Raw genomic sequence first — 57,671 nt, 5'->3', positions numbered from 1 at the left:
GTCTCAACGGCTGATAACGATTTGACCAGTGCTTTGTGCTCGGCCATCGTCCGCATGCCTCGGGACAATGTGATCGTCGAAACGGCTGGCATTGCCTCAGGTATCGCTGCGACCGCCAAAATAATCGAGATATGGATCATTTCGACAAATGGTTGATTCGTCAAGACCCCAGCGATCAAAACTGCCACCGCAGCAAAAAGCGCGGCAATAATGATTGCTTTTCCTAGCTTGTCCAATTCGATATCTAACGGCGTTTGACGCTTTTTGTCACCCGTCAGCATGTCACTGATTTTTCCGACCTCGGTCTTCATACCGGTTTCTGTCACTACAGCATAGGCATTTCCCCGAGTTGCCGCAGTTCCTGCGAAAACGACATTGCGGCGATCGCCTAGTGGAACATCTTCTTCATAGGTTTCTCGTGCATCTTTTTCAACAGCTTCTGACTCACCGGTCAGCGCTGATTCGATGCAGGCAAAGTTGCTCGTTTCAAGTAAGCGGGCATCTGCCGCAATGGCATCCCCTTCTTCCAGAACGAGAATATCGCCTGGAACGATTTTTGCCGACTCGATCTCCATTACTTCTCCATCACGAATCACTTTTGCGGTAGTGTAAATCATACTTTGAAGAGAATCAATTGATTTTTGTGCTCGTAATTCTGTGATAAAGCCTGTCATTACAGCAATCACCACGGCAATCAATACTGCAATTCCTTCAATCGTTTCCCCCATCGCAAAAGAGAGTAACGCAGCTGCTAGCAATAAATAAACAATCAAGTTGTTCAAGTTATGCCACAGCAATTCCCATACAGAAAGGGATTCTTGTTGCTGGATCGTGTTTTCTCCGTATTTTTCTAAGCGTTTGTCAGCTTCTTTCCCGCTTAGGCCTTGCTTGCGGTCACTTTCAAAATGTTTCAAGGTCTCTTCAGTCTTTTGCTGGTAAAATTTTTCCATCAAATTCCTCCTTTTAATTGTAAACTTCTTGCCGAGGGTTTCCACGTTTCTGAAGGGATAAATCGGTACAGATACCTTGCACAGTCATTTTTTGATTTGAATCGGTTCAGGCAATTGCTGAATGAAGGGAATATAACCAATAAGAAAAGCAAGCGCAGGTTGACTGGCTGAGGGAAAAGGTATGTGTGATGAGTATCGATCATTTTGCGAGCGATGAAGCAGCTGCTTTTAATCGTCGCAAGTGATCTTTCTATGTACGTACTTTGTGAAAAAACCATCCGGCCTACTTCTAACCTATCATGGATGAAGATGTTCGCAAAGGATTTTGCTTCACAAGTGGTGTAAAAAAACAGTCGTAACAAAATTAGCACCACCGCTTTTGGTGACGATTGGGCAGCATGTCAGTAATGCCAAACAGGTACTCGTTTCGGTGTTTTCTTAATAATCTAAGCTTTTGCTATGTTGTGATTTACAATGTTACAACTCTAGCAAAAAAATAACTTTAAAAAGAGAACGCTTGCTGTCTTTACTTTATTTTAACAAAAAACAACAAACTTTTGAACAAAAAAAACGTTTATTGCTAAAAAAACAATTAAATTGCGACCTCTCGCTAACATTCTCCTTGCTGATCGTCTGAAAAGGTTGAAGCAAAACAAGCCATTGATCCATTGTGTTCATATAAAACAAGCACGCCAATACCCCAAAAAAGCATTCCTCGTTTGAATGATAAATCACCAACCGAAGAATGCTTCGTATCTATTCTAATTTAAGAGGGAACTTCCTCACTCTCGATGTAGCAATAGACTCGCAGATCAGGCAACGCCTGTTTGATCCGCTGTTCGGTGGTATCGATAAATACGCTTGGTTCTTCGGGTCCTAGCTTCAAGGTAAGGTCGGCGACGATCAAAAGTTCTTCTGGGCTTAGATGGAGGGTTCGCAAATCTTTGATTTGAATGATGGCAGGGTCGGCTAAAATTTGTTTGATCGCCATTAAATCAGAAGCAGAAGCGCCTTCACCAATCAAAAGGCTATAAAATTCTTTGGCTAAAAAGACAGCAGCAGCAATCAGCAACAATCCACCTAAAATGCCGCCGAGGGAATCAAATATCGGATTATCCGTCAATGCGGTCAATAAGATCCCTGCGATGGCGATCGTCACACTACCTAGGGCAAATAAATTTTCCGTGAAGCCTAAAAGCAGATCGGAATCGCGACTTTCTTTTAGGAAATGGACGAGGGGCTGGTTTTGCTTGTTTTGTTCTTTGACTTCTTGCCATCCCTCTTGTACAGCCGTCACTTCAATGAACAAACTGACAAATAAGATCGCTGCCACCAGCTGGAGCTGTTCCACTTCGTGGGTGGGGTCTAGCAGATCACGGCTGGCTTCAACAACCGCTAAAATTCCACCACCTAAAAAAACTGTCATGGCAACTACAGTACTAAAAAAATAGGTCGCTCGTCCTTCACCAAACTGATGCAGTTCGCTGCGTCCTCGCTGTGCTCGGTTTTCACCGATGGCTAGAAGTCCTTGATTGATGCAATCGATTAGACTATGGATACTTTCATTCATCAAGACTGCACTGCCGCTAAAGAAGTAGCCGATGGCTTTCATGATCAACCCTAAGACATGGGCCAGCAAAACGATTCTACGGGCTTTTTGCTCTTGCTGTTTTTCCAACATGGTTCCTCCTTCGGTGTCGGACTCGCTGTAACAAGCTGTCTCTTTTCTTAAGCATAGCACTGCACTTCCTAGATGAAAACGAAAGTGGCTTGCGGGTCTGATCTTGTCTTCACTGGGGTTTAAAAAGGACTGAGGGCACAAAAAAAGTCAGGATCGCTCCTGACTTTTTTTCTCTTGATTAGTAGCCGGTTCCGTCATCAACGACTTCCGAGCCGTATCCGTCGCCAGTTCCTGCACCGGTTTCGGTTCCTGTATCGGTACCTACGCCGGTTTGGGCTTCTGTATTCGCATCTGCTTGTGTATCTGCTGGCGCTTGACCTAATGCTTTCAACATATCGTTACGAATTTCATTGTAAGAATAGTCTTGAATATATACGATCGATTGTCCATCATATGATACGTCATCATACCATTCAAAGGTATGTTTTTGAATATCGAATCCAGACAACATATTGCCTGCTAAAGATACTAAGTCTTCAAACTTGAAGTTTGTATTCACGTCTTCGCTGACTGAGTCTAAGATTTCTTGGTACTTGGTGACATTATTGATTTTCAAAGCTTGGTGGATCGCTGCTTCAATAACTTCTTGCTGACGATTTCCTCGATCCACATCGGTATCCATTTTACGGATGCGGGCAAAAATCAAGGCTTGTTCACCGTTCAACAATTGACGACCTTCTGGAATCAATGTTTCTCCCGTGTTGTCTGAAGTATATTTCTTGTTGATGTCGTAAGGCACATCAACAGTGATCCCTCCGATGGCATCGATGATTTTCTCAAAACTGGTAAAATTGATGTTTACGTAATAGTCAATTGGCAATTGCAGGTAGTTTTGGACTGTTTCAATCGTTGCGTCTTCCTCACCAATCGTGAATGCACTATTGATCTTGGCGGTAGCAGCAATCGTCCCGGTTCCTGTTCCATCATAAATGTTGGTCCAAATGTCTCGTGGGAGACTGACCATATCGATTTTCTTGTTTTCGCCATCGTACACCATGTAAATCAAACTGTCGGTACGGGCACTGTCCAAATGTTCTGTCTTTTCACGTTCCGCATCATTATCAACACCCATTAACAAGATCCCAAACTTTGAATTCACGTCTGAAGCTTTTAATGAGTTGTCCTGTTTACTTTTATTAGAGCTGATCACAGCGGATTCTTTAAACATTTTATCCACTGAATTTTTTGCTGCATAATACGTATAGCCGGCAAATAAAACGATGCCTGCAATGGCGAAAAGAAAGATTCCTCCAATAATCACGCGTTTGTTGCGCGCTTTGTGGGCTCTTTGCTGTTTATATCTCGTCTTTCTATCCATAGTGCCTCCTTCATTTCTCCTGAATTGCTCTCCCCGATTGTACCAGAATTTTTACGATCCGCCTATTTTTTTAAGAAGTTTTATTCTTTTTCTGTGAAGTCCTTTAAACATTCCTTAAAAATAATTCTGGGATTGAAAGAAACTTGGATAATTAGTCAACTTCTATGGATATTTTATTAAAAAACGAGTTTTTTCATTCCCCCTTTTTAGAGGGATCAACTTCTTTTTCGACAGTCAGCTGAATAATTACACCAAAGGGATCGCGAACACTTGCATAAAAAAACGCAAAAGCATTCTCACTTGGTGCTTGGATCGTCTGACTGCCTTTTTGCCTCAATCGTTGATAAAGCTTCTGAGCTATTTGGGTCTCCGCTAACGTCAAACTCAGTGACAAGTGATTGCCTCGCTGAATCGCCTCTCCTTCAACTAGTGGATTGTCTGCCAGCTGCAACTGGAAATCTCCGATCTGTAGGATGGAGTGAGAAAGATACTGTTCTTGTCCCCCAAGAATCTCCAGCGTTGGATCAAGTCTCTCACGATACTCCTGGTTGGTGATGGCAAATAAGAGGGTTGCGTCTAGTGTTTCTTGATAAAATTGAATGGCTTCTTGGGCTTTGCCGTCTAACGTTAAAAACAAAGCAATTTTTGGTTCGATCATTTGTTGGTTCCTCCTTTTCTTGTTACCATAAGTGTAACTGTGAATATTGCCAAAACTTGGCACCATTGGAGAAAGAAATGAAAAAATCAGAACGCTTAACACAGGAACTATTGTATTTACAAGGAAAAACCACTTTTCATCTAGCCGATTTGATGGAAACCTTCGCAATCTCAAAACGTACAGCCGTCCGCGATGTCCAATCATTGGAAGAGCTGGGCTTGCCTCTCGTGGTAGAAACCGGTCGTTATGGCGGCTATCAGATTTTGAAAAATCAACTGACCCCGTTGTACTTTGACAAAAATGAACGGTATACTCTTTTCTTTGCTTTGCAGCTCTTACAAAAATTAACCGATTCTCCTTTTGATCGGAGCTATCAAGGGCTACGGCGAAAACTGTTGCAGTCTTTTTATCAAGGAGACACCGAGTGGTTAGAAAAAATGGAGACGGCGGTTTCGTTTCAAGGGGTGCCTCAATTGACGAGTACACCGATCCTCTCAGCGCTTTTTTCAGCGATCGTACAAGAACAGGTCATCCAATTTAGCTATCAGCGTTATCAAAAAACGAACAAGACCGTACAACCCTATCAGCTGGATTTTCGCGCTGGTTACTGGTATTGTTTGGGCTATGACTGTCAAAAGCAGGCTTTTCGCCGCTATCGCTGTGATGCAATGCAGGGACTTGCTCCGACTGAAAAAACAGGCTATACCTTGCAGCAGTTAGCTGAAAAACAGCTGCAGCAACAAGTGTTGACACAAACACTGGGCTATCACATCCGCTTTGATCTATCGGCAAAGGAACGCTTGTGGCAAGAAAAATATCCTGACATGGCAGTGGTGGAACGTTCAAGCGAGCTTTGCTTAGAGGGACACATTGCCGACAATGAGCTGGGTTTTCTGGCTGATTTTCTCTTGCAATTTGGTCCAACCATCAAAGAAATCCACCCGTTAGTCCTCAAACAAGCGTATACTGAAAACGTTCGGCGGATGCTGCAGCCATTTGCAACGGACTGACCGCTTTCCTGCATTGATTATTGATTGCTTGCTTGCACCGAAACTGATTCTAATTGATAAGGAGTTTTCTACCTATGTTTCTTTTAAATAAAAAAACCTTCCAAGCATTGGCTGCCCCCTATAGGACAGAAGGGGCTGCCATCGGCTATGCAAAATGGCAGTCCTTCAACGCCATCACCAGCCGTAGCCTGCTCGTCTTGGATGATCAGCATTTGACGATTTTGGCGTTGAATCTTTTCTCGACAAAAGTCGTGCAGCACAAAAGCATACCGCTTGCTGAGCTGAAAAAACAGCACAAAGATCCTATTGTAGGAATGCTCGTCCCGATTCGCTTTACTTATAAAGGGGAAACCTACCGTTTTCAAATGCAGCGAGTGATCTTGCCCTTGGGAGATTGGCAAAAAACCTTTCTTGCCCGCTGGCAGTCGTGGTAAATGAGCAGCAACTGGCAAGGTTCGTTTCCTAGAAAAAGACTTTTCAAGTGATTTACATTTTTTTTGCAAGAAAATGAATAGATTTTTCAAGGGATGTTTTCGGCTATTTCGTTCTATGGTAAGATGTCCCTAAAGAAATGGAGGCTGTTATAGGTTTTATTGCAAGTGAACGTTTACTGCTTCGTCCGTTTCAAGAAAGTGATTTTGCCGATACCTTTGCTATTTATCGGCAAGCGGAAGTCTGCCGATTCTTACTTCATGAGCCTTGGCAGACAGAAACGGCAGCTGCGGCTTTTTCCAAAAAATGCCAACAGCACACCTTGGCGGACCAAACAGGTCTTTCTTTGGCAGTACTACACGATCAAACGGTCATCGGCGATTTGTCGGTGTGGTCTACTGGTCAGCCGTCTTCCGTTGAAATCGGCTATGCCTTCCATCCGTCATTTGGCGGACAAGGGTTTGCTCAAGAAGCATTGAAAGAATTGTTGGGCTGGTTGTTTGCCAGTCAGAAGATCCATCGGGTCCAAGCGACGCTAGACGCCCGCAATCAGGCCTCAGCTAAGCTTTGCCAACGCATTGGATTACGCCAAGAAGCACATTTTATCCAAGACTGGTGGAACAAGGGGGAATGGACCGATAGTTTGGTTTTTGCCTGTTTGGCCAGTGAACATCCTGCTCATCCGAAATAATTTAGGAGGTTTTTTATGATTAGCTTGTTACGCTATGCCAAGGATTATCGCAAACAGATTATTCTTGGTCCGTTTTTCAAATTTTTAGAAGCGGTGTTTGAATTGGTCCTGCCTTTGCAGATGGCCGCTTTAGTCGATGAGGGGTTACGGCAAAACAATTGGTCGAAGGTCGTTGAAATGACGATCTGGATGATCGTGATGTCCGTGGTAGGCATGATCTGTGCCGTCATCTGTCAATATTATGCTTCCGTCGCTTCTCAAGGCTTCGGGACGGAACTACGCAATCGCTTGATGAAAAAAATCAACACCCTTTCCCATAGCGAACTAAACTTATTCGGGACGGATACCTTGATCACCCGAATGACCAACGACATCAACCAGATGCAGATTGCTTTGGCAATGCTGATTCGGCTAGTGGTCCGTGCGCCCTTCTTAAGTATCGGTTCCGTGATTATGGCCTTTGTCATTGATTGGCAAGCTGGCTTGATTTTCCTACTCGTCTTACCGCTCTTTTGTATCGTCTTATTCTGGATCATCGCCAAAACCGTGCCATTATATAAGAAAGTTCAAATTCATCTCGACGAATTGAACGAACTAGTGAGTCAAAATTTAAGCGGGATTCGGGTGATTCGTGCTTTTGCCCGCACAAAAACGGAAACGAAACGCTTTGATAAAGCAACTGATGATTTAAGTGATGTCTATTTACGGGTCACAAATCTCTCTGCTTTATTGACGCCTGCCACCACCTTGATCATGAATGTCGGCATTATCGCGTTGTTTTATATCGGTGGATTCAAGGTCAATATTGGCAATTTGCAGCAAGGACAAGTATTGGCACTGGTCAATTACATGAATCAAATGCTCTTAGCGTTGATCGTGGTTTCCAACTTAGTGATCATCTTTACCCGTGCCGCAGCATCTGGTTCACGGATCAATGAAGTGTTAGCCACTGAGCCGTCGATCGGCGATGAGCTTTCAGAAGTCTTTATGGATCAGCCGAAAAACAACGTCGGAGCGATTCGCTTTGAGCACGTTGATTTCCGCTTTTCAAAAGAATACGGATTAGCCTTGAAAAACATTGATTTCCAAGTCGCGCCGGGGTCTATTTTAGGTATCACTGGACCAACCGGGAGTGGGAAATCTGCCTTGACCCAATTGATCCCCCGCTTCTACGATGTGGCTGATGGCAAAGTGATCGTTGACGGGCACGATGTGCGGAAATGGCCTTTACAGCAATTACGCCAAAAAATCGCCATGGTGCCTCAAACCGCCGTGCTGTTTACGGGAACGATTCGAGAAAACTTGCAATGGGGCAAAAAAGATGCCACCGATGAAGAGTGCTGGCGAGCACTAGAAATCGCTCAAAGCCGCGACTTCGTTGAAGCCTTGCCGCAGCAACTGGATACCCCGATTTTTGAAGGCGGCAAGAACTTTTCTGGGGGACAAAAACAACGGTTAACGATTGCCAGAGCATTGATCGCTAAACCAGATATCTTGATTTTGGATGATTCTCTAAGCGCCCTTGACTATCAAACCGATCTTGATTTGCGGATGGCTTTAAAAGAAAGCATTCGTGGTACGGTCATCATCATCTCCCAACGGGTACGCTCCATCCAAGATGCGCAGCAGATCTTGGTCTTAGACCAAGGGAATTTGGTAGGCAAAGGGACCCATGAAGAGCTACTGGCAACGTCAAAAGAATACCAAGAAATCGTGGCATCACAGGCAGAGGAGGAAGAAGCATGAAAAAGAAATCATTCGATTGGTCGGCCTTTCGTCGCTACCTCCCTTATTTGACTGCCTACGCGAAGGAAACTTGGGCAGCAGTTGTCCTCGGGATCGCTGCTGGTGTTTCCTCGGTTTATATGACGTATCAGATCGGTCAAGCCGTCGATCAGCTGATAGGTGCCGATCAAGTGCAGTTCAGCGCCCTCTATCGTATTTTGCTTTTGTTTGCCGGAGTGGTTTTAGTGACTGTGGTCAGTCAATGGTTAATCCAGCGACTAGGCAACCGCGTGGCGTATTTATCCGTCGCCGATTTGCGTAAAAAAGGCTTTGCCCATCTCAATACATTGCCGTTGCGCTATTATGACCAAAACTCCCACGGCAACATCGTCAGTCGCTTTACCAACGACATGGACAATATTTCCATTGCCGTCGCTGCAGTCTTTAACCAGTTGTTCTCTGGTATTTCGGTCGTCTTGATCGCCTTAGTCGTCATGCTGCAAATGAGTGTGCCCTTAACGTTGGTCGTATTGGTTTCGACCCCGATCATCTTTTTGGTCAACTGGATCGTGGCACGAACGTCTCAATCGCATTTTGCTCGCCAACAAGAAATCGTCGGCGAAATTTCTGGCTTTGTTACGGAAATGATCGGCAATCAAAAAATCGTCAAAGCCTTTGATCGAGAAACCATCAACCAAAACCGTTTTGAAACGATCAACCAAGAATTGAATGTCCGGGGGCAAAAAGCACAGTTTTCTTCTTCTTTGACCAATCCCCTTTCACGATTCGTCGATCACTTGGCGTATCTGTCAGTCGGCTTTGTCGGCGGTCTGCTTTACTTTTCTGGTTCAGGTGCTGTCACGGTTGGGGTGATCTCCAGCTTTACGATCTACTCCAGTCAGTTTTCGAAACCATTCATTGAATTGTCGGGAATTACCACCCAGATCCAAACGGCATTAGCTGGACTTTCAAGAACCTTTGAGCTATTGGATCAAGAGCCAGAAACAGCCGATGACCAAGAATCTCAATCACTGGGTGAGATCAAAGGCGAGATTGCCTTTGAGGAGGTTTCTTTTGCTTATGATCCTGGTCAAAAATTGATTGAAGATTTCACTTTTACCGCAAAACCTGGAGAAACCGTCGCGATCGTCGGAAAAACTGGTGCTGGTAAATCGACGTTGGTCAATTTATTGATGCGTTTCTATGATGTCGATAAAGGGGCAATCAAGATCGATGGCACCGATATTCGTCAGTTGAAACGAGAAGAATTACGGCAAAGCTTCGGAATGGTCTTGCAGGATACGTGGCTCTTTGATGCCTCTTTACGAGAAAACCTGCAATACGGCAATGACACTGCCACAGATGAAGAAATCTATGATGCCTTAAAGCATGCCTATATGTATGAGTATGTGATGCGCTTACCAGAAACACTAGATACACCGATCGGTCATCAAGGGATCAAGATCTCTGACGGGCAACGGCAGCTCTTGACGATCGCCCGCACGATGATCAGCAACCCACCCATGCTGATTTTGGATGAAGCAACCAGTTCGGTTGATACTCTGACTGAGAAAAAAATCCAAGATGCTTTCTTGAAAATGATGGAAGGCAAAACCAGCTTTGTGATCGCCCATCGCTTATCAACGATTCGAGCAGCAGACAAGATCCTGGTGATGGATGCCGGTCAAATCGTGGAGCAAGGAACCCATGAAGAATTACTGGCAGAACAAGGCTATTACTATCGCCTGTACCATGCTCAATTCCAACATTGATCAGCCATACCACAACCCCCCATCAGCTCAAAGGTACCTGCTTGAGCTGACGGGGGTCTTTTTTATTTATTGGTTCCAAACATCGGCATATTCTGGTTTGCGTTCAAATTCTTTTTTGGCAAAGGGACACAAAGGAATGATTTTCTTTTGTTCTTTGCGGGCTTTTTCCACCCCTTTTGCCACTAATTTTTCGGCCAGACCTTGGCCCCGATAAGCGGGATCGACAAAGGTATGGTCAATGATCAAGCGCGTTTCGCCCGCTTCTGACCAGGTCATTTCACCGATTTCTTTGTCGCCGTCTTTTAACACAAATCGAGTGTTTTCTTCTAAGATTTCCATGGTTCTTCCTCCTTTAATATGTACTTTAATGCACCGCTTGGGTAAGTGTGGATCACTTGTGCCGCTTGCGCTGCTTCCCCGTTATCAGGAATCACCCATGGGCGCCGTCCAACTTCAAAAATAGCGGGATTGCCCCGCACACAGTTGCCGCTGTGGGTGCAGATCTCTTTGTTGTAATAAATATCGATCGCTTCGCCACGATACTTCCGATATCCTGCAGCAATCAACCCTGCTTCTGTTTCCTTGCCTAGTGGCTGTTCGTCCATGTTGAACACCCTCCTCTTATTGATTGTCAGAAGCAAACTGCCTGCCTCCTCCTTCATCATACGACTTCTCGAGAAAAAAATAAATCATTTGTTCAAAAATAACTTCTCAGTTGCCGTTCATTAGCCAAAAGCTTGCGGCAGCACAATAAAGCGTCCCGTCAAAACATGTTGCTTTGACAGGACGCTGATTTTCATTCGTGAGGCGCTTTTGCAACAAAATGAAACCGCTGCGTGGCGTAATCCCCTGCTAAATGAGGATCGATATACAACCCGAGCTGCATCAATTCATCGCCACCGAAGGTCTCTCCCCCACTTTGATAGGTAAAGTCTGGATCTAAGCCAGCCAGCTTTAAAGTAACCAATGGTGCAGAGGCTTCGGCTAAGACTCGGAAGTAAAAGACGATCGCTTCTTTTTTATCTGGGGAAACATACAGCCAGGCGGTGTCATTGCCTTCATAAGGGCTGAGCAGTCGAACAAAGCGACCCAACTGCAGCAGGCGCCGATGTTTTTTATAAAAAGCGATTTGTTCTTTGATCTGCGCTTTTTCTTCTTGTGTCAGCTGTGTCAAGTCAAGCTCATAGCCCAACAAGCCAGACATTGCAGCATTGCCACGAATCGCTAGATCCGTTGCCCGTTGGGTCTGATGGTTCGGGATCGCTGAGACATGGGCACCCATGGTGGATGGCGGATAGACCAGACTGGTTCCGTATTGGATCTTCAGGCGGGCGATGGCATCGGTGTTGTCGCTGGTCCAAATCTGCGGCATATAATACAAGAAGCCAGCATCAAAGCGCCCACCGCCACCAGAACAGCCTTCAAACAGGATCGTTGGATAGGCAGTGGTCAGTTTTTCTAGAAATTCATACAAGCCCAGCAGATAGCGATGTGCAACCTCCCCTTGCTGGGCAGGATCGAGGAGCAAGGAATAGACATCCGACAGACTGCGGTTCATGTCCCATTTGATATAGTCGATGGCAACCGTATCAAACAGTTGGGTTAACTGGTGATAGAGATGGTCTCTGACATCTTGTCGAGAAAAGTCCAACACATACTGACTGCGGCTAAGCGCTGGCTTGCGATTGGGTACTTGTAACAGCCAATCAGGGTGCTGTCGGTTTAGTTCACTGTCACCAGAAATCATTTCTGGTTCCAGCCAAAGCCCGAATTGCAGCCCTTTGTCATGGACTTTTTGGGCAAATCCTGCCAAGCCAGAAGCCAGCTTGCCTTCGTTTTCAAACCAATCGCCTAATGAGGTTTGGTCATCTTCTCGCTGACCAAACCAGCCGTCATCCAAAACAAACAGTTCGATTCCCAGCTCCTTGGCTTCATCAACGAGGGCATCTAGCTTTTCTTCATTGAAATCAAAGTACGTTGCTTCCCAGTTATTGATCAGGATCGGCCGTTCTTGCTTTTTGTATTTCCCCCGAATCAAATGCTCATCATAAAAATCATGATAGGTGGCTGACAGCTGATTCAAGCCAGTCTCACTATAAGCAATCACGGCTTCTGGGGCTTGAAAGCTTTCAGTTGGCGGCAATTGCCAGGCAAATTGATGGCTGTTGATCCCCATGATCACACGAGTTTGTTGGTAAGGATCTTTTTCGATGATGGTTTCATGATTGCCGCTATATAGCAAGCTAAAACCAAAACACTCCCCAGCAAACTCCGTAGCATTAGGTTCCAGCAAGACGGCAAAGGGATTTTGCTGATGGCTGCTGGAACCCCGCTTGCTGTCTAAACGCTTGATGCCGCGATGGATGGGTTCTCGGGTCACTTGACGTTCCTTCGCCCACGCCCCTGGCAAGTGGATCAAATCAAAGGGACGGTTAGGAAAATCCAGGGATTGACTCGCCAGCTGTTCGATGGTAACAGGCTGGTTTCCGTGGTTGATTATTTTACTTGAGCGGACGATCACTGCCGCCTCCTCAAAAATTGTGTAAAACAGCTGCAGTTCGAGTCCTGCCACATCATCTTTTAAGGACAGAATCAGTGTTTCGATGCTGTCGTCGGCCCCATGGGTCTGAGGCAATCCTGCTAAGGCTGGTTTGCCTTGTTGAATCTGGTAATCACTAAAGACAAAATGGCTGACTCGGCTGCCGTCAGACTGGCGAATCGTATAGGCAGCTTCTCGAAAGTCCCCGAAGCCATTACCAGGAAACTCCAGCATCAAGGTGTCTAATGAGAAAAGCCGATCGCTACTGTCTGGGGGATTGGGTGAAAAGGAGCGATCAAGGCGTGGGTAGCGATAGCCTCCAGAATAATGGGCGATTTTCTTCCCAAAATAAAGGTGCGCCACATTGCCCCCTTCCTCTATCTGTAAGAGATAGCTGATTTGATCGTTGCTTAAATGAAAGACGTTTAATTGTTTGTCAAAAAGAATCATATCGTACCCTCTACTTTGTATTTGTTTGCTGATGCCCCGCTTATTTCACGGATCCCAGCATCCCTTGGACAAATTGTTTTTGTAAAACGAAGAAAATGATGGCCGTCGGCAGTGTGGCGATCACGATGCCGCACATCATCATGCCATAGTCAGGTGTATAAGAAGCACCCATTGCTGAAAGAACCAGTGGAACGGTCCGTTTGTCTGGTGATTGCAGGGCAACTAATGGCCATAAATAATTGTTCCAGCTGCCCATAAACGTAATGATCGCGGCAGCTGCGTAGGTATTTTTAGCCGTAGGCATGTAGACTCTAAAGAAAATACTCAGTTCATTCAAGCCATCGATCCGAGCAGCTTCGACTAATTCTCTAGGGAATGCCTTGATGTTTTGGCGGAAAAAGAAAATCAAAAAGGCGGTACAGACTGAGGGCAAAATCACGACAGCGAAGGTATTGATCCCGATCGGTGTGCCGCTAAGTTTGCTGAACATCCGATAGAGGGGGATCATTAGCGCGGCAAAAGGCACCATCATCGACAGCAAGAGAATATTAAAGATGCGGTCTTTGGTTTTCGTTCGATAGATCTCAAAGCCATACCCTGCCATGGAGGAGAACAACAGCGCAAAGACGGTCGTAATCACGGCAATCACTGCGGAATTGCCTAATGCCCGAGTAAAATTCAAATCAGAAGAAAAGAGATTTTGGAAGTTGATCACCAATTGATCGCCAATCATGATTTTTCCAGCAACGATATCAAAGGTTTGATTGGTCATCCCTAGAATCATCCAAACAAATGGAAAAATAGAGATGAAAGCCAAAATCGCCAGAAAGACGTATTTTAAAGTGAGTGAGATTGTTTTCAATTTTCTTTTCCTCCTATTTTCGTTTGGATGATCGATAAGATCACGATCGCAATCACGATAACAAAGGAGACCGCAGCGGCGTACCCAAAGTTTGGCGTGAATTTGTAACTCAAATTGTAGATATATTGGGACAAGGTCGTCGTGGCATTGGCTGGTCCACCGCCAGTGATATTTTGAACTTCATCGAATAATTGCAGCGTACCGATCGTTGAGGTGATCGTGGTAAATAAGATGATTGGACGCAAGTTGGGAATCGTGATTTTGAAGAATTGATCCCATTTCGTGGCACCATCGATCTCTGCCGCTTCGTAAATACTTGGATCGATATTTTGCATGCCTGAGATGAAAAAGATCATATTGTAGCCAGTCCAACGCCACGTGATGGCAAAAATGATCAGTACTTTTGCCCAGAAGGGATCCGTCAACCATTGGATCGGTGCATCGATCAGGTGTAGTTGCGTCAAAAAGTTATTGACTAACCCATTTGCCGAAAAGAGACTTTTCATGATCAAGGAATAAGAAACCAAGGATGTGATACAGGGTAAAAATAAGGCGGTGCGGAACAGCCCTTTAAATTTCAATTTTTTGTCATTCAATATGTTCGATACGATCAGCGCCAAAAAGAGCATGATCGGAACTTGGACTAATAAGTATAAAAACGTATTGCCAAAGGCTTTTTTAAAGGTTGAGTCGCTCAACATCCGCTGATAGTTGCCAAGACCGTTAAAGGTCATCGCTGTCGGTGGTCCTGATTGGAATGACGTGAACAATGCCGAGACCATCGGAATAAAGACCAGCATCGTGATCAAAATGACGGGTAAGGTAATAAAGGCATTGCCGTTTGCAAACCAATTTTTTGTTTTGTTTTTCATTGTAATTCCCCCTTAACACAGAAACTCGCGATCGCTCACGAGTTTCTGCAAAGTTGTTCGATTAGTTTGCAATTTGTGCTTCCACTTGTGATTGTGCTTCTTCTAATACTTTATCGATGTCTTCGCCGTTGATCACTCGTTGCAAGCTTTCAGTCAAGACAGATTCAATGGCATAGGTGTGATTGCCGTAGTTCACGGCTGGAATTTCTTGTGACCATTGAGAGAAATCTTGGAAGACTTTTTGACCGCCATAGAAATCAAGCCCCGACGTATATTCTTCCGTTTCTTCTGCAGCATTCATGGTTGAAACCAAACCGATCTCGGTAGCTAATGTACCCATCAATTCTTTATTTGAAGCAAAGGTATTGGCTAAAAAGTCTTTGGCATTTTCTTCGCCATCAACCCCTTTGATCACGTACCAGCCTGCTCCGCCGATGCTAGAAGCATTGACTGAATTGCTGTTGCCAGCGATAGATGGGATTGGAGCGATCGCCCATTTGCCGCTTTGGTCTTCCGCGCCTTGAATCGTGCTGGAATACCACGCACCAGTTGGCGCAGAGGCGACATTCCCCGATTGAACGGCATTGACACCACCATCCCAATCAGAAACTTGTTCAACTAAGCCTTCATTCAACAATGTTGCTAAGACAGTTAGACCGGCTTTGAAGGATTCATTGTCTTTGATGGTCACAGTGGAGCCATCTTCACCGGTATACCATTCGCCTGCCGATTGCATAATGATTCGTGCCAAGCCAAGATCGCTTGGGTCTAACGACATCATAGCGTGACCCGTTTTATCTTTGACGTCTTTGGCGATGCTGATAAAATCATCCCAAGTAATATCTTGGAGATCAGCTTGCTCATAGCCTGCATCGGTCAAATAGTCTGTGCGGTAAAATAGTCCTGCGACGCCACTGTCAAATGGCACCCCATAAATGACATCGTCGACTTTATTGACCGCAAATTTATAGCTGGAGAAATCCTCCTCATTCACAATATCCGTTAGATCACTAAACGCATCTGGATAAGAAGAAAGGTATCCTTGGATGCGGTAGTCTTCGATCAAAACGATATTTGGTAGTCCGTCCGTATTTCCAGATGCCAGACTCGTATTTAATTTTTGAACGATATCATCTTGTGACATCGTCACGACTTCCACATCGACATCTTGATTTTCATATACTTTTTTGGCTTCATTGACTGCCTTGATGTTGAAGGTCTCATCCCATGCCCAGACCGTGACTTTGTTTGAGGACTCACCAGAATCCCCTGAGCTTGTGTTGCTGTTTCCGCAAGCTGCCAAAGTCAGCACTGCAGCCGCCGTTACCATCGATGCAAATAGTTTTTTCATTTTTATCCCTCTTTCCTTTTATTTACATGGCTAACTATACACCGATTTTGTAACCGTATTCAATAATTATGAAAGAGCTTACTAAATTAGTCCAAAAATAGAAAAAAGTTACAATACCTTTCTTTTTTGAAAGCGTTTATAATAAAGAAGAGATATAGGGGGGATACCATGACTATTTTACGCACGGTCTTAGTCGTTGATGATGAGGCAACGATCCGAGATGGATTGAAACATATGATACGTTGGGAGCAAGAAGGGTTCCGTCTCTTAGGCGATGCAGCGAACGGGCACGAAGCATTGGCGCTGATTCATGAACTGAATCCCGACATCGTGATCACGGATTTGAAAATGCCACAAATGGACGGTCTTCAACTCACAACGATCATTCAACAACAATATCCAGAAGTCCATTTTTTGGTCTTGAGCAGCTACGATGATTTCCAATACGTCAGTCAGTCTTTTAGAAATGGTGCCGTAGATTATCTTTTAAAACCGACACTGACACCGACACTCTTGTTGAAGACGCTGCACAACATCTCACAAAAGCTGTCACATACGAAAGGCTCCGTGACTGAGGAGACGCAGCTGCAAGAATCGTTGAATCGCTATTTAGCAGGGTATGAAGAACCGTTGGCTCCTTTGGCGGACTACCTTGCATTAGATCAGTCGCAACAGCAAGCCCAAATTTTGACCACCAATTTTAGCGGCTTTCGTGCCAATGATCAGCTGCTGCATGCATTAACGGAATTTACTCAATCACAACCGCAGGTAAAGACGCTCTTTTTTCAAACCAGTAACAAAGATGCCGGCTTAGTGATCAGTTATCCAGAAGGAACGGATGTTTATTCCTCTTTGAAAGAAACGTTGGAACAATTGCGTTTTACCGAGCCAGACGCCTTCTTTACTCTCAGTGTGCCCTTTCAAAAGATTGAACAGTTGCGGGACCATTTTGTGACGCTTAAAGCCAAAAGCCAAGGACAATCGTTTTTTTATAAACGACAACGGTTGGTGCCAGAACAAGAACTCTTTTTGTACATTGAAAGTGAACGCTTTGATACGAAGAAGTTCTTACGGGCTTTGTTAGACAACAACTTTTTATTAGGAATCACCAGAATCGAGGAATATTTTAATGACATGATCTTATCCAATGTCGATCCGACATTCTTAAAACAGCAGGCCAGCAGTATTTTTTACACGTTACTGTCCCGCTTGGAAGAAGAATTTCCCAATGCTCCACGCTTTAGCCGCTTAAAAGCCGAATTTTTGCATGCCATCGGTCACGTGCAGTATTTGGAAGATTTTTCTGATTTGTTGTTGGCGACCATTGATGATATTCGTCAACAGCTGACGACCTTATCACCGCTGGATGAAGATGATCTACTCGTTGCGATCCAGCGCTTCATTCAAGACAACTACACCAAAAGTCTGTCTTTGTCTGAACTGGCTGAAACCTTTCATTTTAGTTACACCTATCTTTCGGCTTTTCTTTCTGCGAAACTGAAAATGAGCTTTTCTGAGTATGTAAAGAAAACCCGCTTGGATAAAGCCAAAGAACTACTGACACAATCTGATCTGAATCTATCTGAAATCAGTGAAGCGGTCGGGTATTCGGATATCAGCTATTTTTCTCGCATCTTTAAGAAAGAATGCCAAGTCACCCCATCGAAGTATCGGCGGTTGAATCAATTATGAAAATCAACCAATGGATTCAGAAAAATGAATTATTCAGTCGGATCTTCCTCTTTGTTGTCGTCGGGGTCATTAGTGTTTGTCTGCTAACTGTCGTCGTGATCTATGGTCGCTCGAAAGATGCCTATGTTGCCTCGTACCAGAGTTCCAATCAGCTACTACTGGAAAAAATCCAAGAAGATTATGAGCGTCTGAACGAGAATATCCATCGAATTTTTGACATCGTCGATGAAAGCAAAGCCGTTGAAACATACTTAGAAGGCGACATGAATCAAGGCCGTACGATTTTAGAATTAAACGAGCAATTAAAAGACACCCGCTCTTTGTTTCAAGACATCCCCTCGAATTTAGTGTTGATTGGGGTCAACGGGGGCACGTTCTTTCAAAACGATGCGGTTCGCAATCAATCAGTAGATGATTTTCTCGCCAGTGCCTTTATCCAGCAGATCAATGACAATGACGCCATCAGTCAATATTATTTCTTGGATCAAGGCTTGAGCACCTCCACCAGCGACTCCCCCGGCTTGATGTACGTGCGCAAATTAATGAAAGAAGAAACGATTTTCGGCTATGCCCTGATTTTCTTAAAAGAATCCGATTTTTCTTCGATCTATCGTCAACTCTTAGATACCAGTCTCCACTCGATCTATATCGTCAATGAGCAAAATCAAATTCTTTCCACTTCTAATCCGAGCCTTTTAGGCAAGCCGTTTGAAAATCGTCTTGTCACGGTCAAAAGAGATACTAGCATCAATCAGCTGCCCCTTTATTCGTATCATTTTACTTTTTACGATGTTTTGGATGAATCGCATCTAGTACGCAATATGAATCTGATCAAGCCAGCTCTGTTGATTTCTGTCGTCAGTATTTTACTCTTTAGTCTGCTGGCATTTTGGATCATCCGCAACATCACCCAACCGATTTATCAGCTGATCGCCAAGCTGCCTGCGGTCACACAAGGCGATTTCAGCGACAAGGTTACCATCAACGGGACGTACGAAACGCGAGAATTGGGGCGTGCCTATAACTTGATGCTAGAGGACTTGGAATCTTATGTCGATCATTTAATGGTTACAGAAGCCGAAAAACGCAAGTTCGAGATCCGCTCGTTGCAAATGCAGATCCAACCGCATTTTGTCTACAACACATTGACGGCCATCAAGTTTTTGATCTGGCAAAACGAACAAGAAGCCGCCACCCAAGCGATTGAAAGCTTTGTCCAATTGTTGCGGCACACCTTTAACCGCAAAGAGATCGTCCCCTTAAAGGATGAGCTAGCGATCGTGGAAGAATACCTCGTGTTAATGAACGTACGTTACGGCAATCGCATCCAATCAACGATTTTTTCAGAAGATGGCTGCGAAGATATTCTTGTACCGAAAATGATTTTGCAACCGATTATCGAAAATGCCTACCTGCATGCCTTTCCCGAAGAGGATTCAGGATTGATCCAGATTTTTTCTCGCGTCAGTAAGGAAGGTCTGAAAATTGAGATCATCGATACGGGCATCGGGTTCAATGAAGAGCACCCAACCAGCACCGCCAACCATTTTGAACACTATTCGGGTATTGGCTTGGACAATATTGATCAGCGTATCAAGCTGCTCTATGGGGAGAAATATGGATTGACTGTAGAATCACGCATCAACGAAGGAACCACCGTTCGCTTGCTGCTGCCGATCCAGCGGGAGGAAATAGCATAATTTCTTTCATTAAAAAAGAAAAGCGCCAACAGAACCAGACAGCTTCCTTGAGCAGTCCTGTTCCGTTGGCGTTTCTTTCCTTAATAATAATCGTTAGTTAACTGGCTTAAGCCAAATCTTCTCCATTCGAGGCAATCACTTTTTTGTACCAATAAAAAGATTGTTTTTTGCTGCGGGCTAATGTGCCATTGCCTTCATTGTCGCGATCGACATAGATATAGCCATAGCGTTTCTTCATTTCTCCGGTTCCTGCAGAAACCAAATCGATACAGCCCCATGAGGTATAGCCCAACAGTTCCACACCGTCTTGGTCAATCGCTTCTTTCATCGCTGCGATATGCGCACGTAAATACTCGATGCGATACACATCATTGATTTTTCCATCTTCGTTTGGTGTATCCACCGCTCCTAGACCATTTTCGACGATGAAAAGCGGTTTTTGGTAACGATCATAAAGATCATTCATCGTGATCCGTAAGCCAAGCGGATCAATCTGCCAGCCCCATTCCGACGCTTCTAAATACGGATTTTTAATGGTCGGGAACAAGTTGCCTTCCGTTTTCTCAACACCGGAATCTTCTGAAGCAGCGACCCGAGAGGCATAGTAAGAAAAGGAAATAAAATCTACGGTATGGGCTTTTAATAAAGCCGTATCTTCGGCGGTTTGTTCCAAAGTGATTCCTTTTTCCGCTAGCATCTTCAAACCATAATTTGGATATTCTCCTCGCGATTGCACATCGATAAAGAAATAGTTGCCGCGATCGCTTTTTTTGCTTTCCCAGACATCTTTCGGATTGCAGCTGTAAGGATAATAACTAGCCGCTGCCAGCATACAGCCTACTTTGTTTTCTCGATCGATCTCGTGGGCGATTTTTGTTGCCAACGCACTAGCGACTAACTCATGATGAGCAGCTTGGTATTTGATTTGTTCTTCATTTTCGCCCTCAGTAAAGGTCAGCCCTGCACCGAGAAACGGGGCATGCAAGATCATATTGATTTCATTAAAGGTCAGCCAGTACTTCACCAATCCTTTGTAGCGAGTGAAGATCGCCCGACAAAGGTTTTCGTAAAAGGCAATCATCTTACGGTTGCGCCAACCGCCATATTCTTTGATCAGATGGATCGGACAGTCAAAATGCGTGATCGTCACCAAAGGTTCGATTTGGTATTTGCGGCATTCTAAAAACAGTTCTTCATAAAAGCGCAAGCCTTCTTCATTAGGGGTTTCTTCGTCGCCCTTCGGAAAAATTCTTGACCAAGCAATCGATAAACGATAGGTTTTAAAGCCCATCTCCGCAAACAAGGCGATATCTTCTTTGAAATGATGGTACATATCGATCGCTTCTTTTGCTGGATAGAAATACCCTTCTTCAAAGGCAAGCATCTCACGCTTGCCGGTAATGACTGCTCGTCGGTCCTTGCCAGTCGGAATCACATCGACATTGGCAAGTCCACGCCCCCCTTGATCAAACCCGCCTTCACATTGATTGGCGGCTGTTGCGCCGCCCCATAAAAAGTTTTCTGGAAATCCCATGTCTTATTCTCCTTTTTTAGCCGATCACTTTGATGATTTGATCACCAAATGTGATCGGACCACTGTTTGCTGTCAAAATGTCGCCCACTTCTGCACTGTTAGTGATAACGATTGGCGTGATCACTGGATAACCTTTTTCTTTGATAAACTCGATATCAAATGTAATCAATGGGTCGCCAACTGATACTTTCTGCCCTTTTTCTGCTTGATAGGCATAGCCTTCGCCATTCAATTGCACCGTATCGATCCCGACGTGAATCAACAGCTCAATGCCTTCCTCACTAGTCAAGCCAATGGCATGTTTGGAATCAAAGACTGCTGTGACAGTCCCGTTGACTGGTGCTAGCACTTCTCCAACGGTTGGCTCGATCGCTACCCCTTGTCCCAGAATTTCTTCTGAAAACATGCCGTCATTGACTGCTTGTAGGCTTTTTAGTTCCCCTTTTAGAGGTGCTTTGATCTCCGCCCCGCTGATTTGATGGGTTGGTTCTTGCTCTTTGTCTGCTGGTGTTGCTTCAGGTGCTTCTTCTGTAACAGGGTCTTTGTATAAGAATAATGTCGCAATAAATGTGACCACGATACTGATTGCCGCACCGATACAGGCATTGGTCAAATGACGTAAGGTGTCATCGCCGATATAGCTTGGCAAAGTCAATAGGCCTGGTGAGCCGCCTGAGAAATTACGGACACGCATGATTCCCATAAACAGACCCCCAAATCCGCCACCGATCATTGCTGCATACAAAGGTGTTTTAAACCGTAAGTTGACCCCATACAACGCTGGTTCAGTGATGCCGAATAGACCTGTCAGACCTGCAGAAAATGCCAATTGTTTGATCGTAGAATCTTTTGATTTGAAACCAACGCCGATAGCGGCAGCTCCCTGACTGACGTTTGAAGCCAGCATGCCAGGATAGATCACTGTATCATAACCTGTGGTCATTCGGTTGTTGATACCGATAGGAACCAATCCATAGTGGGTACCCGTTGCCACGAACAATGGAGTGAAGGCACCGATCAATAACGGAACGATCCATGGGCTGACCGTTTCTAAGGCTTGGATCCCTGCGGAAATCGCTTCACTGATCATATAGCCTAGAGGACCTAAAGCAACTAATGCTACCGTCCCTACGACGAAGATCGTCAGCAACGGTTTGCTAAAGAATTTGATTGCTTTTGGTGAGACCTTATCAGCAATCGGTTCAACGTAAGACATGAACCAGACACTTAAGATGATGGGGATCACCGATGATGAATAGGTCACTGGTGAAATCGGCAAACCGAACAAATGGATGCCGCCACCTGACTCATTGACTGCTGTCACCATACCGATGAAGTTGGGATGCAGTAAAATTCCACCCACCATCATCGCCAGATACATGTTGGCTTTGAACTTTTGCGCAGAAGAAGCAGCCAGTAGAATCGGTAAGAAGTAGAACGCAGCATCTGCCATAAAGTTTAGGATTTGGTAACTTTGACTTTCTGCCGTCAAGACATTGAAGACCACCAGCAACGAAAGGACCGTTTTTAGCATCCCAGCTGCCGTGATGGCTGGCAAGATCGGGGTGAAGATCCCAGTGATCGTATCGATAATTTTCGCTACACGTCCCCGATCGTCTTCTTCTGTTTCTTGATCACTAGTCAAATTGGTTTGGGCAGTGATTTCGTTGTAGACATTGCCAACATCACTGCCGATGATCACTTGGTACTGTCCGCCTTTGTTGACCACACCCATGATGCCTGGTGTATGTTTTAAGGTACTTTCTTGTGGTTTGCTGTCATCTTTCAAGTTGAAGCGCAAGCGGGTCGCACAATGGGTCAAGCTTTGGATATTTTCTTCCCCACCAACATTGGTGATGATCGTTTTTGCTAACTCTTTGTAATTCATGTCGTTCCTCCTATTTTGGTCCTTTGTTTGCTTTTCGTGTGTCAAAACATAAAAAAATACCTAAACGAACCCCTTGGGAGTTCATTTAGGTATAGCCTGCCAATCCAGTAACAATCCTAAGCACTTGTTATTCGTTTGATGTGTATAGTTAAATAGATCAATTCGTCTTCTTCTAACGGTCTACCGAATTCTTTGTTGATGTAGTCGCTGATTTTCAGCGCACACGCATATTCCTTCATATAGCGGTCTTTCAACATAAAAATAAAACTGCCGGTTCCTGCATCATCGAGCTTTGTTCCGCTGAATAAGCGCTGGACAAAAAATTTCAAATGGGTCACAAAGCGTTCGTAGTTCAATGAATACTCATCAAGCTCCATTGAAAAATGATATTTGACGATGTTTAGGATATGCTGAATGATCTTCGCCATTTCCGATACTTGACTGACCTGCGCCATATCCAACTCCGCATTAACGATGTGCAATGCAATGAAGCCGGCTTCATCTTCTGGCAGCTCGATCGCCAAGCGATTTTTAATGATCGATAACGCTTCTTTGCCAATGAGGTATTCATGGTTATAAAACCGCTTGATTTCCCATAGCAAGGCATTTTTGATTTCCATGCCATTTTGATAGCGCTCGATAGCATAATTGATATGATCGGTCAGCGTCAGAAATAATTTTTCGCTCAATTTTTTCCCAAGGGAAACTTTTGCAAAACTGATGATCTCATTCGCTGCTTGAATATGTTCGATAGGGATAGAAGAAAGTAATTGGGTTAGTTTTGTGACATTCCACTCTTGTGTACTGAGATAGACTTTCTCAATCTTGGTATCGTCGATCACATCGCCTGGCTTTTTCTTAAAGCCTAAGCCTTTGCCCATGACGACCAATTCTTGTTTTTCCTCATTCTCAGAAATCACAATGTTGTTATTGATCACTTTTGTTACGTTCATTTTAACGACCCTATTCTTCTTTAGATTTCTTCACACAAAAAAATAGGTATAGCCCGCCTAAAGCGGTAACAATCCTCAGAGCCAGTGTAGCATGAGAAAAATCACTCGTCAATGGGGATTTTTAACCGCTTGTTTAAAAGCAGAAAACAGCGCTGCTGCCATTTGATTCTTTGGCAGAACGCTGTTCACTGGTTTATGGCTCACTAACTCTCTTTGTGAGAGGTGAATTAGATACGATTTTCGTGGTCAGCAGTTTTGACTAAGTTTGCTCCCACCAACCCACCGATTGACGTAAGAACGAGTCCTAAGACCATTGCCACAAAGCCCCAAATGGATGCTTTAGCTGTTGCATCACTTGCTTCTTCCGCTTTTTGACGAGCGTCTTCCACTGCTTGGTCAATGTCTTGTTTGGCTTGTTCAAGATTTTGTTGCGCATTTTCGATTTGTTTTTGCGCTTCATCAGAAGCATCTTGCAAACCAGTGACAATGTTATTGGTTGCTTCTTCTGCTTCTTGTTGGCTTAAATCAGTATTTTGAGCGACCGCATTTGAAATTGCTTCTTCATCCACTGAATCACCAATCGTTGTAGCACGATCTTGTAATTTGCTTGCTAAATCATCAATGATTTTATCGGCATCATTTGGATTGGTTGCAATGTCTTTGCCGGCATCTTTGATGTCGTTCGTCGCATCAGACAATTGATTTTGCAAGTAGTCTGGTTGCAATTCAGGAACATCGGTATCTTGTAAAACATCATTGACGTTCGCCTGTAATTCATCTGTATTGACGTCTTCCATGTTTCCTGTTATTTCATCGAAGGCTTTTGAAGCGACATCGCCAGCACCAGATGCCACTGTTTCAACACCACTGCCGACAGCAGAAGCAACGTTTCCTAAAAGTGAACCGACTACAGAAAAAGCACCGATCGTTAAGTAAGAGAGCATAACCATCATCACGATCATACTTGTTGCCCATGTTAAGAAACCATGAACCAATCCGACACGTCGAGCAGCAACACCAGAAACAAAACCAGCACCGAATAATGCCAAGACGAAGGTAATCACTGTCCAAATCAATAATCCTGTCCCAACACCATCTAATGGGTTATTAGAGGTTGGTTCCACCATACCAAAACCGATTGCTGAGCCAATCATTGAGAGTGTCATGAACAATGCGATAAATGTTACAACTCCTGCAAAGATAGACCCCCAAGACAAATTATAGCCTGCCTCCCGCTCATCTGAACCTAAATAATTTCTAAATCCTCTTTTCATCATTACATCCCCTTTTTGTTTTTTTAACCTGAATTAAGTCTAACAACTGATTGTTTTTTTATCAATCAACTCGACTTGCGCTATCTTTTTGTAAGAAAAATGAATGATTCTGAATTGTTTGACTATTTATTAAAATAAACTAAAAACTCATTCGTGTATTTTAACTAAAAAAATCTTTTCGCGCTCTTTCTTTCGATCACAGGCTTGTTTCTCCCAGTCTTCTTCTGATTCGTCATTTTGAAACTAAAAGGGTCACATTAGAGAAAAAACAGCTCTTCTCAATGTGCCAAAAATGAGTAGCGATCATAAAAAACCACCTTCGCCCAAGGCAAAGGTGGTTGTCTGCTTATTTTTCTTCATTTAGGCGATCTGGCATCATGTTTTCCATAAAACCCCAAACGCCGTTTTGTAATACGAGTTCCTCACGTTCGTAAGTAGAAACCGTGGTGCGGATCAACGCATCTTGACCGTCTAAGACTTTTTGTCCCCAATGAGGATCGATCAACAATGCTCGGCCCACTGCTACAAAGTCTGCATGTTCTAGCAATCCCGCAGCATCTTTCGATGTTCGGACATCCCCTACACCAATCAAAGGAACCCGCTGAGCGATTTTTTCATAGACATACGCCAACATCGATTTTTCTTGGTACGCTTTTGAAATCGATTTGCGGGTATAATCCGCAAGGGAGATGTGCAGATAGTCTAATCCTTTTTCTGCCAGTTGGTCCACTAAGAACAACGTATCTTCAAAGCGAATCCCTGGTTCTTCGAATTCTTCCGGTGAAAAACGATAACCGACGATAAACTCCTTCACACCTGATTGGTCCACTGTTTCCAATACTTCATCGACGAGCTTCTCAATAAAACGATAACGGTTCTCTAGTGAGCCACCCCATTCATCGGACCGACGATTTGAGTGCGGAGAAAAGAATTGTTGGATCAAATACGTATTGGCTCCGTGGAGTTCTACGCCATCAAACCCCGCCTTGATCGCCCGTTCGGTAGCTTTTTTAAAGTTTTCAATAATCGTTAAAATCTCATCTACTGTGACTTCTCGGGGAACCTGGGCATTTGGTCGTTCGGCAGCAACTGCGCTAGCAGAAATCGGTTGTGTTCCTCGTAGGACCGAGTCATCCGTCATCCGACCGGCATGAAAAATCTGTAAAATAGCTTTGGTCCCATTGGTTTTGATGGTGCTGGCCAATTTACTTAATCCAGGTAAAAAGGCATCGTCGTAAGCGCCTAATTCCCCTTCCCAGCCCTTGCCATCTTCTTGGACATTGGCTGCAGCTGTGATGACTGCTCCGACTTCCCCAGAGCGTAAGCCATAGTAAGCCAACTCATCTTTCGTAATCACCCCATCAAAGAAGGACATCTTGGTCGTCATTGGTGCCATAATGATTCGATTTTTCAACTGCAATCCGCGCTTAAATGTTGCTTTGTCTGTTACATTTCGCATGGGTTTCCCACCTTTTCCATTGGATTCATTTCGCTTTGTGGATCTGACTGGCTTAGTTGCCCAAGGAGATCCTTAAAGCAAATCGGTGCATCTTTTTTCCCTTTATCAAAATATACATGCACATGCATCTATATTACAAAAGAATCAAGGAGAAAACAAGTGAAAAACATCATTAGTCCAGCATTTCCTCCAAGACTTTTTCAAAAACGACTTTTGAACGCTGCAGTTTCTTTTCCCCTGATTGGGTCAAATCAATATAGATCCCCCGCTTATCATCTTGACAAGAATGCCGTTCGATCACACCGCACAGCTTGTCTTCCATGCGCATGATCATACGTGACATCGCACTTTGACTCAGATCAAAATGGGCGATCAAATCATTGAGGCGCATGCTATGATTGGGGGTCTTTTCTAAGTAATAAAGCACGTAATACTCATTCAAAGACAGATTGCTTTCTGCTTTGAGGGCTTGCTCCAAACGAGCTTCGATCGCTTGATGCTGATTCGTAAAGGCTAACCATTGCCCCATCCGTTCTTTTTCCATCCTCTTCACCACCCATTCTTCTATACCAAGGTATTTTAATCTAGATCCCTGCGTTACGCAAGTCGCCAGAAAAGGCTAACACTTTATTATGCAAAATTAGCCAGCTACTGCGGGCATTCATGAATGTTTTATGATAGAATTGACGAAAAATTCAGCAAAATCTTCCTATTCTTTTTCAGTGTTCTGGACTACAATATCTTTAACACCAAAGAATATTTAAACACTATATCAACATAATTGTGCATTTTCACACAATAATTTGTTTTTTTTAGATGTTTTAGTATTCGTAGGAAAGGATGAAACAAACGATGAAAAAAACAATTTCTTTGATTGGGACACTGACGCTGGTCAGTGTGGGGCTTTTGACAGGCTGTAACAACGAAAAAGATGCCGCGCAATCAACCAGCGAGCTAAGCCAAAGTCATGTGTCTACTGAAAGCAAAAAAAGTACGACGATGCAAACGACTGAAAACAGCTCCTTAGCGTCAACCTCTACTTCAGAAACTTCAACCACAAGCCAGCAATCGACGGACCACTCTGACGCAACGCAAACGACAGCAAGCTCAGTATCCACCAACGAGTTTCCATATGCGGTTGATCTTTCCCAATATGGCCCTTCACTGACGTTTTATTTCCATGGCGTCAATGTACCAGATGCTGTCACGATTCAAAATACGAGCCCATTGATCATTTTGATCGACGACAGCGCAAGCTATGAAGCACAAGTCGATACGATCGCAACAAAAGAGATTCGCATCTTTTCAGCAAATGACAATGGGATTCGCACCGTAAAAGTGAACACTCAATTGACCTTTGCAAAAGGGATCACTTCCAATGGAAATCCTGATTTTAGCCACAACCTGTACCTATTTACAAATAAGGAGGGTGGTCTATCTTTGATCACACCGAACTATGCGGGAAATGTCAGCGATGACCAACGAGATGTGATGTTAGAAGTACTTCAATAAACGAAAAACAGGGAAACGAAGCGTGCTTCGTTTCCCTGTTTCGTTACCCGATCATCACGGTTTCATCAGGATATTTGTAGCCAGCTTCTTGTTTGTTGGCTTTTTTCATCAATGAAAAAGCAACGGTCATGATGCCGACTCGACCAATGAACATCAAAAAAATAATCAAAAGTTTGCCAAAAACCGACAAGTAAGGCGTCAACCCCATGGTCAACCCCACCGTTCCAAAAGCGGAAAAAACTTCAAAGGCAATGGTTGGCAACCCAAAGTTTGGGGTTTGCGGCATACTCTCAGTGATCGACAATAAGAAAATCGCTACGAAGCATAACGTCAAGGTAAGGAAGAACAACGTAAAGGCACGCGATACAGCAGATTCTTTGATCGTGCGACCAAAAACTTCCGCTCGACTGCGCCCTTTCAATAAGCTGCGGATCTTGATGATCAAGACCGCAAATGTCGTTGTCTTCAATCCCCCAGCAGTTGATCCAGAGGTTCCACCGATATACATTAAAATCATCGTCAGCATCAAGCCTGCTTGACTCATTTGTCCGTAATCAATACTGAAAAATCCCGCGGTTCTTGGGGTGACCGCTAAGAAGAGGTATTGGAAAAAACGTTCGATGACCGAATCACCCGTGATCAACTGTGAATTGGCTTCGGTCAAAAAGAACCCTGCCGTTCCAAAAACCACCAAAACGATCATAGCGATCCATGCCAAGCGGCTATGCAGGGACCGTTTTTTGGACGCCGTATGCAGGATATCGAACCAAACGAGAAAACCCAGACCACCGGCGATGATCAAGAAACTGATGACCCCCAGCACAAATGGATCGTTTTGAAACCCTACCATGCTGTTGCCGAACAAATCAAACCCAGCATTACAAAAGGCCGAGATCGCATGAAAAACACTGTACCAAAGGCCTTGCTCCCAACCAAAACGGGGCACGAAAGCAAAAGCCAGCAAGATGATCCCACTGACTTGGATCAAAAAGGCGATCCGAATCAGGTACCATGCCAAATGGATCTCTCCAGACATTCGGTCCAGATTCAATGATTCCCGCAAAATCATCCGAGTACTAAGATGGACTCTTTTTCTCGCCAAGATGTAAAAGAAGACGGGAATCGACATGAAGCCGATCCCACCGATCTCAATCAGCATCAGCAAGATCCCTTGGCCCCACAGGTTGTAATGATCGGCTACGGTCAAGGTCGAAAGACCCGTCACGCAAACAGCCGATGTGGCAGTAAACAGCGCATCTAAAAAGTTGGTGCCTTCACCACTTTGGGTGACAGCCGGCAGCATCAGCAAGCCAGTTCCTGCCAATATCAGCAAAACGAAGACCAGAGTGACGATCTGCGGAATCAAAAAGCGTTGCGATGCCAGCTTTTTTTTCAAACGATTTCTTTTTTTCATTTTCATTTCCTTTGACCTTTTGCAAAAACCAATGTCTTAGTAATCCAAGTTTATTGCATTTGTTTTTTCTCTTATCATACCATTTTATTTTGATTTATTCTTCACTTTGATCATTCTTGTTACGTTTGCTCGTTCATTTTCTTCCAGCCGCATTTTGATTCCATAAATGGCTTCTTCCAGCTCGGGAATCGTCAAATATTCTAGGGCATTGACGCGTCGGCGCGTCCGTTCGATTTCCCCTGCCATCAATTGACAGGTCTTTTCGATTTCCGTTAGCTCCAACAGCTTCGGCATAACGTCGGTAAAACGGGCGACCGCATTATCTAACGGAACATTGGAATTCAAAAAGCCGTACTCGATCGGCGCTTGCATCACCGTATCGTCGTAATCAAAATGCATCACTGGCACTTCCACACTCATGATATTTTTCTTGGATAACTCAAGGGAGACTTCAGTTGCTGGTAAAATAAACATTTCTTCAATGTATTTTTCATTGATTGTGGCATTGGCTAAGCGAAATGCCTTCATGGCACGCTGCAATTGTTCTTCGACTTCTTTACGCAAGCGATCATTCTTTTTGATCAACTCAATAAATTGACGCATGAGTTCGTCTTGTTTGTCTTTTAATAATTTGTGTCCGCGTTTGGCTGTCGCCAATTGTTTGCTGAGGCGCGACAGCTCCATGCGGGTTGGATTAACGGTTTTTTGCGCCATTGTTCTCCTCTCCCGGTAAGTATTCCGCCAGTAGGGCATCGCTGATCCGCTTCAGCTCGACTTTTGGCAGCATCGCCAATAATTCCCACCCTAATTCCAAGGTTTCGATAATAGAGCGGTTGGTGCGATACCCTTGGTTCAAGTATTCATTTTCGAAGCGTTCCGCAAATTTGGCATAGGTTTTATCTACTTCCGACAATGCCGATTCTCCTAAAACGACTGCCAATTCCTTGGCTTGCTTTCCTTGAGCATAGGCAGAAAACAACTGGTTCATCGTTGCGGCATGGTCTTTACGGGTTTTTCCTTCACCGGTCCCTTTATCTTTTAACCGTGACAATGACGGCAAGACATCGATGGGTGGCTGGATGCCGTTTTTATACAAATCACGAGACAAGATGATTTGTCCTTCGGTGATATAGCCGGTCAAATCGGGAATCGGATGGGTTTTGTCATCTTCTGGCATGGTCAAAATCGGCAGCTGGGTCACTGAACCTTTCAAGCCGCGAATCCGTCCCGCACGTTCATATAACGTTGATAGATTGGTATAAAGATACCCAGGATAACCCCGACGTCCTGGCACTTCACGACGAGCAGAGGAAATCTCCCGCAAAGCTTCACAGTAGTTGGTCATATCCGTCATGATCACCAAGACATGCATGCCCTTTTCGTAAGCCAAGTATTCGGCTGCCGTCAGTGCCATTCGGGGAGTAGCGATCCGCTCGATCGCTGGGTCATTGGCTAGATTCATAAAGACGACAGAATGGTCGATGGCGCCCGTTTGACGAAAATCTTCCATGAAATATTCTGCTTCTTCAAAGGTGATCCCGATGCCAGCAAACACAACAGCGAAATCGTCTTCCGAGTTCAACACTTGTGCTTGACGCGCAATTTGCGAAGCCAATTCTTTATGAGGCAGACCAGAACCAGAAAAAATCGGCAGCTTTTGTCCCCGAACGAGCGTATTCAAGTGGTCGATTGATGAGATCCCCGTTTGAATAAACTCATCAGGATAATCCCGCGCTGCTGGATTGATCACTTCGCCGTTGATGTCCATAAATTTTTCTGGGACGATCTCTACTCCGCCATCTTTGACCCGACCTAAGCCGTCAAAGACTCGCCCGATCATTTGCTCGGAAACGCCTAATTCCAAAGGATGTCCTAAGAAACGCACCGCAGATTCCCGCAAATTGATCCCGCCGGTTCCTTCAAAAATTTGGACCAACGCTTTGTCTTCTTGGATCTCCAGTACTTGTCCTTGCCGCGTTTCGCCGTTTTGCATGCGGACTTCGATCAACTCTTCGTATTTGACACCGGAGACGCGATCGACTGCCATCAATGGTCCGACGACTTCTCCAATCGTTTTATATTCCTTGATCATCGGTGCGGTCTCCTTTCTGTAAAATTTCTTTCATCGTTGCTTTGATCTCTTGATGCAAAGCAGAAATTTTTGCTAATTCCGTTTCAGGCAAGTACTTCATACGTGCCACTTTGTCTCGCAATTCTTCGGTTCCTGCATAGATTTCTGAAAGATACGCACCTAGTGTCAACGCATCTTCCGCTTCTTTGTGGAGCAGCAAGATTGTTTCCAGCATTTTGAACTGCTTTTCACGAGAGGTAAACGTATCGACGTCGTCAAAAGCGTTTTGCTGCAAGAAATCTTCTCGCAATGATTTGGTGGTTTCCAGCAATAACTGATCTTTTTCGGACAAAGCGTCGATGCCGACAAGTCGAACGATCTCTGACAACTCAGATTCTTTTTGCAGCATCCGCATGGCTTCTGTTACTTGTTTGGACCAATCCACTTGCATTTGTTGGTCCAAAAAGGCACCCAATTCATTTTCGTATAAAGAATAGCTCTTCAACCAATCGATCGATGGAAAATGACGCTTTTGCGCTAAGGTGGCATCTAAGCCCCAAAAGACTTTTACGACCCGCAACGTATTTTGGGTAACTGGTTCTGAAATATCGCCGCCTGATGGTGAAACGGCGCTGATGGCAGTGATACTGCCTTCTTGATCAGAACCTAAGCAAATCGCTTTTCCAGAACGCTCATAATACTCTGCCAAGCGGCTGCCTAAGTAAGCTGGATACCCTTCATCCCCAGGCATTTCTTCCAGACGACCAGACATTTCTCGCAGTGCTTCTGCCCAACGTGAGGTGGAATCCGCCATGATCGCCACTGAATACCCCATGTCTCGGAAGTATTCCGCAATCGTGATCCCAGTATAAATCGACGCTTCCCGAGCGGCTACCGGCATATTGGAGGTGTTAGCGATCAACACGGTTCTCGCCATTAAAGATTCACCACTACGAGGGTCGATCAACTCTGGAAACTCGTTCATTACATCGGTCATTTCATTGCCGCGTTCGCCGCAGCCGACATAGACGACCAGGTCGACATCCGCCCATTTGGCGATTTGGTGCTGAACGACAGTCTTCCCTGCACCAAAAGGTCCTGGAACGGCTGACGCCCCGCCTTTAGCGATTGGAAAGAAGGTGTCGATCACTCGCTGGCCAGTAATCATTGGTTCGACTGGATTCAGTTTTTGCTTTACTGGACGGCTATGACGAACGGGCCATTTTTGCAGCATTGTGAAAGACCGTTCTCCTTTGGGTGTATCTAAAACATAAATCGTTTCATCGATGGTAAATTCCCCCACATAAACAGCCTTGACTGTTCCTGAAACGCCATGAGGAACCATGATCTTGTGATTGATCAACGGTGTTTCTTGCACGGTGCCGATGACCATCCCCGTACTGACTACTTCGCCGACTTCGACTGTCGGTACAAAGGGCCACTTTTTCTCATGATCCAACGCAGGCAATTGCACCCCACGCGTCAAGAAGTTGCTTTGGGTGACAGACATGAAGGTTTCTAAGGGACGTTGGATGCCATCAAACATTTGTGACATGATCCCAGGTGCCAATTCGACGGATAGCGGTTCACCGGTGGTTTCGACTGGTTCACCAGGTCCGATCCCAGACGTTTCTTCATAGACTTGGATCGAAGCGACGTCGCCGCGCATTTCGATGATCTCACCGACCACGCCTAAATCTCCTACATAACAGATATCTTCTAAACTTGCATGGCCCATATTTTTGGCTAAAACCAATGGACCAGATACTTTAATAATTGTTCCTTTTTCCACAACATCGGCTCCTCTCTATAGTATGTTTTGTCCAACTGCTTTTTCGACATTTTCTTGAATCATTCGCTTGCCGATTCCTCGGGAACCATCATAATCAGGAATCAAGATGACTGCAGGTGTCATTTTTTGTTGGACTTTTGCTAATTCATCGGGAATCAGCTCGGCACATTTTTCAGTCAGGTAGATGATCGTACTGTTCTTCATTAATTTTGCCAGCGCCTGCTTCACTTCTTTTTCTTCCGAGGCATAGCAGACCTGAAAGCCAAATAGTTGAAAAGGAATGACGGATTCTTTCTCGCCGATTACGCCGATTTTATGAGTCATAGTGCCGCATCCTTTCTCTGAGTTGTTCTTCCGTAAAGCCACTGCGTTTGCCTACTAGCAAGAGACGCAGGTTTTGCAGTTCCAAAACCTTAGCATTCAAAAATGCGAGTAAAGGCAGTGGTCCTAAAGCATCCGTTTGGGCTTGGCCATAGCTTTCTGTGATCAAATTGTCTTGTAAAAGTGCCAAGCCAGCAAAGTCGATCACCTGTTCATGAATCAAAGGCCGCAACACTTCCTGATAATCACTTTCTAATAAGAAGGCTAAAAAGTCACTATAGGACGCATCCGCAAACGCTAAAAATTCTTCTTTCGGGATACTGCCGACACTCACTAAGACTGCTTCCATAAAACTGCGCGATCGTTTTTGAAGTACACAACGTGCGGCAATCGTTATATTGGTCAGATCGATCATCTTGATGACAGCTTCTTGTAGCTCAGGGATCTTGATTTCATCTGCCAGTCGCCGTTGTTCATGTAAATACCGGCGATCGTAAATGATATCGATGCCTTGCAGCACGGCGCCGCCTTCTAAGTACTCCCGCACTTCTTGGATCGTAGTCACGATTTTCTCAGGCAATACCTCTGAGGTTCCCGTTTTGATGGCGGTCCGACACTCATCGATCGTGTAAAAACCGTCTTCGATCAGTAGATGATCATAATCTTTTCCAGTGACTGACTCTTTGGTCAAGACTTTTAGATTATGGAAAGTAAAAGGCATCATATACAGTCGGAGGATCTCTTGATCAGGAACCAGCTCGGCCAATTCTTTGATCGTCTTTAACAATTCTTCATCGAGATAGGTTTCGAATCGTTCATGAAAATCTGGCTTTAAATAGCGTTGATAATGGGTCTGCTGCAAGACAGCTTCGACTTCAGCAAACCCTTTTGCCGCAATCATTTGTTCGACTTCTTGCGGTTTTAACAACGTCATCTCTTTCAGCCGAATGATTGGATTCAATTGATGATAGTTCCTCATGGATCAACCTCCTTGTTGTATGATCTGCAACCACCGTTCCCGGGTTTCTTTCTTGTATTCATCAAGCAGTACCTGATAGGTAAAATTGTATTGAATGCCGTTGTCATCCACCAAAAAGCCTGCTTCTGTCAATGGTGCGCCTGCTTTGATTTCATACGGTAGTTTTGATTGACAAGACGTAAGCCAAGCGGCATCTAGATGGGCTGCTTGCTCAGGACCAGCGTGGAAGGTCACCGTCCCGCTGATCGGCAGCTGTTGCAGCACATTTTCAGCAAATGACTGCAGCTCTTCTGGCGTCCAGGCAACCATTTGTTGATACGCTTGCTCAAAAAGTTGTGTCAGGTATTCGTTTTGTTTCACCATTTGCTGCTGCTTAGCGGCACTTGCTTGGCGATTTTGCGCTTGATGATAATTTTTTTCGGCTTGCTTTTTTGCTTGCTGGGCACGAAGCTGCAAGTCCGACTCTTTTTTCGCCCAGTCACGTGCCATCGTTTCACTGATCCTAGCACGTTCAGCGGCAGCCAAACGTTCCCGTTTTGTCTGCGCTTCTTGGTCTAGTTCAGCAATCATTTTGTCGATTGCATCCATACCTTCGCCCCCTTTAAATCGTTCCTAAAAGTAAGAAAGAAATAACAAAGCCTAAGATGGCATACATCTCAACCATTACTGAGAACATAACCCCTTTAAAGAAATGCTCTGGTTTCTTCGCTAAAATTTGAATCCCAGCTGCAGCGACCTTCCCTTGGGCCATTCCTGAGAACAAGCCAGTAAAGGCAACTGGCAGTGATGCCATCAAGTACGCCATACCAGTCACTGTCGACATTTCACCACTTAAGCTACCATAGATCATAAACGCAATAACGAATCCGTATAGTCCTTGCGTTCCGGGAAGCAATTGTAAAATCAAGGCTTGTCCAAACTTCTCCGGCTGATTCGTCGTTAAGGCTGCCGCTGCTTCACCAGTTTGGCCCACCCCTTTGGCTGAACCGATCCCAGAAAAGATCGTAGCGATCCCCATTCCGATAATTGCAAACACCATACCACCATTATTATTAATTAAGTAATCAATCATTTATTGTCTCCTCCATTTTCTTTATCAAAATCAACGTATTTCTCACTTGGCTTAAAGGTTTCAAATTGGCGCCCCCCACCAGTGAAAAATTTTCCGAAAAACTCTACATATTGTAAACGAGCGGCATGCACATACGCACTCAGTAACGATAAAAAGATGTTTAAAGCTTGTAGGACAACCAATAAGAGAATGCCCACAGAAAAACGAGCGGCTGGCGGCAAATAGCCCACCAATAAGTTGAAGGCTGCTGCGATACTCCCACCAGAGATCCCTAATGCCATCAAGCGGCTATAGCTGACAAAGTCGCCGATATAACTGGTCACACCGTATAAGTCATACAAGCCTAAAAAGAAGCCGCCCACTTTGGTTTTCCCTTTCAGAATCGGTACCACGATGATCAATAAGGCACTAAAGCCTGCTAAAATCAAGCCGACGGTTGTTAGTGCTGGGACATCGATCAAAAGATTGCCTGCGGCTGCCACTAAAAGACCACTCAAAAGTCCTAGCCACGCAAAGCCTTCGTTGACTGCACCTAAAAGATCCTTTTTGCGGATATTTTCTTTGGCTGCTAAATAAAGGCCTGTAAACAGTTGGATGCCACCAAAAATCATGGATAGACCAAAGATCGCCATAAAATCTTCGGAGGGCGATAAAAGTTGGAAGGGCAATGTAGCACCAAAGAAGGAGCCGTAGATTGCGCCCCAAATCATAGTTGGCACAGACAAAATCTGGAACAATTTCAGAAACCGTTTGGTCCCTTTGGGCAAACGCAAGGCGTGTAGCCCAATCGTGGTCGCGACAGCCATTAATGCACCATAACCTAAGTCAGCCACCATCATACCAAAGAAAACATAGTAAAAAGGCGTCATCCATGGGGTTGGATCGATCTCATCGTATTTTGGCAAGCTGTACATTTCCGTCAACATTTCAAAGGGTTGAATAAACGAGGCGTTTTTTAGCTTCGTTGGCACTTGATTGGCAGCGATCTCCTCTGCAGTGGGTTCTTCAAATGAATAGTAAATCTCGTTGGCAAAGGATTCTTGGACCATTTCCGCCACTAACGGCTGATCCTTTTTTGCAATCCATCCGCGCAAGAGGGCAAAGGTCTGACCAGCTGCTAAGCGCTGTTGCATCATTGCCCGATTCTCACGAGTCAAAAACAGTTCTTCCGCTTGCTGCAGCAGGATCAGCCGTTGCTTGTGCTGACTGATTTCTGTAATCAGTTCTTTGCGCTGCTGCGTCAAGGAGGTCAAGGCTTGTTTCGCATTTTGCAAAACCACTTTTGGTGATTCGGATGTCAAGCCAGTTTCTTTCTTCACCCCATATCGGTGAAACAATTGGAACACTTGCTCTTCGATCGCTGTTAAAAACAGGCAGCTGAAATTGACTTTTTTGGGTTCAGAATAGATCACTTCGATATGAACCTCTTCCAATTGACGCAAGGCTTCAGCTAGATCTTCCCAGCGTGGGCCTTCGACACTCCCAGCAAAAAAAGTTGTATGTGCAGGCGCTTCGATCTCCAAGGGTACGTCAAGATTTTGCCATTGTGTCGCCCATTCTTCCGACTGCGTCGCTGCTTCGATCGCTTCGATCGTCTCTACCCAGCGCTCCTGCAAATTCTCGACTTCAACCAGCTCCGTTAATGCTGCGGCTTCATCGAAGCTTGTTTCAAAGTCCGACAGCCGCAAGGCATCTCGTTGCCATTCCGTGCCTTTTTTCGCATCACCATTTTGACGAATAAAGCGGATCGCTTCTTGCAGTCGACGAATCATTGGTTGATGAGAAGCACCTTCTGGGGTGGCTCCTGCAAAAAATTCCCGCAGCCAAGTTTCGTTGGCTTCCTGCTCAAATACGTTCTCGATTTCAACAAACTGCATCGTTTGCAGCTTCGTCAATAACCTTTCTTGGTAGTGCTTCGGGGTGATCAACGTTAGTTTATTTAGTTTGGTTACTGCCATAAGTCCCGATCACTCCTTCAACGATCTGTTGAACCGCTTGCTCTTGGAAGCTTTGCATATTTTTTTGGTAACGATCTAACACTTGCTGGTTCTCTTTTGCCAGCTGCTGCTTTTGTGCTGCTAGTGACTGTTGCAACTGCTCTTCGATTGTTGCTTGTTCTTGAACAAGCGCCTCTTCCAAAGCGGCTAATCGCTCTTGCAATGCTTGTTGCTGCTGCGCTTCTTCCGACTGCAATTCTTTTTTCAAAGCGCGCAATTGCTGTTCATTGGCTTCTTCTGCTTCTCGTAAACGAGTCAAAGCTTCTCTCATCGATTCCCCTCCTATAATGATTTGTATTCTCAACTGAAAAATAAACAAAAAAAGCATACCTCACGAAGAAGTATGCTGATATGAAAAAAGGCCAGCATTCCTCCAAGAATGTTTGCCTCACCCCTTGGCAAACCTGATCCTTGAAGCATAAAAAATGCTCAACCTTTGTCTATTTTATTTTTCAATTCCTAAACTATTATAGCAAAAAACGGCGTTCTATTCAAGTGAAATCATCTTTTGTGAGAAAAAACCGTTTTTCACCTATTACTGATTCACTTGCTACCTGCCCAACTTTCCACCTAACATTTGCCAGGGATCGGATTGTTCTTACTAAATTGAAATCGGTCAAAATCAATTTAAGACTTAGAATGGTATGAATGAAGAACGTTGAGATTTTTTGAAAATGCTAGACATCATTTGATTGGTACCCAAAAGGAGATATCAGTTCCAACAACCCATTCGATCCCTGACAAATCTTAAGTGAGAAGTTCGCTTATTTCGCTTCTCTTTTTATCGGTGGCAGCGGTTGGCCCTTTTCTTCACAAATGAAATAACCGCCACGATAAAGGCATGTGTAAATTTTACCCGGTTCCATTGTTAAAGGAAGCCCATTTTTTAAATACATCGGTTTTCTTTCCATTGTGCTCACCTTGTCTTTCGTGGGAAAATCAGTCAAAAAAAAAAACAACAGCTATTTCTAATCTTATTTTCAAGATTACCAAAAAACAAATCAATTTTCTAGTTTTTTAATCAAAATATCGCAAATATATCGATCATTTTATAAAAAGATGGATATTTAACAAAGTGTGTGTAAAGAATGAACAGGAGGAAAAAGGATGTCAGATGAACGTTGGTTTCAAATTAGAAGAAAGCGAAACATCGAATTGGTTCTTTGTTTGCTCGTCGTCCTGCCGATGTTCTATGGCTTATGGTTTCAGCTCGCTTTTTTGATCCACTACATGTCGTTTTTGTTTCTGGTGGCAGTCTTCACTGCAATCTACGAAGGAATTCGTTGGATCTGGGCTTTTATTAGAAAAAAACGAGCGTGAAAAAGCTTGGCTCTGCTATAATAAATGAAACGAGCAGAGAGGAGTGCTTCTATGAAACGAATCATTATGGCTTGTGACTTACAACATGCCCCCAAAGCTTTACAAGAATCCGCCCTTTCTTTTGAGCCGTTTCTCCCGAATTCTCGAAGTGTCGCAGAACTTTTTTATTCCGCCTATCATGAAACGACAGATGACGAAGGGGAATCGCTTGCTGACTGGCAAAGAGAGCTGAGAGAGACCGCTGACGGAAAATACGGTCCCTTGATTCCAGAGCTTTCTTTTCAGTTACAAAAGGATGATCATCCTATCGGTGCCGTAGTAACCAGCACGTTTCAAGAGCTTCCCCTGCTATTATTTGTTGTTATGGGCGCAGCCTTTAAAGGCAACGGCTTATCCAAGCTGATGATGAAGGAAGTGATCCAACGAGCAAAAGCCATGGGCCTCACTCACCTTTATATGGTAGTGACGGTTGAAAACCAGCCAGCCTACAAGCTGTATGAAGCATGCGGTTTTTCTTTTGCAGGTGAAAGCTGGGCAGATCTTTCCCCTTAGCTATGCTTGCAAGTTATCTAAGTCATTTTCTACTATTTAAAAAGGAGCTTCCAACCAATGAATGAACGACTAGCTGCTGCGATCCAACTGCGGACTGAAAAAAAACTGCAACAATCAAATGAACAATTGATTCAATTAGCTGCCGAAAATCCCCAAGATGCCTTTGTGCATTATCAAACGGCTTGGAGCTATGATCTTTTAGGGGAAGAGCAACAGGCAATTCCTTATTATGAACAAGCAATCTCGTTAGGGTTATCAGAAAACGACTTGCCAGATGCCTACCTAGGTCTAGGCAGCACCTATCGTGCCCTCGGCAATTATCAAAAAGCCGAAGAAGTGTTTTTAGAAGCGATGAAGCAGTATCCAAAAAATCATGCTTTGCAAACCTTCTATGCCATGACACTGTTTAATCTCGCCGAGTATGAGCAAGCCACTAAACGATTATTGACCCTGCTTGCCGAAACCTCTAACGATCCAGACATCCAGTCTTACCGACAGGCACTTTTGTTTTATGCGGATAAACTCAATGAGACATGGGCATAAATATACCCTATGAAGCAGCTCCTCCGCTCCCTTTTCTCGTAAAAGGGAGTCTTTCTTTTGGATATCTCGCAATCATCCTTTGCTACCAACGACTATCCTTTGAACCTTTTCCTCCAAGCAATACTACCTATCATTATCGAATTTTCCGATAAAAAACCAGTTGACGGCTCTCAATAAATCTGTTAGTTTATCTATGTTTTTTTAATAACAGATTGGAGGAATGACTATGCCCTTTATTGTCTATTTTTTCCTATCCTTATTGATCATTTATATTCCGACACCAACCCTTTTGCTGTTTTTTCAAAAAACTCGCCTCGCAGCATGACAATCTGACGGCTTTCAGCAAACTTTTTCTATTGTTGATGATCTTGCTGGATTATTACTTAAGCTATTATTGGTTAAAAAACTGCAAAGTCAAAAAAGCGAACTACCTTTATTTAGTCTTTGTCAATGTCTTCGAATGGCTGATCCACTTCTATCTTTATTCACGATTTGAAACGATCAATCTACTGGTCATTTTGTTGTTCCAGACCGTGCTATTGTGCTGCATGGTTTTCTTCCCTTTGTCGGAGAAGTTCCGCTCATTCCTTTTTACCTAAAAAAGAGCATCTTGGGTTTCCACTTATGAAAAATTCCAGCTTCTCAATCATTTCTTTCTAAGAACCAATTTACACGATAGCTCACCTTTGTTACGATTGATAAAAAGGATGTGTTGTGATGTCATTGATCGTCTTGATTGGCGCACAAGCCGCAGGGAAAATGACTGTGGGCAAAGAACTGGAAAAACGATTGGATGCAAAGCTTTTATTCAATCACCAGACCATTGATCTTTTTGCGAACTTTCTTGGCTATAGTCCCGCAGCATTCGCTTTGTCTAATCAAACACGGATCGAACTCTTCAAAGCCTTTGTTCAAAATGAAGCCAATAATACGAGAAATCAATCATTTTTACGGTCTTGATTGATTTCGATCAAGCGGGAGATTTAGCTTTTTTACAAGAGATCGCCCAACTATTTACCGATGCCCAGCAAAAGGTCTATTTTATCGAATTAGTGGCTGATATTGAGGAACGCTTAAAGCGCAATTGCCATGAGGACCGTTTAGCCGCAAAGCCGTCAAAAAGAGCGCTGGATTTTTCTAGAAACGAGCTTTTGTCTTCGTTTGAAAACTATCGCTTAGAAAGCCTGCCACAGGAATTAACTACCCTTTTTCCAACGATTCCTTCGCTGAAAATCAACAATACCCACTTATCACCTGATGAAGTGAGTCAAACAATTATTGCCCATTTTTCCTTGACTTAAGTGCCAAAGAAACGCCATTTTCAAGCTTTGCTTCAATACGAAAATGTCTATTGACTTTGACGCTGCGTCAAGTGGTATCCTCTAATTAAGAGGAGGTGTCAAAATGAAAGTATATGTTATGCCAATGTTTTATCAATTGAAGACAAAAGATATTGAACAATCATCAAAATGGTTTGCAGAAATCTTGGGTTTCCAGTCATTGTATCAGTTTCGCAATCAAGAAAATCAAGTGACGATGGACCATCTGCGTCTTGCTGACTACCAAGATTTGATGCTGATTGCCGCAGACTCGTTCACTGTTGGCGATGGGGCAATTTTGAATGTAGCGATGATTGATCTTCAGAATATCGCTCAAAAAATTCCCGAAAAGTGGATCGTGGAACCTTTGATGGAAAAGCCGTGGAATGCCCTTGAAATGACCATCAAAGACCCCAACGGTTATTTGTTTACCCTAACAGAGGCGATAAGAAAAAACGAATCAGACTTTCATACCTTGATGGACCAAACCAAGGATTACTTACAATAAAAGGAACCGAGTAAGAAGGATGGCTTTCTTACTCGGTTCCTTTTTTATAAAACTTGATTCTGGCAACAATGACAAAAACGAACGCTCCCTAGATTTACCTAGCGAAGCTTTTTATCCCATCAGACATACCGTTTTAGTATATTTTTAAATATTGAAGGTAATTATTAACACACCCAATTCAGAACATGCTACACTATTTAAAAAGGAGGAGTTCCTATGGAAAAGAAATCGCAGCTTCCGTGGTACAAGCGCAAAAAGTTCTACCTTCCAGTTGCCGTCGTCCTCGGCGTGATTGGGGTTCTTCCCAGTCTCGTCTCTCTTTTCGGGGTCTCGATCGATGATGAATTCAATCCTGATTACTATTCTGATCCGAATGAACCAATGTTCAAGAAAAAACAAAACTGACTGTTGCGATGCCGTATGCAGGTTTTTTGACCAACAAAAAAAGAGCAATCACTCGCTGTTGTGTTTGCTCCTTTTTTAAAAGGGATTCGGCAGACCTACGCACCTTGACAGGGTAAGCTGTTTGGGGAGAGGGCGTTTGAATGCGCGAATGAACAGTAACTTATTACGTAAAACCACTTATACTTTTTTCCTGTTAAAAAATCAATTGCTAACCAATCACAAAGGATCGATTATTTGAAGAAAGAAAAAACGTTAGCCATTAGTTCTACAACTTCCCAGGGAAAACTAAAAAAATCAAACATCCATTTCTCCTCCTTTAATTGACTTTCTTCAAGTTTACCCGCAAAATAAAGCTGTAACATATTTGGACTATTTTTCCGTCCACTTTTTTTAGGAGGGATTTTTTGAAGGCCAATGACTTGTTAAAAGAGTTACGAACGGAACGAAATATCTCACAGCGAAAATTGGTTGAGAACATTTCAGAACGCAGTACACTGGCAACCTTTGAACAAAAAGGGCACCGCATCGCCTTTGATATTTTGCACCAGTATTTGGACCGCTTAAATGTCACTTTGGAGGAATTTGAGTATCGCTTGGATGACAATCAAGTCAGCGAGAAAAAGCAGCTATCCAAACAGTTGACCACCGCTTACTATGAAAGCAAGTATTCTGAAGTCCTCTCTTTGATCAACAAAGCCCAAGCACTGTATAAAACCACGAAGGATTTCTTCTATTATGTACTGTATAGTCAATTCTTTTTGATTTTAGAGAAAAAAGGCGTGGTTACCGACGAGGAAGAACGGCGCATCATCGAAGCGACCATCAAGAAATACTTGGAACGCATCGACACGTGGGGAAAATTTGAAATCTCCTTATTTACCAATCTGCTCTTCCTCTTTTCTGACGAGTACATCTTGTATCAAATGAAACACCTGAATAAAAAAATTTTTTACAGCAATGCGTTAAGTATCAATTATCAAATCTACACAAAATTGCTGACGAATGCGGCTTTCTTGTTTATCGATCGCAAAAAACCTGCCGAGTTGGCGCATGTGCTGACGTATCTAGCCGATCACCTGCCGCCGGACAATGATCGTATCCGCTTGATGATTCGTTATTTCGAAGGCATCTACGCCTTGTTTCAAGGAGATCGTATGCTGGGAATGGCCACGATTGAAAAAGCACTGGATTATCTGCGTTTTATTGGGCAAGAAGCCTTTGCCAAAGAATTAGAGGCACTGGCTCAGAGTATCTAAAAAAACCTGCTGCTTCCTCTCAGTAAGAGAACGACTCTCTTACACGGAGGAAACAGCAGGTTTATTTTTTTCTTAAAGTAAATGCAATGCTTCTTTCCAGAGCAAGACCCGTTTGACGGAAGCATTCAAATCAGCTTCTAAATAGCGGCCATCTTCAACCGCTTGTACCACAAAAGGAATCTGTTCTTGATAGGTAGAAGAGATCACTAGATCATTTCCCGCCTGCAACGCCTGTAATGCGGCTTCTTTTTGCGGAATGAACTCAGAAAGTCCTGCCATATCCAAGTCATCCGTCATGATGACCCCTTTAAAATGCAATTCATTTCGCAGCAGCTCATGCACGGGTTTTGAAATAGAGGCGGGTACGGTCTTATCGATACTATTGACGATCGTATGGGCGACCAAAATACTATCGGCACCAGCTTTGATCCCTGCGGCAAAAGGCAGAAAATCCGTTTCCCGCAGTGCAGATAGCGGGCGGTCATCGGTGACGATTTCGACATGCGAGTCACGATTGTTGCCATAGCCAGGAAAATGCTTCAAGGTAGACCCAACGTGGTGTTTCTGTAAAACATGAACCACACGTTCTACAAACGCACTCGTGCCCTGCGCATCCATGCCAATGGTTCGGTCGTAGATAAAGGACTGCGGATCAGTGGAAACATCGGCAACGGGAAACAGCCCAGCATTGATGCCATAAGCTTTTAAAATTTCCGCTTTCGTTGCTGTATCTTCTTCAATCGCTGACCATCCACCTTGGGCATACAGCTGTTGTGGTGAGAGAAAACGCTGATTCGTAAGGTTCGGATTGCGGCTGATGCGAGTCACTGTGCCCCCTTCTTCATCCATACCGATCAACAGCGGAATGGCGCTGGCTGCTTGGTAATCTGAAATTTTCTGTTTCAAGCGCTCCGCCGTCTCATTTTCGGTATCACGGCCGAATAACAGATAGCCACCAAAGTGATACTTTTGAAGCTCTTCGATTTGATTGCTTTCTGGCACACGCACAAAAAACAATTGCCCGACCTTTTCCTCCAAACTCATCGTGGCGATTTTTTCTGTTATTGCCTCTTCTGGCTGTTCTTGCGTGGAAGTTGAAACAGAAGTTGACGTGGAAAATGAGGTGGTTTCCTGACTTTCCCTGCTTTCTTCCTGTGTTTCGTCCCTCAAGCTGCTTTGCTGGATCATGGCTGATTCTTCAGTTTGCTGTTTTTGCTGTTCTATCATTCACTTCATCCCTCCCATTGCTGCTAAGACCAAGAAAAGAAACAGTCCCGTAGCGAGTCCTTTTTTATTCATAGGTTCCCCTTCCCCTCTAAACAAGTTATTGAGAATGATTAAGACAATCCTTAGAAAGAAAAAAGTGAACCACTGACGAAATATTCGCAGATGATTCACTTCAATGGATGTTATCGTTCTTTTTTACTCGTTAAACGAACCGTCGGATCAGCCGTTTGTATGGTACCGCACGCCCTACGATGTAAATCAACGCAGTTTGTATCGGGAACATGATGACTGCTTTTAGCAAGCGGACCGACCAGATCGCCCAGCTTGTCAAAGGAATATTCAGCATCATAGCTAACCAGATCGGTGTTAAGATCAAGGTTATTAAAAGTGTATTTAACAAGACGACCATCGCCGCTCGTTTTAATGTGACTTCTTTCCGATAAAAGAAGTAGCCATAAATCAGTCCACCAACGAAGGCATTGATGGTAAAGCCGAAAAAGTAGGCTGATTTTGGAAAAATCACCATTCCTGCGATATCGGCTAATGAGGAGCCAACTGCTGTCCAAAACGGACCAAACAGCATACCCATGATCAGCTGTGGTACAAAGGAAAATGTGATTTTGATATAGGAGGTTTCAAACCCCAAGATTTGCGACAAGACGACCATTAAGGCAATCAAAAGTCCCATGACCGCAATCATGTGTGCATCGACTTTTCTTTTCATAGCGAGCATCTCCTTTTAGAGTTGCTACAAATTCATGCAGCGAATGCGAAAATAAAACCGCGAACGAATGATCGTTCTTCGTCCGAAAGGCAACATCCCATCCTTTCAGCACTTAACGCTTTATTTCCTACTCTGATTTTTTTTTAGGTATTGCTACCCAGACACACTATAGCATACAAGCGCGGACTGCTACAATTTTTCTTGCTTATTTTCTTATACAAAATCTGCCAATGTTCGCTTTTCTTTTTTTGTGCATCAAAAAAACGCTTTTCTCATGTGAATCTTTCTACCACCAGTAAGTGAGCAGGAAACATTCTCAAAAAAAGCGTTCATTCCTGTTTCTTGTTTCCTTTTAAGCCTTATGACAATTTACCCAATCAGATTGTCATTGATCAATACCGATTTGATGTCGCGTAATTGATGATCGATAGCAAGCTGTTCATGGGTCATCGTTGCGGTAACCTCTTTCATGGCATGCATTTCTTCATTCAATTCGTTGATATTCGTTACTAATTTGTTCAATGCTTCAATAATCAGTTGATTGTTATCCATGGTGAAACACTCCTTTTTGTAATGGTTGAGGTTAGTCTTCTTCGTTGACTGGCTGCTTCATCGTACCAACGGCGGCAACTGCGCGTTTCGTTTTATAAAACAATTTGTATAAAACAAGGACGACGACTGGGATCAGTCCGCATAAGATGTAGATTTGCGAATAATCAAACAGACCGTGTAAGCTTCCTAGTGCATAGGGACCTACGCCTAAGCCAAGATCCAGCCCGATGAAATAAGTGGAGAGCGCTACGCCGACTCGGTGAGGATCGACTTCTTTCAGACAGACGGCTTGGCCATTGGACATGAAGGTGCCATAGCCCAAGCCGACAAAGCAACCCGCAAGCAACAACATCCAGCTGTTGCCGGTAATACTCAATAAGAAAAGACCTAGGGTCAAGAAAAGAAAGCTGGGATACATGACTGCATCTGCGCCATGGCGGTCAAACAGTTTGCCCGTCATTGGCCGTGTGAAGGTCACAGAAAGTGCATAGACGATGAAGAAAAAGGCACCGGCCGTTTCCAACCCAAGGTCACTGGCGTAGATCGACAAGAAGCCGAGAACGCTGGAATAAGCCAACCCGATCAAAAAGGCAATCCCAGAAATGAAAAAAACTTTTGGTTCGACAAAACTTTTGATGGACCATTTTTGCAGCTGTGCTTTGTGTTCTTCCGTCAATGGGATGTTTTTGACTGGGAACCAGAAACAAGCGATGGCTGTTGCGATCGATAAAATAGTTGCTAACCAAATAATGAAATCAAAGCCGACCGTCGGTAGTAATAGCATACCAATAAAAGGTCCGACCGCCGCTGCTAAACTAGTACTTAATCCATAGTAATTGATCCCTTCGCCATGTTTGGAAGCTGGGATATAAGCGGTGACGATCGCATTAGCCGCAGTCGAGACGGCACCATAAGCAAAGCCATTGAAAAAGCGCACCGCATCTAAAATATAAATGTTGACTGAGACCAAATAAGCAGCGGTGGTAATGACATAAAACACTATCCCCCAGCGCAAAACGGCTTTACGACCAACTAATTCTAAAATTTTCCCAACATACAAGCGAGCGATCAAGGTCCCGATAATGTAGATCCCCGCTGCCAAGCCAGCTTGTGCAGTGGATGCCCCTAACTCCTGCGTGGCAAATTTCGCGGTGATGACGACAAAACAATAATACACGAGAAAGACGATAAAATTGATCAAGGTAATCGTGATAAACCCTTTGTTCCATAGTTTTTCATTTTTAGTTGACGGCAACGAGCTGACGACTCCTTCTTGATTGGTTTCCCTATCTGACATGTTTCTTCCATTCCTCCTGTTTGTGCTGTGATGCGTTTTACTATACCGAAACTTCCTCTGCTTGAAATGCGCTTTTGCTGTTAAAAAAGAGCATTAACAAGAAACATTAACATTTGTTATTGCTTTTTCACCAGAAATGTCTTTTAATGAAGCATGAATAGAGGAAATTTCAGATTTTTTTCAGAAAATGTTGGGTTGGCATGAAGTGAAGGAGTAACGTGGGTGGAGAAACAGATATTACGTGATTATTTAGAAAAACAAGCAATACCGGTCGTTATCCGTAAGAAAAAGAGTTACTTGACATATGAAGGCATCCCGGATCGCTACGTCTATATTTTAAAAAAAGGCATCATCAAAACTAGCGTAGTGACCCATGAAGGGCGCGAATTCAACTTGCGCTATTTGACGGATTTTGAGATCGTCTCTTTGTTTAAAGACGAATCCTCTCAAGAAGTCGAAGCCCCTTTTAATGTGCGGGTTGAATCAGAAGAAGCCGAATTATACAAAATCGTGCGGGATCAATTTTGGGCAGATGTCAATCGTGATCGCCTGCTGCAGGATTATGTCAAAGAGTATTATCGAAGAAACTTGATGGATACGATGAAAAAGATGCAGCAAATGCTGATGAACGGCAAATTTGGTGCTGTCTGTACCCAAATCAATGAGCTGTATGAAACGTTCGGAATCCAGACAACAGATGGTGTCTTGATTGACTTTGAAGTCACCAATGAGGAGATCGCTCGCTTTTGCGGCATTACCTCTGCCAGCAGTGTCAATCGAATGATGCAAAAATTACGAGAATCTGGCGCCCTAAAAAGTGTCGATCGCAAACTATTAGTGACAGATATCGACTTTATTCGGGAGAATATTATTTATTGATCAAAAAAAAGACTTTGTACGCCTATTGGTTTCAGGCACACAAAGTCTTTTTCGATTAAATAAACGTCACTGTTTCCGTCACTTCGATAGCTGGATCTAATGATTGGATCACGGGGCAATTTGGTGAAACGAGTTTTAGGCAACGGGTCGCTTTGTCATGGTCGGCTTCAGCGATTTTCGCATAAAACTGAATGTGGATGGCACTGACTGGTTGGGCTTTTTTGTTGTCGTCCCGGTCATAGCTGACTTCGATCTTTTCGATTTCTGCTGTGATTTTTGAATTCTCTAGGACGGATGCGTATACATAGCCGCCGCAAGCAGCGACCGCACTCACCAGCATTTGGACTGGCGAATAGCCTTTTTCCCGTGCTAACACCCAATTGCCAGTTGGGGTCGTCATTTCAAATTTGTCGCTTCCTTGATGGATCGTCAATGTTTCTACTGTCATCGTTTTTCTCTCCTCACAAAATGATCTGGTTCAACTTCGACCCATTCATACAATGGTGTCAAAGTAATCGTGCTTTGAATCTCCGTTTGTTCCATCGCACCTCTTGCTAACACAGGATCAGCGATCGGCGCTGCTGCTAATAATTTCTTCGTGTAAGGATGCAGCGGATTGTCAAACAAACGGTCGGTGGGTGCCAATTCAACTAGTTTCCCTTGATACATGACGGCTGTTCGGTCACTGATATGACGAATCACGGACAAGTCATGGGAAATGAACAAATAAGACAATGAAAACTCTTTTTGCAGACGCAGCAGCAATTGGATGATCTGAGCCTGAATGGAGACATCTAATGCCGAAGTCGGTTCATCACACAAGACGAACGCCGGACGATTAACCACCGCACGAGCGATGCCGATCCGTTGCCGTTGTCCGCCGCTGAAACTGTGGGGCAGTTTATGGACATCATCACCCGTGATCCCGACGATCGCTAAGATTTCTTTGGCTTTCGCTCGGGCAGCATCTTTCGTTTCATGATACAACGGCTCCATCACCAGTTCAAGTGCCGTCATGCGGGGATTCAATGATGAATACGGATCTTGGAAAATGATCTGCATTTGCTGATACGCTGCTTTGCGATCTTCTGCCGTCAATGCTGTTAGCTCTTTGCCTTCGAAGAAAATCTCCCCGCTTGTTAAGGTCTCTAAATTTAAAATACTGCGTCCTAAAGTGGTTTTCCCACTCCCAGATTCCCCTACTAGCCCCAATGTCTCGCCCCGATGGATCGTTAGGCTGACATCTTCGACCGCTCGGACTTCACTGACAGTGCCGCGCCAGTTTTTGCTGCGAAAGGTTTTCGTCGCATGTTCTACGCGAATCAGTTCTTCCATTATTCTGTCACCTCCTGATTGCGCCAAACGCGATGGGTCTTAGATAACTGCGTTTCTTGCAACTCATCTGCCAATGTCTCATGATAGTCAAAGACTTTTAATTCGGCATGCTTGTCGCCTAAATGGGCCGCCTGCAATAATTGTTTCGTATAAGGATGCGCAGGTTGATAAAAGATTTCTTCTGTGGTGCCTTCTTCCACGACTCGACCTTGATACATCACTTTAATAAAGTCGCACATTCCTGCAACGACCCCAAAGTCATGGGTCACAAGGACGACGGAAAGCTGGTTCTCTCTTTGCAGATTTTTGATCAAGGCCAAAATCTGTGCTTGGATCGTCACATCTAAAGCCGTCGTCGGTTCATCTGCAATCAGCAATTTCGGCTGCGCCAATAAAGCCATGGCGATCATCACCCGCTGACGCATCCCCCCTGATAGCTCGTGGGGATATTGTTTCATACGTTGCGCTGGAAAAGGTATGCCGACTTTTTCTAACTCTTTGACGGCGATTTCTTGAGCTGCTTTTTTCGATACTTTTTGTGAGCGGCGAATCACTTCGATCAAATGATAGCCAATCGTACGCAAAGGATTCAACGAAGTCATCGGGTCTTGAAAAATCATGGCGATCGGTAATGTTCGACGATCGGTCACTGCTGCTCCTTCAAATGTATAACTGGCATAGTGATCGGTCACCTTATCAGGCAAAAGATCCATGACACTTTTCATGGTCATACTTTTGCCACTACCAGATTCGCCGACGATCCCAACCACTTTGCCTTTTGGAATCACTAGATCCAGCTTTTTGACTAACGGTTTCGGACCGGTTTTGCTGTGAAACGTCACATTCAACGCTTCGATCGCTAACAATTCTGTCTTCATCGGTCACACCTCCCTTTGCAAGACATGTTTGATCATGTCGCCGATGTTGTTGAAGGAATAGATGGTGAAAATAACAAAGAGCCCTGGAAGGATCGCCATGTATGGTGCCCGCTGCAAGCTGTTTTGCGCATTTTGCAACAGACTGCCCCACGAAGCCATCGGCTGCTGAATGCCTAATCCGAGGAAGCTCAATGCTGATTCGGTCATGATCGCCCCAGAAATACTTGCGGATGCCGCAACGATCAAGGTTGGCAGTACTGCTGGGAAAACATGCTTCACGATAATACTGAATGAAGAACGACCGATAAATTTCCCGTAAGCAACATACTCCCGTTCTTTCGCTGCTAACGTTTCACCACGAATCAAACGAGCGATGTTCATCCATGAAAACCCGCCGATCACAATAATGATCGTGGTTAGTCCAGGACGTAAAAAGACGCTCAAAACGATCACTAACACCAGCCAAGGAATCGATGACAACACATCGACGAGCCGCATCAGCAAGTTATCGATCCATCCGCCAAAGTAGCCAGAAACAAGACCGACAAGGGTCCCGATAAACGTCGCAGTGATCATTGCCAACACACCTACAAACAAGGACACCCGACCGCCGTAGACGACCCGAATAAAGTAATCCCGCCCCACTTCATCAGTCCCAAACAAATGAGCCCAGCTCGGTGGCTGTGACATGTTGCTGACATCCGTTGCATTGGGATCGATCGGGATCAAAGGCGCAACGAGCGATAACACGATCAATAACGTCAAGAAAACGACAGAAAAAGTATAGATGGGCGAAGCAAGCATGACTTCACTGATTTTTTTGAAACGTTTCATTACTTGCTCCCTCCTTTACGGATACGTGGATCAACCACGGAATATAATACATCCGCTAACAAATTCCCTAAGATGACCAGTGTTGCTGACAGCAGCATGATCGCCATGATCACAGGATAATCGAGGCTTTTCGTTGCACTCATCAAGTAAGGTCCGACGCCCGGCCAACCGTAGATCGTTTCTGTAATGATCGCACCGGTAACTAACATCGGTAACGCCAAGCCGATTTGTGTGACAACGGGAATCAAAATATTGCGACTAATGTGACGACTGAAGATCTGCCATTTGCTGGCGTGGAATGCCCGTTGCACCATCACGTAGTCTTCTGATACTTGCTGAGTCGCTGATGCCCGAATATACCTTGTCAAATCTGGGAAGAAGGCGACAGTCAATGTGATATAAGGCAAAATAAAGTGCTGCAGAAAATCGCCAAAATCCCCTTCTTTGCCGACTGTATACATGCCAATGATCGGGAACATATTCAATAAGTAACCAAATACATAAATCAAGATCATCGCAAACCAGAAGGTCGGCACGGCGATCCCTAGAGATGCTACAGCGTCAATGATCCGATCCCAAATCTTTCCTTTGTTGGCAGCGGCTAACAGACCTAAAATGATCGCCAGCAATAAAGCCGTCAAATATGCAGGGATCACTAGCCGCATCGTATTCGGGATCCGAGTCGCAAGTTCTTGTGAAATGCTGCTTTGAGAAACCAACGAAAAGCCAAGATTACCAGTAAGAACATTTCTGATCCAAAGAAAATATTGAACCAAAAAGGGTTGATCCAAGCCATAGCGCTGCCGCAACAGATCGATTTGCTCTTGTGACATATTCGGTGTCGTGATGGAATCGATCACATCATACGGGGCGATATGTATTAGTGAAAATACGATAAAAGAGATCACAAATAGCAAAGGGATTGCTTGCAATACTCGTTTTGCAATATATCGAAACATAATTGACCTTCTTTCTTTTTCATAGAAAAAAGCTGTGATAAAAAAGATTCCTCTTTATCACAGCCAATGGATTTACTTGATTGTCAATTTAGACATATCTTCGAATGTATAGATTGGGATCAAGCCTGCATCTTCTACATTACCAATTCGGTTATTGACCGCTAAGATTTTCTTGTTGTCAACGATTGGGTAAATGATCGCTTCGTCAGCAATGGCTTTTTGCAGATCATCGTACAATGCTTCACGCTTGTCTGTGTCCAATTCAACTGCTGCTTGCGCAAACAAATTGTCAATGGTTTCGCTATTGCTTTGGAAGTAGTTGGCACTGCCGCCAGTTTCGAATAAACTGCCGTATAAGTCAGGGTCATTCCCCATGATATACCCGCCAAGGAACAGGTTGTATTTCGTTGAATCAGGTTTTTTCAACTCAGTGAAGATCGCAGTACCATCGCCCCCTTCAAGGGTAACTGTGATGCCTGCTTGTTGCAATTGTTGTTGGATCAACGTAGCTTGGATCGTTTGAGCTGGATCAGTTGAGTTGAACGCCAAGTTCAATGACAAATCAGTGACACCTGCTTCTTGTAAAAGCTCTTTTGCTTTTTCAGCATTTGTTTCATATTTCTCGACATCTTTGGTAACGTATGGATTGTTCGGTGGTAAGAATGAATACGGTGTTGCATAATAGTCTTCATCTAAATACGCTGCTTGATTTAATTCATCTTTGTTCAAAGCATATAAGACTGCTTGACGGACCTTCACATCTTGTAATGCATCTGAATGAGTATTTAAGCCTAAGTATCCAATGCGGTTTTCTGTATAGGGATAAACAGAAATTTGCGTATCATCTAAGTCTTCGATATCTGAAGGCAAAACAACGGCTGCGTCAACTTCCCCTTTTTGCAAAGCAACTTTGGCCGTATCAGTACTTTCAATGATCCGCAAGGTCACGTTTTGAATCGAAGGCTTGCCGCCATAATAGTTTTCGTTGGCTTCAAAAGTAAAGTACTCACCACGTTTGTATTCTTTCAATTGATATGGACCCGTACCAACTGGTTTTTCAGGCAGTTCACTGACCGAAAAGTCGCTAACATCTTTAAAGATGTGCTCTGGAATGATGTATGTTTCGGTTGCGATATTGCTGATTGCTGCTGCACTCGGTGTTGGCAACACAAATTTCACGGTGTATTCATCCACTTTTTCGATCGCGATCGGCTGGTCGTCGACCCAAAGCGAATCGGCATTGCCGTTTTCTTTTTTGACTTTTTGTTCATACGTGAAAACAACGTCATCGGCGGTAAAATCTTCGCCATCTGACCATTTGACATCTTGTTTCAAATGCACGGTCAATGAAAGGCCGTCTTCCGCCGGTTCCACTGATTCCGCTAACGCATTTTTCGTCGTTCCATCTGCTTCCACTGTAACGAGTGGAGAATAGATCATGTTTGTCACTGTCAAGCCCCAGCGATCACTGGTGTTGATCGGGTTGGTGGACGATGGGTCCCCGCTGATGGCATAAGTGAATGTTGCATCATCGCCAGCACCAGCTGCACTGCTGGTTGCCGTTTCCTCTGTATTTGATCCACCGCAAGCTGCTAGAACGAATCCTAGTCCGACGACGGCAACACTTGCTAAACCTTTTTTCCAATTGATCATTTTCCCATCCTACTTCCTGTTCCTATATAATTATAGTAGATTTTTTGCTTTTTATTCCCAAACAGGGATACTTGATTTCTTGGTAACTTCGTCAATAATTGCTTTTACTTCATCGGTCTGATAATACGCTACGACCGTTTGGTACACATCATTTTCTGCTTCGTCTGCTCGCGCAGCAATGACATTATAATAGGGCGTGGAGGAGTCAGCCACAGGTTCTAAGAAAATCGCATCTTCTGTAGGAACCAAGCCAGCATCGACTGCCATGCCGTTGTTGATCAAAGAGATGTCGACATCGGTCATTGCCCGAGCCGTTTGATTGGAATCAAGCAGCTCAAATTTCAAGGCTTTGGGATTCTCAGTGACATCACTGGTTGTTGGCAGTAACCCTTTTGATTCATCCAAAGTGATCAAACCGGCCGTTTGTAAGAGTAATAGTGCGCGGCTTTCATTTGACACATCATTGGGTAAAGCCACCGTAGCACCATCTGCCAATTCGCTGACATCAGTGATTTTATCGGAATAAATACCAAGTGGGTTTAATGTCGTATACGCAATCGTCGTGTTGGAATAACCACTTTCTTCGTTGACATTATCCATAAAAATTTCCGTCAATGCTGCGTGAAGATCGATTGACCCATCCTCTAATGCGACGATTGGTTGGCGATAATCGATGAACTTCACCAGTTGCAAGTCGATATTTTCGTTTTCCTTCAATTCTTCCTGCACATGTTCCCAGGCTTCATTTTGTTCGCCAACGACACCTAATTTGACGACGGTCGTTTCTTCATCCGCTTGGTTGGTGCCACAAGCAGCCAAGCTAAACAAGGCAAACAGCCCAATCACTCCTGTCGTCAACACATTTACTACATTTCTTTTCATCCCTTTTTTCCCCTTTTGTTCCCTCCTCAGATCAATCGTCCTATTTCCTTGTCGAATGGCCCAACTAGACCAATTTCCCCTCTGTTTCTCAAAACAACCTACTTTTTCAAAGGAGAAATGGTTAATCCCTGTTGCCGTCAACCGAAAACATCGGACTCACTATTCATATGTAGTGTAACTTTATCCTATACAACTAAAACTGTCAATAAAATTACTCTACAAAAGTAAGTTTTTCACTAGCTGATCTGTGGTTGGGTTATTTGAATATCTTCAGTGCATTTTCTAAGTCATCAATCAAATCTTTACTACTTTCGATCCCAATGGAGATCCGTAAAAGATCCGGCGTCAATCCATAAGATTCTCGTACCTCTTGAGGAATATCTGCGTGGGTCTGTGTCGTTGGATACGTGATGAGACTTTCCACACCACCCAGGCTTTCCGCAAAGGTAAAGACCTTTAATGCCGCTAAGAAGCCGCTGATTTTGGTTTCATCAAGCACCCGAATACTGATCATCGCCCCTGCATTTGGGTACAGCACCTCTTTGACCGCCGGATGGGCTCGTAAAAAGCGGCCAACTTCCTTGGCGTTGGCTTCCTGTCGTTCAAAGCGCAACGGCAGCGTCTTTAAACTTCGGATAAATAACCACGTATCAAAGCTGCTCAAGGTCGGGCCTGAAGTATTGGCTAAATAATTCAAGCGCTCCCCTACTTGCGCATCTTTGGCGATCACGACGCCAGCCAAAATATCATTGTGACCTGATAAGAACTTGGTGCCTGAATGGATCACTAGATCCGCGCCTTCTTCTAAGGGCAGCTGTCGTAATGGCGTCAAAAAGGTATTATCTACGATCAGCAGCGCCCCATGGTCGTGAGCAAGCTTGGCGGTTTCAGCAATATCCGTCACGGTCATCAAAGGATTCGTTGGGGTCTCTAAAAAGACAGCCGTTACCTCGTCAGTTAATTTTTCACTTAATTCTGTTACAGTGCTGAAGGTATCGAAGAATGCCCGTTGGCTTTTTTCCAATTCTGCAAAATAGCGAAAGCTGCCGCCATACAAATCACGAGAAACCAAAAAGCGACTCCCGCTGGTAAATAAGTCAAAAATCAAAGCGATCGCACTCATGCCAGAGCTGGTCACTACTGCCCGAGCTCCTTTTTCTAATTCAGCAAGACCTGCTTCTAAGATATCACGGGTCGGGTTTTTGGTACGGGTATAATCATAGCCAGTACTTTGCCCTAACTCGGGATGAGCAAAGGTCGTGGAAAGATAGATCGGTGGGCTGATCGCCCCAGTTTGCTGATCCGAATGATTGCCTAATTGTGCCAGAAAAGTTGCTGTATCAATCGTCATGTCGTTCCTCCTTTTTGATTGCCTCGATCATGCGATCAAGGGCTTCTTGAATGATCGTCGGTGTTGTCGCAAGATTCAGACGAATCAAGCCCTGACCGTCTTGTGAAAACCATTCCCCATAGTCGACTGCCAGACCGGCAGTATCTTGGATCACGTGCTTGGTTCGTTCTTTGGCAATGACTTGCCGCAGATCCACCCAGAGAAGATAGGTTCCTTCTAATGGCAGGACCTCAATTTTGGGAAATGCTTCTTGCAGTTGCTGGCGGACCATTTGTTCGTTGGCAGCAATCACCAAAAGCAGGTCCGCTAGCCATTGATCCCCCGATTCATACGCGGCTTTCGCAGCCACCAATCCCAAACGATTGACTTCCGTCTGCTTGTATTGTCGGCACCACTCCTCATAGGCTCTACGCATCTCTAAATCAGGAATCCAAACATGAGAGAGCAATAATCCTGCTAAGTTGAAAGTTTTTGAGGGCGAATCCAGAACGATCAGCTTCTCAAAGCCGAACCCCTGTGCCACTGTCACGGCTGAAACAAATTGCTGCTCACCGAGTATCAGCTCACGATGGATCTCATCGGCGATCACGACAACCTCATGTTTTTGGCAAATGGCCAATAACTGATGCAATTCTTTCTCTTGCCAGACCCGCCCTACTGGATTGTGGGGGGAGCAGAGAATAAATAGTTTCACTTTTTCTTCAATGATTTTGGCTTCAAAAGCAACAAAATCGATTTGATAAGAATTCCCCACCTTTTGCAAGGGTGCTTCTATCAAGCGCCTTTTCGTCTCTTTGATGCTGTCAAAAAAGGGATAATAGACGGGTGGCTGGATCAAGATGCCATCGTCTGGTTCTGTGAAACAATGAAGCAAATCAACCAAAGATTGGACGACCCCTGTGGAAAACGAGAGCCATTTTTCTTCGAATTTCGTCCCCCAGTGGCGATCTTGCCAAGCTTGATAGACTAAAAAATAGCCTGAGGGGGGAATCGCATAGCCAAAGGTTCCTTGAGCAACCAGTTGCTGCAAGGCTTCTTCCACTGCCTTTGGCGCAGCAAAATCCATATCAGCTACCCATAAAGGCAAAAGCTTTTCTCCTTGGAACCGTTGATCCACAAGATCCCATTTTAAAGAATCAGTGCCTTTTCGCTGTCTAGCATAGTGGGAGAGAAAATGCTCAATCGTCATTGATACTCACCCGACCTTCTGGCTCACTGCCAATTCGGT

54 protein-coding genes, 3 pseudogenes, 1 riboswitch and 1 other annotated feature (2 of these 59 cut by a window edge) are annotated in these 57,671 nt (G+C 44.2%); of the genes and pseudogenes, 17 read left to right on the top strand and 40 right to left on the bottom strand.

Annotated elements, in window-relative coordinates; all coding sequences use genetic code 11:
• The 4 genes from QN079_RS05545 to QN079_RS05530 form a co-directional block, all read right to left on the bottom strand.
• Window positions 1–950, bottom strand: the 5' end (the start) of a protein-coding gene (locus tag QN079_RS05545) for a cation-translocating P-type ATPase (protein WP_142971574.1). 1,717 nt of this gene lie to the left of the window's left edge; the window shows 950 of its 2,667 coding nt (coding positions 1–950); its start codon is at window positions 948–950; the stop codon falls past the left edge of the window.
• A 766-nt stretch (window positions 951–1,716) separates the two neighbouring features.
• Window positions 1,717–2,631, bottom strand: coding sequence for a cation diffusion facilitator family transporter (locus QN079_RS05540; RefSeq protein WP_142971572.1), 915 nt, complete (start codon window positions 2,629–2,631; stop codon window positions 1,717–1,719).
• Between the two features lie 178 nt (window positions 2,632–2,809).
• Window positions 2,810–3,949: an LCP family protein gene (locus tag QN079_RS05535; RefSeq protein ID WP_142971570.1), complete on the bottom strand. Its 1,140-nt coding sequence runs from the start codon at window positions 3,947–3,949 to the stop codon at window positions 2,810–2,812.
• Between the two features lie 193 nt (window positions 3,950–4,142).
• A complete protein-coding gene (locus tag QN079_RS05530) occupies window positions 4,143–4,607 on the bottom strand; it encodes a VOC family protein (RefSeq protein ID WP_142971569.1) in 465 nt (154 codons plus the stop codon).
• A 77-nt stretch (window positions 4,608–4,684) separates the two neighbouring features.
• Between QN079_RS05530 and QN079_RS05525 the strand changes: the two genes are divergently transcribed.
• From QN079_RS05525 to QN079_RS05505, 5 genes are all read left to right on the top strand, one after another.
• Window positions 4,685–5,617 carry a helix-turn-helix transcriptional regulator gene (locus QN079_RS05525; protein WP_142971567.1) on the top strand — a complete coding sequence of 311 codons (933 nt, stop codon included), beginning with the start codon at window positions 4,685–4,687 and terminating at the stop codon, window positions 5,615–5,617.
• A gap of 74 nt (window positions 5,618–5,691) precedes the next feature.
• Window positions 5,692–6,051, top strand: a complete 360-nt coding sequence (locus QN079_RS05520) for a hypothetical protein (protein WP_010747849.1) — start codon at window positions 5,692–5,694, stop codon at window positions 6,049–6,051.
• Window positions 6,052–6,200: 149 nt separating this feature from the next.
• The gene (locus QN079_RS05515) at window positions 6,201–6,740 is read left to right on the top strand and encodes a GNAT family N-acetyltransferase (RefSeq protein ID WP_080646972.1); all 540 of its coding nucleotides are present in this window, start codon (window positions 6,201–6,203) and stop codon (window positions 6,738–6,740) included.
• A 15-nt stretch (window positions 6,741–6,755) separates the two neighbouring features.
• Window positions 6,756–8,486: an ABC transporter ATP-binding protein gene (locus tag QN079_RS05510; protein ID WP_010747847.1), complete on the top strand. Its 1,731-nt coding sequence runs from the start codon at window positions 6,756–6,758 to the stop codon at window positions 8,484–8,486.
• A complete protein-coding gene (locus tag QN079_RS05505; protein WP_010747846.1) occupies window positions 8,483–10,237 on the top strand; it encodes an ABC transporter ATP-binding protein in 1,755 nt (584 codons plus the stop codon). Before QN079_RS05510 ends, QN079_RS05505 begins: the two co-directional genes overlap by 4 nt.
• Before the next feature lie 66 nt (window positions 10,238–10,303).
• Here the strand turns inward: QN079_RS05505 and QN079_RS05500 are convergent, their stop codons facing one another.
• The 6 genes and pseudogenes from QN079_RS05500 to QN079_RS05475 all read right to left on the bottom strand — a co-directional run bounded on the left by QN079_RS05500 (window position 10,304) and on the right by QN079_RS05475 (window position 16,311).
• A complete protein-coding gene (locus tag QN079_RS05500; protein WP_010747845.1) occupies window positions 10,304–10,576 on the bottom strand; it encodes a GNAT family N-acetyltransferase in 273 nt (90 codons plus the stop codon).
• The gene (locus QN079_RS05495; RefSeq protein ID WP_010747844.1) at window positions 10,564–10,842 is read right to left on the bottom strand and encodes a (4Fe-4S)-binding protein; all 279 of its coding nucleotides are present in this window, start codon (window positions 10,840–10,842) and stop codon (window positions 10,564–10,566) included. Before QN079_RS05495 ends, QN079_RS05500 begins: the two co-directional genes overlap by 13 nt.
• Window positions 10,843–11,033: 191 nt before the next feature.
• Window positions 11,034–13,226 carry an alpha-galactosidase gene (locus QN079_RS05490; RefSeq protein ID WP_010747843.1) on the bottom strand — a complete coding sequence of 731 codons (2,193 nt, stop codon included), beginning with the start codon at window positions 13,224–13,226 and terminating at the stop codon, window positions 11,034–11,036.
• Window positions 13,227–13,266: 40 nt separating this feature from the next.
• Window positions 13,267–14,082, bottom strand: a pseudogene (locus QN079_RS05485) (carbohydrate ABC transporter permease); the annotation flags it as partial.
• Window positions 14,083–14,084: 2 nt separating this feature from the next.
• Window positions 14,085–14,960 (bottom strand): carbohydrate ABC transporter permease, encoded by an 876-nt coding sequence (locus QN079_RS05480; protein ID WP_010747841.1) that lies wholly within the window; start codon window positions 14,958–14,960, stop codon window positions 14,085–14,087.
• 61 nt (window positions 14,961–15,021) lie between these two features.
• Window positions 15,022–16,311, bottom strand: a complete 1,290-nt coding sequence (locus QN079_RS05475) for an ABC transporter substrate-binding protein (RefSeq protein ID WP_010747840.1) — start codon at window positions 16,309–16,311, stop codon at window positions 15,022–15,024.
• Between the two features lie 168 nt (window positions 16,312–16,479).
• Between QN079_RS05475 and QN079_RS05470 the strand changes: the two genes are divergently transcribed.
• Both QN079_RS05470 and QN079_RS05465 read left to right on the top strand, forming a co-directional pair.
• Window positions 16,480–18,003 (top strand): response regulator transcription factor, encoded by a 1,524-nt coding sequence (locus QN079_RS05470; protein WP_010747839.1) that lies wholly within the window; start codon window positions 16,480–16,482, stop codon window positions 18,001–18,003.
• Window positions 18,000–19,703: a sensor histidine kinase gene (locus QN079_RS05465; protein ID WP_010747838.1), complete on the top strand. Its 1,704-nt coding sequence runs from the start codon at window positions 18,000–18,002 to the stop codon at window positions 19,701–19,703. Before QN079_RS05470 ends, QN079_RS05465 begins: the two co-directional genes overlap by 4 nt.
• A gap of 106 nt (window positions 19,704–19,809) precedes the next feature.
• On the opposite strand, the gene QN079_RS05460 is transcribed toward QN079_RS05465, so the two are convergent.
• The 6 genes from QN079_RS05460 to QN079_RS05435 all read right to left on the bottom strand — a co-directional run bounded on the left by QN079_RS05460 (window position 19,810) and on the right by QN079_RS05435 (window position 27,355).
• The gene (locus QN079_RS05460) at window positions 19,810–21,237 is read right to left on the bottom strand and encodes a 6-phospho-beta-glucosidase (RefSeq protein ID WP_289230490.1); all 1,428 of its coding nucleotides are present in this window, start codon (window positions 21,235–21,237) and stop codon (window positions 19,810–19,812) included.
• A 16-nt stretch (window positions 21,238–21,253) separates the two neighbouring features.
• Window positions 21,254–23,125, bottom strand: coding sequence for a beta-glucoside-specific PTS transporter subunit IIABC (locus QN079_RS05455; protein WP_289230489.1), 1,872 nt, complete (start codon window positions 23,123–23,125; stop codon window positions 21,254–21,256).
• A gap of 116 nt (window positions 23,126–23,241) precedes the next feature.
• Entirely contained in the window at window positions 23,242–24,078 is an 837-nt protein-coding gene (gene licT, locus QN079_RS05450) for a BglG family transcription antiterminator LicT (protein WP_010747835.1), read from the bottom strand.
• Between the two features lie 227 nt (window positions 24,079–24,305).
• Entirely contained in the window at window positions 24,306–25,352 is a 1,047-nt protein-coding gene (locus tag QN079_RS05445) for a DUF2189 domain-containing protein (protein ID WP_010747834.1), read from the bottom strand.
• A 346-nt stretch (window positions 25,353–25,698) separates the two neighbouring features.
• Window positions 25,699–26,811 carry an NADH-dependent flavin oxidoreductase gene (locus QN079_RS05440; protein ID WP_010747833.1) on the bottom strand — a complete coding sequence of 371 codons (1,113 nt, stop codon included), beginning with the start codon at window positions 26,809–26,811 and terminating at the stop codon, window positions 25,699–25,701.
• A 172-nt stretch (window positions 26,812–26,983) separates the two neighbouring features.
• Window positions 26,984–27,355, bottom strand: a complete 372-nt coding sequence (locus QN079_RS05435; RefSeq protein ID WP_010747832.1) for a MarR family winged helix-turn-helix transcriptional regulator — start codon at window positions 27,353–27,355, stop codon at window positions 26,984–26,986.
• A gap of 308 nt (window positions 27,356–27,663) precedes the next feature.
• Here QN079_RS05435 and QN079_RS05430 point away from each other — a divergent pair, with 308 nt between their 5' ends.
• Window positions 27,664–28,323 carry a hypothetical protein gene (locus QN079_RS05430; protein WP_010747831.1) on the top strand — a complete coding sequence of 220 codons (660 nt, stop codon included), beginning with the start codon at window positions 27,664–27,666 and terminating at the stop codon, window positions 28,321–28,323.
• 43 nt (window positions 28,324–28,366) lie between these two features.
• On the opposite strand, the gene QN079_RS05425 is transcribed toward QN079_RS05430, so the two are convergent.
• The 10 genes from QN079_RS05425 to QN079_RS05380 all read right to left on the bottom strand — a co-directional run bounded on the left by QN079_RS05425 (window position 28,367) and on the right by QN079_RS05380 (window position 38,240).
• The gene (locus QN079_RS05425) at window positions 28,367–29,743 is read right to left on the bottom strand and encodes a TrkH family potassium uptake protein (protein ID WP_034695440.1); all 1,377 of its coding nucleotides are present in this window, start codon (window positions 29,741–29,743) and stop codon (window positions 28,367–28,369) included.
• Window positions 29,744–29,821: 78 nt separating this feature from the next.
• The gene (locus QN079_RS05420) at window positions 29,822–30,451 is read right to left on the bottom strand and encodes a V-type ATP synthase subunit D (protein ID WP_142971563.1); all 630 of its coding nucleotides are present in this window, start codon (window positions 30,449–30,451) and stop codon (window positions 29,822–29,824) included.
• A complete protein-coding gene (locus tag QN079_RS05415) occupies window positions 30,432–31,829 on the bottom strand; it encodes a V-type ATP synthase subunit B (RefSeq protein WP_010747828.1) in 1,398 nt (465 codons plus the stop codon). Before QN079_RS05415 ends, QN079_RS05420 begins: the two co-directional genes overlap by 20 nt.
• Window positions 31,813–33,600: a V-type ATP synthase subunit A gene (locus tag QN079_RS05410; protein WP_010747827.1), complete on the bottom strand. Its 1,788-nt coding sequence runs from the start codon at window positions 33,598–33,600 to the stop codon at window positions 31,813–31,815. The genes QN079_RS05415 and QN079_RS05410 overlap by 17 nt, the downstream gene beginning before the upstream one ends.
• Window positions 33,601–33,615: 15 nt before the next feature.
• Window positions 33,616–33,924, bottom strand: coding sequence for a V-type ATP synthase subunit F (locus QN079_RS05405; protein ID WP_005225570.1), 309 nt, complete (start codon window positions 33,922–33,924; stop codon window positions 33,616–33,618).
• Window positions 33,914–34,900, bottom strand: a complete 987-nt coding sequence (locus tag QN079_RS05400; RefSeq protein ID WP_010747826.1) for a V-type ATPase subunit — start codon at window positions 34,898–34,900, stop codon at window positions 33,914–33,916. Before QN079_RS05400 ends, QN079_RS05405 begins: the two co-directional genes overlap by 11 nt.
• Window positions 34,901–34,903: 3 nt before the next feature.
• Complete coding sequence (locus QN079_RS05395) at window positions 34,904–35,488, bottom strand: FliH/SctL family protein (RefSeq protein WP_010747825.1); 585 nt, start codon at window positions 35,486–35,488, stop codon at window positions 34,904–34,906.
• Window positions 35,489–35,501: 13 nt separating this feature from the next.
• Window positions 35,502–35,972 carry a V-type ATP synthase subunit K gene (locus tag QN079_RS05390; RefSeq protein ID WP_005225567.1) on the bottom strand — a complete coding sequence of 157 codons (471 nt, stop codon included), beginning with the start codon at window positions 35,970–35,972 and terminating at the stop codon, window positions 35,502–35,504.
• On the bottom strand, window positions 35,969–37,930 hold the full coding sequence (locus QN079_RS05385) for a V-type ATP synthase subunit I (protein WP_010747824.1): 1,962 nt from the start codon (window positions 37,928–37,930) through the stop codon (window positions 35,969–35,971). Before QN079_RS05385 ends, QN079_RS05390 begins: the two co-directional genes overlap by 4 nt.
• A complete protein-coding gene (locus tag QN079_RS05380; RefSeq protein ID WP_010747823.1) occupies window positions 37,908–38,240 on the bottom strand; it encodes a hypothetical protein in 333 nt (110 codons plus the stop codon). Before QN079_RS05380 ends, QN079_RS05385 begins: the two co-directional genes overlap by 23 nt.
• Before the next feature lie 110 nt (window positions 38,241–38,350).
• Window positions 38,351–38,404: a sequence feature (sodium ion sensor (DUF1646 type); this cis-regulatory element may regulate processes involved in with the transportation of sodium ions), on the bottom strand.
• A 672-nt stretch (window positions 38,405–39,076) separates the two neighbouring features.
• On the opposite strand from QN079_RS05380, the gene QN079_RS05375 reads away from it, so the two are divergent.
• From QN079_RS05375 to QN079_RS05340, 8 genes and pseudogenes are all read left to right on the top strand, one after another.
• Window positions 39,077–39,289: a hypothetical protein gene (locus tag QN079_RS05375; RefSeq protein ID WP_010747822.1), complete on the top strand. Its 213-nt coding sequence runs from the start codon at window positions 39,077–39,079 to the stop codon at window positions 39,287–39,289.
• Window positions 39,290–39,313: 24 nt separating this feature from the next.
• Complete coding sequence (locus tag QN079_RS05370; RefSeq protein WP_353957176.1) at window positions 39,314–39,841, top strand: GNAT family N-acetyltransferase; 528 nt, start codon at window positions 39,314–39,316, stop codon at window positions 39,839–39,841.
• Between the two features lie 57 nt (window positions 39,842–39,898).
• Window positions 39,899–40,384 (top strand): tetratricopeptide repeat protein, encoded by a 486-nt coding sequence (locus QN079_RS05365; RefSeq protein WP_010747820.1) that lies wholly within the window; start codon window positions 39,899–39,901, stop codon window positions 40,382–40,384.
• Between the two features lie 226 nt (window positions 40,385–40,610).
• Window positions 40,611–40,983, top strand: a pseudogene (locus QN079_RS05360) (hypothetical protein).
• A 118-nt stretch (window positions 40,984–41,101) separates the two neighbouring features.
• Window positions 41,102–41,685 (top strand): annotated as a pseudogene (locus QN079_RS05355) (DEAD/DEAH box helicase family protein).
• Window positions 41,686–41,788: 103 nt separating this feature from the next.
• On the top strand, window positions 41,789–42,211 hold the full coding sequence (locus tag QN079_RS05350) for a VOC family protein (RefSeq protein ID WP_142971561.1): 423 nt from the start codon (window positions 41,789–41,791) through the stop codon (window positions 42,209–42,211).
• A gap of 216 nt (window positions 42,212–42,427) precedes the next feature.
• Window positions 42,428–42,616 (top strand): hypothetical protein, encoded by a 189-nt coding sequence (locus QN079_RS05345; protein ID WP_005225554.1) that lies wholly within the window; start codon window positions 42,428–42,430, stop codon window positions 42,614–42,616.
• Window positions 42,617–43,020: 404 nt separating this feature from the next.
• The gene (locus QN079_RS05340) at window positions 43,021–43,872 is read left to right on the top strand and encodes an Rgg/GadR/MutR family transcriptional regulator (protein ID WP_010747814.1); all 852 of its coding nucleotides are present in this window, start codon (window positions 43,021–43,023) and stop codon (window positions 43,870–43,872) included.
• Between the two features lie 72 nt (window positions 43,873–43,944).
• Here QN079_RS05340 and QN079_RS05335 read toward each other — a convergent pair whose 3' ends face one another.
• The 4 genes from QN079_RS05335 to QN079_RS05320 form a co-directional block, all read right to left on the bottom strand.
• Entirely contained in the window at window positions 43,945–45,099 is a 1,155-nt protein-coding gene (locus QN079_RS05335) for a glycoside hydrolase family 3 protein (RefSeq protein ID WP_289230487.1), read from the bottom strand.
• 202 nt (window positions 45,100–45,301) lie between these two features.
• On the bottom strand, window positions 45,302–45,832 hold the full coding sequence (locus QN079_RS05330; protein WP_005225551.1) for a folate family ECF transporter S component: 531 nt from the start codon (window positions 45,830–45,832) through the stop codon (window positions 45,302–45,304).
• Window positions 45,833–45,858: 26 nt separating this feature from the next.
• Window positions 45,859–45,960: riboswitch (THF riboswitch) on the bottom strand.
• Between the two features lie 232 nt (window positions 45,961–46,192).
• The gene (locus QN079_RS05325) at window positions 46,193–46,375 is read right to left on the bottom strand and encodes a hypothetical protein (RefSeq protein WP_005225550.1); all 183 of its coding nucleotides are present in this window, start codon (window positions 46,373–46,375) and stop codon (window positions 46,193–46,195) included.
• Between the two features lie 31 nt (window positions 46,376–46,406).
• Complete coding sequence (locus QN079_RS05320; RefSeq protein WP_118214827.1) at window positions 46,407–47,672, bottom strand: MFS transporter; 1,266 nt, start codon at window positions 47,670–47,672, stop codon at window positions 46,407–46,409.
• A gap of 222 nt (window positions 47,673–47,894) precedes the next feature.
• Here QN079_RS05320 and QN079_RS05315 point away from each other — a divergent pair, with 222 nt between their 5' ends.
• Window positions 47,895–48,551, top strand: a complete 657-nt coding sequence (locus QN079_RS05315) for a Crp/Fnr family transcriptional regulator (RefSeq protein WP_008378905.1) — start codon at window positions 47,895–47,897, stop codon at window positions 48,549–48,551.
• A gap of 55 nt (window positions 48,552–48,606) precedes the next feature.
• Here the strand turns inward: QN079_RS05315 and QN079_RS05310 are convergent, their stop codons facing one another.
• From QN079_RS05310 to QN079_RS05265, 10 genes are all read right to left on the bottom strand, one after another.
• Window positions 48,607–48,999, bottom strand: coding sequence for an OsmC family protein (locus tag QN079_RS05310; protein WP_010747810.1), 393 nt, complete (start codon window positions 48,997–48,999; stop codon window positions 48,607–48,609).
• Complete coding sequence (locus QN079_RS05305) at window positions 48,996–49,886, bottom strand: ATP-binding cassette domain-containing protein (protein WP_010747809.1); 891 nt, start codon at window positions 49,884–49,886, stop codon at window positions 48,996–48,998. Before QN079_RS05305 ends, QN079_RS05310 begins: the two co-directional genes overlap by 4 nt.
• Window positions 49,886–50,764 (bottom strand): ABC transporter ATP-binding protein, encoded by an 879-nt coding sequence (locus QN079_RS05300; protein ID WP_005225545.1) that lies wholly within the window; start codon window positions 50,762–50,764, stop codon window positions 49,886–49,888. The genes QN079_RS05305 and QN079_RS05300 overlap by 1 nt, the downstream gene beginning before the upstream one ends.
• Before the next feature lie 3 nt (window positions 50,765–50,767).
• Window positions 50,768–51,598, bottom strand: a complete 831-nt coding sequence (locus QN079_RS05295; RefSeq protein ID WP_010747808.1) for an ABC transporter permease — start codon at window positions 51,596–51,598, stop codon at window positions 50,768–50,770.
• Window positions 51,598–52,557 (bottom strand): ABC transporter permease, encoded by a 960-nt coding sequence (locus QN079_RS05290; RefSeq protein WP_002307597.1) that lies wholly within the window; start codon window positions 52,555–52,557, stop codon window positions 51,598–51,600. Before QN079_RS05290 ends, QN079_RS05295 begins: the two co-directional genes overlap by 1 nt.
• A gap of 72 nt (window positions 52,558–52,629) precedes the next feature.
• The gene (locus QN079_RS05285) at window positions 52,630–54,210 is read right to left on the bottom strand and encodes an ABC transporter substrate-binding protein (protein WP_010747807.1); all 1,581 of its coding nucleotides are present in this window, start codon (window positions 54,208–54,210) and stop codon (window positions 52,630–52,632) included.
• A gap of 51 nt (window positions 54,211–54,261) precedes the next feature.
• Window positions 54,262–55,092 carry a MetQ/NlpA family ABC transporter substrate-binding protein gene (locus QN079_RS05280; RefSeq protein ID WP_010747806.1) on the bottom strand — a complete coding sequence of 277 codons (831 nt, stop codon included), beginning with the start codon at window positions 55,090–55,092 and terminating at the stop codon, window positions 54,262–54,264.
• A gap of 256 nt (window positions 55,093–55,348) precedes the next feature.
• The gene (locus tag QN079_RS05275; protein ID WP_016608218.1) at window positions 55,349–56,443 is read right to left on the bottom strand and encodes an aminotransferase class I/II-fold pyridoxal phosphate-dependent enzyme; all 1,095 of its coding nucleotides are present in this window, start codon (window positions 56,441–56,443) and stop codon (window positions 55,349–55,351) included.
• Window positions 56,433–57,632 carry a MalY/PatB family protein gene (locus QN079_RS05270; protein ID WP_010747803.1) on the bottom strand — a complete coding sequence of 400 codons (1,200 nt, stop codon included), beginning with the start codon at window positions 57,630–57,632 and terminating at the stop codon, window positions 56,433–56,435. Before QN079_RS05270 ends, QN079_RS05275 begins: the two co-directional genes overlap by 11 nt.
• Window positions 57,622–57,671 carry the 3' portion of a homoserine O-succinyltransferase gene (locus QN079_RS05265; protein WP_010747802.1) on the bottom strand. Its footprint extends 919 nt past the window's final position, so the window shows 50 of its 969 coding nt (coding positions 920–969); its start codon lies off the right edge, out of view — the gene reads right to left on this strand; the stop codon is at window positions 57,622–57,624. The genes QN079_RS05270 and QN079_RS05265 overlap by 11 nt, the downstream gene beginning before the upstream one ends.

The sequence above is a fragment of the Enterococcus sp. FZMF genome (genome assembly GCF_030263915.1).
Taxonomy (GTDB): domain Bacteria; phylum Bacillota; class Bacilli; order Lactobacillales; family Enterococcaceae; genus Enterococcus_D; species Enterococcus_D casseliflavus.
This window is presented reverse-complemented; position numbering and strand designations above follow the sequence as displayed.

Coding starts and splice junctions, on each gene's coding strand:
- QN079_RS05305 (WP_010747809.1), bottom strand. CDS start 49,886: ATGGAAGAACTGATTCGCGTAGAACATGCGACGAAAACCTTTCGCAGC.
- QN079_RS05435 (WP_010747832.1), bottom strand. CDS start 27,355: ATGGAAAAAGAACGGATGGGGCAATGGTTAGCCTTTACGAATCAGCAT.
- QN079_RS05310 (WP_010747810.1), bottom strand. CDS start 48,999: ATGACAGTAGAAACATTGACGATCCATCAAGGAAGCGACAAATTTGAA.
- QN079_RS05445 (WP_010747834.1), bottom strand. CDS start 25,352: ATGAAAAGAGGATTTAGAAATTATTTAGGTTCAGATGAGCGGGAGGCA.
- QN079_RS05350 (WP_142971561.1), top strand. CDS start 41,789: ATGAAAGTATATGTTATGCCAATGTTTTATCAATTGAAGACAAAAGAT.
- QN079_RS05425 (WP_034695440.1), bottom strand. CDS start 29,743: ATGAAAATGAAAAAAAGAAATCGTTTGAAAAAAAAGCTGGCATCGCAA.
- QN079_RS05285 (WP_010747807.1), bottom strand. CDS start 54,210: ATGATCAATTGGAAAAAAGGTTTAGCAAGTGTTGCCGTCGTCGGACTA.
- QN079_RS05290 (WP_002307597.1), bottom strand. CDS start 52,557: ATGTTTCGATATATTGCAAAACGAGTATTGCAAGCAATCCCTTTGCTA.
- QN079_RS05400 (WP_010747826.1), bottom strand. CDS start 34,900: ATGAGGAACTATCATCAATTGAATCCAATCATTCGGCTGAAAGAGATG.
- QN079_RS05465 (WP_010747838.1), top strand. CDS start 18,000: ATGAAAATCAACCAATGGATTCAGAAAAATGAATTATTCAGTCGGATC.
- QN079_RS05415 (WP_010747828.1), bottom strand. CDS start 31,829: ATGATCAAGGAATATAAAACGATTGGAGAAGTCGTCGGACCATTGATG.
- QN079_RS05440 (WP_010747833.1), bottom strand. CDS start 26,811: ATGCGAAATGTAACAGACAAAGCAACATTTAAGCGCGGATTGCAGTTG.
- QN079_RS05470 (WP_010747839.1), top strand. CDS start 16,480: ATGACTATTTTACGCACGGTCTTAGTCGTTGATGATGAGGCAACGATC.
- QN079_RS05380 (WP_010747823.1), bottom strand. CDS start 38,240: ATGAGAGAAGCTTTGACTCGTTTACGAGAAGCAGAAGAAGCCAATGAA.
- QN079_RS05520 (WP_010747849.1), top strand. CDS start 5,692: ATGTTTCTTTTAAATAAAAAAACCTTCCAAGCATTGGCTGCCCCCTAT.
- QN079_RS05490 (WP_010747843.1), bottom strand. CDS start 13,226: ATGATTCTTTTTGACAAACAATTAAACGTCTTTCATTTAAGCAACGAT.
- QN079_RS05365 (WP_010747820.1), top strand. CDS start 39,899: ATGAATGAACGACTAGCTGCTGCGATCCAACTGCGGACTGAAAAAAAA.
- QN079_RS05530 (WP_142971569.1), bottom strand. CDS start 4,607: ATGATCGAACCAAAAATTGCTTTGTTTTTAACGTTAGACGGCAAAGCC.
- QN079_RS05345 (WP_005225554.1), top strand. CDS start 42,428: ATGGAAAAGAAATCGCAGCTTCCGTGGTACAAGCGCAAAAAGTTCTAC.
- QN079_RS05300 (WP_005225545.1), bottom strand. CDS start 50,764: ATGAAGACAGAATTGTTAGCGATCGAAGCGTTGAATGTGACGTTTCAC.
- QN079_RS05460 (WP_289230490.1), bottom strand. CDS start 21,237: ATGGGATTTCCAGAAAACTTTTTATGGGGCGGCGCAACAGCCGCCAAT.
- QN079_RS05540 (WP_142971572.1), bottom strand. CDS start 2,631: ATGTTGGAAAAACAGCAAGAGCAAAAAGCCCGTAGAATCGTTTTGCTG.
- QN079_RS05375 (WP_010747822.1), top strand. CDS start 39,077: ATGTCAGATGAACGTTGGTTTCAAATTAGAAGAAAGCGAAACATCGAA.
- QN079_RS05325 (WP_005225550.1), bottom strand. CDS start 46,375: ATGGATAACAATCAACTGATTATTGAAGCATTGAACAAATTAGTAACG.
- QN079_RS05275 (WP_016608218.1), bottom strand. CDS start 56,443: ATGACGATTGATACAGCAACTTTTCTGGCACAATTAGGCAATCATTCG.
- QN079_RS05535 (WP_142971570.1), bottom strand. CDS start 3,949: ATGGATAGAAAGACGAGATATAAACAGCAAAGAGCCCACAAAGCGCGC.
- QN079_RS05405 (WP_005225570.1), bottom strand. CDS start 33,924: ATGACTCATAAAATCGGCGTAATCGGCGAGAAAGAATCCGTCATTCCT.
- QN079_RS05295 (WP_010747808.1), bottom strand. CDS start 51,598: ATGAAACGTTTCAAAAAAATCAGTGAAGTCATGCTTGCTTCGCCCATC.
- QN079_RS05280 (WP_010747806.1), bottom strand. CDS start 55,092: ATGAAAAGAAATGTAGTAAATGTGTTGACGACAGGAGTGATTGGGCTG.
- QN079_RS05395 (WP_010747825.1), bottom strand. CDS start 35,488: ATGGATGCAATCGACAAAATGATTGCTGAACTAGACCAAGAAGCGCAG.
- QN079_RS05420 (WP_142971563.1), bottom strand. CDS start 30,451: ATGGCGCAAAAAACCGTTAATCCAACCCGCATGGAGCTGTCGCGCCTC.
- QN079_RS05525 (WP_142971567.1), top strand. CDS start 4,685: ATGAAAAAATCAGAACGCTTAACACAGGAACTATTGTATTTACAAGGA.
- QN079_RS05335 (WP_289230487.1), bottom strand. CDS start 45,099: ATGATAGAACAGCAAAAACAGCAAACTGAAGAATCAGCCATGATCCAG.
- licT (WP_010747835.1), bottom strand. CDS start 24,078: ATGAACGTAACAAAAGTGATCAATAACAACATTGTGATTTCTGAGAAT.
- QN079_RS05455 (WP_289230489.1), bottom strand. CDS start 23,125: ATGAATTACAAAGAGTTAGCAAAAACGATCATCACCAATGTTGGTGGG.
- QN079_RS05505 (WP_010747846.1), top strand. CDS start 8,483: ATGAAAAAGAAATCATTCGATTGGTCGGCCTTTCGTCGCTACCTCCCT.
- QN079_RS05270 (WP_010747803.1), bottom strand. CDS start 57,632: ATGACGATTGAGCATTTTCTCTCCCACTATGCTAGACAGCGAAAAGGC.
- QN079_RS05370 (WP_353957176.1), top strand. CDS start 39,314: ATGAAACGAGCAGAGAGGAGTGCTTCTATGAAACGAATCATTATGGCT.
- QN079_RS05475 (WP_010747840.1), bottom strand. CDS start 16,311: ATGAAAAAACTATTTGCATCGATGGTAACGGCGGCTGCAGTGCTGACT.
- QN079_RS05500 (WP_010747845.1), bottom strand. CDS start 10,576: ATGGAAATCTTAGAAGAAAACACTCGATTTGTGTTAAAAGACGGCGAC.
- QN079_RS05385 (WP_010747824.1), bottom strand. CDS start 37,930: ATGGCAGTAACCAAACTAAATAAACTAACGTTGATCACCCCGAAGCAC.
- QN079_RS05430 (WP_010747831.1), top strand. CDS start 27,664: ATGAAAAAAACAATTTCTTTGATTGGGACACTGACGCTGGTCAGTGTG.
- QN079_RS05480 (WP_010747841.1), bottom strand. CDS start 14,960: ATGAAAAACAAAACAAAAAATTGGTTTGCAAACGGCAATGCCTTTATT.
- QN079_RS05510 (WP_010747847.1), top strand. CDS start 6,756: ATGATTAGCTTGTTACGCTATGCCAAGGATTATCGCAAACAGATTATT.
- QN079_RS05495 (WP_010747844.1), bottom strand. CDS start 10,842: ATGGACGAACAGCCACTAGGCAAGGAAACAGAAGCAGGGTTGATTGCT.
- QN079_RS05390 (WP_005225567.1), bottom strand. CDS start 35,972: ATGATTGATTACTTAATTAATAATAATGGTGGTATGGTGTTTGCAATT.
- QN079_RS05320 (WP_118214827.1), bottom strand. CDS start 47,672: ATGTCAGATAGGGAAACCAATCAAGAAGGAGTCGTCAGCTCGTTGCCG.
- QN079_RS05330 (WP_005225551.1), bottom strand. CDS start 45,832: ATGCTCGCTATGAAAAGAAAAGTCGATGCACACATGATTGCGGTCATG.